50 protein-coding genes and 6 pseudogenes are annotated in these 56,626 nt (G+C 70.0%); 24 read left to right on the forward strand and 32 right to left on the reverse strand.

Going from position 1 to position 56,626, the window contains the following annotated elements; genetic code table 11:
• Nucleotides 1-85 precede the first annotated feature (85 nt).
• On the reverse strand, nt 86-1,474 hold the full coding sequence (locus ACFXMF_RS13905) for a protein kinase (protein ID WP_379992629.1): 1,389 nt from the start codon (nt 1,472-1,474) through the stop codon (nt 86-88).
• Nucleotides 1,475-1,825: 351 nt separating this feature from the next.
• Between ACFXMF_RS13905 and ACFXMF_RS13910 the strand changes: the two genes are divergently transcribed.
• Nucleotides 1,826-2,152 carry a hypothetical protein gene (locus ACFXMF_RS13910; protein ID WP_360320164.1) on the forward strand — a complete coding sequence of 109 codons (327 nt, stop codon included), beginning with the start codon at nt 1,826-1,828 and terminating at the stop codon, nt 2,150-2,152.
• A gap of 109 nt (nt 2,153-2,261) precedes the next feature.
• Here ACFXMF_RS13910 and ACFXMF_RS13915 read toward each other — a convergent pair whose 3' ends face one another.
• The 5 genes and pseudogenes from ACFXMF_RS13915 to ACFXMF_RS13935 all read right to left on the reverse strand — a co-directional run bounded on the left by ACFXMF_RS13915 (nt 2,262) and on the right by ACFXMF_RS13935 (nt 7,049).
• Nucleotides 2,262-2,696: a hypothetical protein gene (locus ACFXMF_RS13915; RefSeq protein ID WP_379988354.1), complete on the reverse strand. Its 435-nt coding sequence runs from the start codon at nt 2,694-2,696 to the stop codon at nt 2,262-2,264.
• A gap of 198 nt (nt 2,697-2,894) precedes the next feature.
• Nucleotides 2,895-4,086: pseudogene (locus ACFXMF_RS13920) on the reverse strand (IS3 family transposase).
• A 356-nt stretch (nt 4,087-4,442) separates the two neighbouring features.
• Nucleotides 4,443-5,009, reverse strand: coding sequence for a S1 RNA-binding domain-containing protein (locus ACFXMF_RS13925; RefSeq protein ID WP_379988352.1), 567 nt, complete (start codon nt 5,007-5,009; stop codon nt 4,443-4,445).
• A 542-nt stretch (nt 5,010-5,551) separates the two neighbouring features.
• Nucleotides 5,552-6,238 carry a hypothetical protein gene (locus tag ACFXMF_RS13930; RefSeq protein ID WP_379988351.1) on the reverse strand — a complete coding sequence of 229 codons (687 nt, stop codon included), beginning with the start codon at nt 6,236-6,238 and terminating at the stop codon, nt 5,552-5,554.
• A 115-nt stretch (nt 6,239-6,353) separates the two neighbouring features.
• Nucleotides 6,354-7,049, reverse strand: coding sequence for a hypothetical protein (locus ACFXMF_RS13935; protein WP_379988350.1), 696 nt, complete (start codon nt 7,047-7,049; stop codon nt 6,354-6,356).
• A gap of 504 nt (nt 7,050-7,553) precedes the next feature.
• Between ACFXMF_RS13935 and ACFXMF_RS13940 the strand changes: the two genes are divergently transcribed.
• Nucleotides 7,554-7,961: a DUF397 domain-containing protein gene (locus tag ACFXMF_RS13940; protein WP_379988349.1), complete on the forward strand. Its 408-nt coding sequence runs from the start codon at nt 7,554-7,556 to the stop codon at nt 7,959-7,961.
• Nucleotides 7,962-8,297: 336 nt separating this feature from the next.
• On the opposite strand, the gene ACFXMF_RS13945 is transcribed toward ACFXMF_RS13940, so the two are convergent.
• From ACFXMF_RS13945 to ACFXMF_RS13970, 6 genes are all read right to left on the reverse strand, one after another.
• Nucleotides 8,298-10,118 (reverse strand): HEAT repeat domain-containing protein, encoded by a 1,821-nt coding sequence (locus ACFXMF_RS13945; RefSeq protein ID WP_379988348.1) that lies wholly within the window; start codon nt 10,116-10,118, stop codon nt 8,298-8,300.
• A 911-nt stretch (nt 10,119-11,029) separates the two neighbouring features.
• Nucleotides 11,030-11,362: a hypothetical protein gene (locus tag ACFXMF_RS13950; protein WP_379988347.1), complete on the reverse strand. Its 333-nt coding sequence runs from the start codon at nt 11,360-11,362 to the stop codon at nt 11,030-11,032.
• 335 nt (nt 11,363-11,697) lie between these two features.
• The gene (locus tag ACFXMF_RS13955) at nt 11,698-12,102 is read right to left on the reverse strand and encodes a type IV toxin-antitoxin system AbiEi family antitoxin domain-containing protein (protein ID WP_379988346.1); all 405 of its coding nucleotides are present in this window, start codon (nt 12,100-12,102) and stop codon (nt 11,698-11,700) included.
• Nucleotides 12,099-12,953, reverse strand: coding sequence for an IS5 family transposase (locus tag ACFXMF_RS13960; protein ID WP_379988345.1), 855 nt, complete (start codon nt 12,951-12,953; stop codon nt 12,099-12,101). The genes ACFXMF_RS13955 and ACFXMF_RS13960 overlap by 4 nt, the downstream gene beginning before the upstream one ends.
• A 104-nt stretch (nt 12,954-13,057) precedes the next feature.
• Nucleotides 13,058-13,504 (reverse strand): universal stress protein, encoded by a 447-nt coding sequence (locus ACFXMF_RS13965; protein ID WP_379988344.1) that lies wholly within the window; start codon nt 13,502-13,504, stop codon nt 13,058-13,060.
• Between the two features lie 137 nt (nt 13,505-13,641).
• Nucleotides 13,642-14,169 (reverse strand): HPP family protein, encoded by a 528-nt coding sequence (locus ACFXMF_RS13970; protein WP_379988343.1) that lies wholly within the window; start codon nt 14,167-14,169, stop codon nt 13,642-13,644.
• Nucleotides 14,170-14,416: 247 nt separating this feature from the next.
• Here ACFXMF_RS13970 and ACFXMF_RS13975 point away from each other — a divergent pair, with 247 nt between their 5' ends.
• The 3 genes from ACFXMF_RS13975 (at nt 14,417) to ACFXMF_RS13985 (ending at nt 18,557) form a co-directional block, all read left to right on the forward strand.
• The gene (locus tag ACFXMF_RS13975; RefSeq protein ID WP_360320131.1) at nt 14,417-15,301 is read left to right on the forward strand and encodes a universal stress protein; all 885 of its coding nucleotides are present in this window, start codon (nt 14,417-14,419) and stop codon (nt 15,299-15,301) included.
• Entirely contained in the window at nt 15,298-15,912 is a 615-nt protein-coding gene (locus tag ACFXMF_RS13980; RefSeq protein WP_360320128.1) for a hypothetical protein, read from the forward strand. Before ACFXMF_RS13975 ends, ACFXMF_RS13980 begins: the two co-directional genes overlap by 4 nt.
• A 218-nt stretch (nt 15,913-16,130) precedes the next feature.
• Nucleotides 16,131-18,557 (forward strand): glycoside hydrolase family 65 protein, encoded by a 2,427-nt coding sequence (locus ACFXMF_RS13985; protein WP_379988342.1) that lies wholly within the window; start codon nt 16,131-16,133, stop codon nt 18,555-18,557.
• Nucleotides 18,558-18,573: 16 nt separating this feature from the next.
• Here ACFXMF_RS13985 and ACFXMF_RS13990 read toward each other — a convergent pair whose 3' ends face one another.
• Entirely contained in the window at nt 18,574-18,864 is a 291-nt protein-coding gene (locus tag ACFXMF_RS13990; protein ID WP_379988340.1) for an SHOCT domain-containing protein, read from the reverse strand.
• Between the two features lie 357 nt (nt 18,865-19,221).
• Between ACFXMF_RS13990 and ACFXMF_RS13995 the strand changes: the two genes are divergently transcribed.
• The 3 genes from ACFXMF_RS13995 (at nt 19,222) to ACFXMF_RS14005 (ending at nt 21,651) form a co-directional block, all read left to right on the forward strand.
• Nucleotides 19,222-19,638, forward strand: a complete 417-nt coding sequence (locus ACFXMF_RS13995; RefSeq protein WP_379988339.1) for an HPP family protein — start codon at nt 19,222-19,224, stop codon at nt 19,636-19,638.
• Nucleotides 19,639-19,806: 168 nt separating this feature from the next.
• Nucleotides 19,807-20,412 (forward strand): DUF5994 family protein, encoded by a 606-nt coding sequence (locus ACFXMF_RS14000; RefSeq protein WP_379988338.1) that lies wholly within the window; start codon nt 19,807-19,809, stop codon nt 20,410-20,412.
• 639 nt (nt 20,413-21,051) lie between these two features.
• A complete protein-coding gene (locus tag ACFXMF_RS14005) occupies nt 21,052-21,651 on the forward strand; it encodes a hypothetical protein (RefSeq protein WP_379988337.1) in 600 nt (199 codons plus the stop codon).
• A gap of 320 nt (nt 21,652-21,971) precedes the next feature.
• Here the strand turns inward: ACFXMF_RS14005 and ACFXMF_RS14010 are convergent, their stop codons facing one another.
• Nucleotides 21,972-22,871 (reverse strand): universal stress protein, encoded by a 900-nt coding sequence (locus tag ACFXMF_RS14010; RefSeq protein WP_379988336.1) that lies wholly within the window; start codon nt 22,869-22,871, stop codon nt 21,972-21,974.
• A gap of 326 nt (nt 22,872-23,197) precedes the next feature.
• Here ACFXMF_RS14010 and ACFXMF_RS14015 point away from each other — a divergent pair, with 326 nt between their 5' ends.
• From ACFXMF_RS14015 to ACFXMF_RS14030, 4 genes are all read left to right on the forward strand, one after another.
• Nucleotides 23,198-23,413 (forward strand): DUF1918 domain-containing protein, encoded by a 216-nt coding sequence (locus ACFXMF_RS14015; protein ID WP_379988335.1) that lies wholly within the window; start codon nt 23,198-23,200, stop codon nt 23,411-23,413.
• Nucleotides 23,414-23,562: 149 nt separating this feature from the next.
• Nucleotides 23,563-24,237 carry a CBS domain-containing protein gene (locus tag ACFXMF_RS14020; protein WP_379988334.1) on the forward strand — a complete coding sequence of 225 codons (675 nt, stop codon included), beginning with the start codon at nt 23,563-23,565 and terminating at the stop codon, nt 24,235-24,237.
• 291 nt (nt 24,238-24,528) lie between these two features.
• On the forward strand, nt 24,529-25,563 hold the full coding sequence (locus tag ACFXMF_RS14025) for a zinc-binding alcohol dehydrogenase family protein (RefSeq protein ID WP_379988333.1): 1,035 nt from the start codon (nt 24,529-24,531) through the stop codon (nt 25,561-25,563).
• Between the two features lie 145 nt (nt 25,564-25,708).
• A complete protein-coding gene (locus ACFXMF_RS14030) occupies nt 25,709-26,128 on the forward strand; it encodes a CBS domain-containing protein (RefSeq protein WP_380020639.1) in 420 nt (139 codons plus the stop codon).
• Nucleotides 26,129-26,185: 57 nt separating this feature from the next.
• On the opposite strand, the gene ACFXMF_RS14035 is transcribed toward ACFXMF_RS14030, so the two are convergent.
• The 3 genes from ACFXMF_RS14035 to ACFXMF_RS14045 all read right to left on the reverse strand — a co-directional run bounded on the left by ACFXMF_RS14035 (nt 26,186) and on the right by ACFXMF_RS14045 (nt 28,947).
• Nucleotides 26,186-27,919, reverse strand: a complete 1,734-nt coding sequence (locus ACFXMF_RS14035; RefSeq protein WP_379988331.1) for a SulP family inorganic anion transporter — start codon at nt 27,917-27,919, stop codon at nt 26,186-26,188.
• Complete coding sequence (locus tag ACFXMF_RS14040) at nt 27,916-28,260, reverse strand: ArsR/SmtB family transcription factor (protein ID WP_379988330.1); 345 nt, start codon at nt 28,258-28,260, stop codon at nt 27,916-27,918. Before ACFXMF_RS14040 ends, ACFXMF_RS14035 begins: the two co-directional genes overlap by 4 nt.
• A 198-nt stretch (nt 28,261-28,458) precedes the next feature.
• On the reverse strand, nt 28,459-28,947 hold the full coding sequence (locus tag ACFXMF_RS14045) for a hydrogenase maturation protease (protein ID WP_379988329.1): 489 nt from the start codon (nt 28,945-28,947) through the stop codon (nt 28,459-28,461).
• Between the two features lie 266 nt (nt 28,948-29,213).
• Here ACFXMF_RS14045 and ACFXMF_RS14050 point away from each other — a divergent pair, with 266 nt between their 5' ends.
• From ACFXMF_RS14050 to ACFXMF_RS14060, 3 genes are read left to right on the forward strand one after another with little or no spacing between them, the layout of a single operon-like run.
• On the forward strand, nt 29,214-30,014 hold the full coding sequence (locus ACFXMF_RS14050) for an FAD/NAD(P)-binding protein (protein WP_379988356.1): 801 nt from the start codon (nt 29,214-29,216) through the stop codon (nt 30,012-30,014).
• Nucleotides 30,015-30,030: 16 nt separating this feature from the next.
• On the forward strand, nt 30,031-30,822 hold the full coding sequence (locus ACFXMF_RS14055; protein WP_379988355.1) for an oxidoreductase: 792 nt from the start codon (nt 30,031-30,033) through the stop codon (nt 30,820-30,822).
• Nucleotides 30,819-32,198, forward strand: coding sequence for a Ni/Fe hydrogenase subunit alpha (locus ACFXMF_RS14060; RefSeq protein ID WP_379988327.1), 1,380 nt, complete (start codon nt 30,819-30,821; stop codon nt 32,196-32,198). Before ACFXMF_RS14055 ends, ACFXMF_RS14060 begins: the two co-directional genes overlap by 4 nt.
• A gap of 492 nt (nt 32,199-32,690) precedes the next feature.
• On the opposite strand, the gene ACFXMF_RS14065 is transcribed toward ACFXMF_RS14060, so the two are convergent.
• The 12 genes and pseudogenes from ACFXMF_RS14065 to ACFXMF_RS14120 form a co-directional block, all read right to left on the reverse strand.
• Nucleotides 32,691-32,933 carry a hypothetical protein gene (locus tag ACFXMF_RS14065; protein WP_379988325.1) on the reverse strand — a complete coding sequence of 81 codons (243 nt, stop codon included), beginning with the start codon at nt 32,931-32,933 and terminating at the stop codon, nt 32,691-32,693.
• 288 nt (nt 32,934-33,221) lie between these two features.
• Nucleotides 33,222-33,473 (reverse strand): acyl carrier protein, encoded by a 252-nt coding sequence (locus ACFXMF_RS14070; RefSeq protein ID WP_380020644.1) that lies wholly within the window; start codon nt 33,471-33,473, stop codon nt 33,222-33,224.
• A pseudogene (locus tag ACFXMF_RS14075) lies at nt 33,470-33,523 on the reverse strand (hypothetical protein); the annotation flags it as partial. The gene ACFXMF_RS14070 and the pseudogene ACFXMF_RS14075, both read right to left, overlap by 4 nt.
• Nucleotides 33,524-33,632: 109 nt before the next feature.
• A pseudogene (locus ACFXMF_RS14080) lies at nt 33,633-34,856 on the reverse strand (2-oxo acid dehydrogenase subunit E2); the annotation flags it as partial.
• A gap of 1 nt (nt 34,857) precedes the next feature.
• On the reverse strand, nt 34,858-35,817 hold the full coding sequence (locus tag ACFXMF_RS14085) for an alpha-ketoacid dehydrogenase subunit beta (protein ID WP_380020641.1): 960 nt from the start codon (nt 35,815-35,817) through the stop codon (nt 34,858-34,860).
• A gap of 152 nt (nt 35,818-35,969) precedes the next feature.
• Complete coding sequence (locus tag ACFXMF_RS14090) at nt 35,970-36,146, reverse strand: hypothetical protein (RefSeq protein WP_379988323.1); 177 nt, start codon at nt 36,144-36,146, stop codon at nt 35,970-35,972.
• 24 nt (nt 36,147-36,170) lie between these two features.
• Complete coding sequence (pdhA, locus tag ACFXMF_RS14095; RefSeq protein WP_379988322.1) at nt 36,171-36,944, reverse strand: pyruvate dehydrogenase (acetyl-transferring) E1 component subunit alpha; 774 nt, start codon at nt 36,942-36,944, stop codon at nt 36,171-36,173.
• Nucleotides 36,944-38,347 (reverse strand): AMP-binding protein, encoded by a 1,404-nt coding sequence (locus tag ACFXMF_RS14100; RefSeq protein ID WP_379988321.1) that lies wholly within the window; start codon nt 38,345-38,347, stop codon nt 36,944-36,946. The genes pdhA and ACFXMF_RS14100 overlap by 1 nt, the downstream gene beginning before the upstream one ends.
• Nucleotides 38,348-38,669: 322 nt before the next feature.
• A pseudogene (locus ACFXMF_RS14105) lies at nt 38,670-39,393 on the reverse strand (AAA family ATPase); the annotation flags it as partial.
• A gap of 143 nt (nt 39,394-39,536) precedes the next feature.
• On the reverse strand, nt 39,537-39,938 hold the full coding sequence (locus tag ACFXMF_RS14110; protein ID WP_379988319.1) for a hypothetical protein: 402 nt from the start codon (nt 39,936-39,938) through the stop codon (nt 39,537-39,539).
• A gap of 223 nt (nt 39,939-40,161) precedes the next feature.
• Complete coding sequence (locus ACFXMF_RS14115; RefSeq protein WP_379988318.1) at nt 40,162-40,632, reverse strand: cyclic nucleotide-binding domain-containing protein; 471 nt, start codon at nt 40,630-40,632, stop codon at nt 40,162-40,164.
• The gene (locus tag ACFXMF_RS14120) at nt 40,629-41,795 is read right to left on the reverse strand and encodes a 4Fe-4S dicluster domain-containing protein (protein WP_379988317.1); all 1,167 of its coding nucleotides are present in this window, start codon (nt 41,793-41,795) and stop codon (nt 40,629-40,631) included. Before ACFXMF_RS14120 ends, ACFXMF_RS14115 begins: the two co-directional genes overlap by 4 nt.
• 184 nt (nt 41,796-41,979) lie before the next feature.
• Between ACFXMF_RS14120 and ACFXMF_RS14125 the strand changes: the two genes are divergently transcribed.
• The 3 genes and pseudogenes from ACFXMF_RS14125 (at nt 41,980) to ACFXMF_RS14135 (ending at nt 43,656) form a co-directional block, all read left to right on the forward strand.
• Nucleotides 41,980-42,741: an HAD-IC family P-type ATPase gene (locus ACFXMF_RS14125; RefSeq protein ID WP_379988315.1), complete on the forward strand. Its 762-nt coding sequence runs from the start codon at nt 41,980-41,982 to the stop codon at nt 42,739-42,741.
• Nucleotides 42,677-43,180: pseudogene (locus ACFXMF_RS14130) on the forward strand (HAD family hydrolase); the annotation flags it as partial. The gene ACFXMF_RS14125 and the pseudogene ACFXMF_RS14130, both read left to right, overlap by 65 nt.
• Before the next feature lie 152 nt (nt 43,181-43,332).
• Nucleotides 43,333-43,656, forward strand: coding sequence for a DUF1876 domain-containing protein (locus ACFXMF_RS14135; RefSeq protein WP_379988314.1), 324 nt, complete (start codon nt 43,333-43,335; stop codon nt 43,654-43,656).
• Nucleotides 43,657-44,391: 735 nt separating this feature from the next.
• Here ACFXMF_RS14135 and ACFXMF_RS14140 read toward each other — a convergent pair.
• Entirely contained in the window at nt 44,392-44,982 is a 591-nt protein-coding gene (locus ACFXMF_RS14140; protein ID WP_379988313.1) for a TetR/AcrR family transcriptional regulator, read from the reverse strand.
• An 86-nt stretch (nt 44,983-45,068) separates the two neighbouring features.
• Here ACFXMF_RS14140 and ACFXMF_RS14145 point away from each other — a divergent pair, with 86 nt between their 5' ends.
• Nucleotides 45,069-47,321 (forward strand): glycoside hydrolase family 3 C-terminal domain-containing protein, encoded by a 2,253-nt coding sequence (locus ACFXMF_RS14145; protein WP_379988312.1) that lies wholly within the window; start codon nt 45,069-45,071, stop codon nt 47,319-47,321.
• On the opposite strand, the gene ACFXMF_RS14150 is transcribed toward ACFXMF_RS14145, so the two are convergent.
• Nucleotides 47,308-48,237 (reverse strand): formylglycine-generating enzyme family protein, encoded by a 930-nt coding sequence (locus tag ACFXMF_RS14150; RefSeq protein ID WP_379988311.1) that lies wholly within the window; start codon nt 48,235-48,237, stop codon nt 47,308-47,310. The genes ACFXMF_RS14145 and ACFXMF_RS14150 overlap by 14 nt on opposite strands.
• Before the next feature lie 55 nt (nt 48,238-48,292).
• Here ACFXMF_RS14150 and ACFXMF_RS14155 point away from each other — a divergent pair, with 55 nt between their 5' ends.
• From ACFXMF_RS14155 to ACFXMF_RS14170, 4 genes and pseudogenes are all read left to right on the forward strand, one after another.
• Nucleotides 48,293-48,862: a PadR family transcriptional regulator gene (locus ACFXMF_RS14155; protein WP_379988310.1), complete on the forward strand. Its 570-nt coding sequence runs from the start codon at nt 48,293-48,295 to the stop codon at nt 48,860-48,862.
• Nucleotides 48,859-50,622, forward strand: a complete 1,764-nt coding sequence (locus tag ACFXMF_RS14160; protein ID WP_379988309.1) for a sulfatase — start codon at nt 48,859-48,861, stop codon at nt 50,620-50,622. The genes ACFXMF_RS14155 and ACFXMF_RS14160 overlap by 4 nt, the downstream gene beginning before the upstream one ends.
• A gap of 94 nt (nt 50,623-50,716) precedes the next feature.
• Nucleotides 50,717-52,060 (forward strand): MFS transporter, encoded by a 1,344-nt coding sequence (locus ACFXMF_RS14165; protein WP_379992636.1) that lies wholly within the window; start codon nt 50,717-50,719, stop codon nt 52,058-52,060.
• Nucleotides 52,061-52,713: 653 nt separating this feature from the next.
• Nucleotides 52,714-53,645: pseudogene (locus ACFXMF_RS14170) on the forward strand (SDR family oxidoreductase).
• Between the two features lie 582 nt (nt 53,646-54,227).
• Here the strand turns inward: ACFXMF_RS14170 and ACFXMF_RS14175 are convergent.
• Nucleotides 54,228-54,923 carry a pyridoxamine 5'-phosphate oxidase family protein gene (locus ACFXMF_RS14175; protein WP_379992637.1) on the reverse strand — a complete coding sequence of 232 codons (696 nt, stop codon included), beginning with the start codon at nt 54,921-54,923 and terminating at the stop codon, nt 54,228-54,230.
• Between the two features lie 1,005 nt (nt 54,924-55,928).
• Here ACFXMF_RS14175 and ACFXMF_RS14180 point away from each other — a divergent pair.
• Nucleotides 55,929-56,591, forward strand: coding sequence for a response regulator (locus ACFXMF_RS14180; RefSeq protein ID WP_380017900.1), 663 nt, complete (start codon nt 55,929-55,931; stop codon nt 56,589-56,591).
• Nucleotides 56,592-56,626: the final 35 nt, after the last annotated feature.

Genomic DNA, 56,626 nt, shown 5'->3' on the forward strand with positions numbered 1-56,626 from the left:
CCGTAGTCCCAACTCGTGAGCAGGAGACATACCTCCCGCTCACGAGTCGGGCGACGACCGCCCCCACCACTCCGACGTTCACGAATCACGAAGTCCATCGCGCGCCCGGCTCCGGAGTCTCACCCGATTCGGCGATGGCACCACACCTGTTGCACCGGCTACCTTCATGCAGACCAGAGCCGAGCTGCATCAAACCTGGAATACATGCGCCAGGGCAACAACTCGAACCCCCAGAGAAGACATCAACCGCGTGAATCCCGGTGGCGGCCCGTTCAAGGTCGCCGAACACTGCAACGGCGTGCGGGAGTGGACCCGGGAACGACACTGCGCTCCGTCGAGTCGATCCCGCCGACTGCGGAACCCGACCGCGGCCCGGTTCCCGGCGGCCGTCAGGAGCTTGCGCATACCGCGTCCGCCATAGCCCAGGTGACGGCCCACGCTCGCGGCGAAGTCGACGAACCTGCGCCCGAGACGACGCAGCCGGCGCCGGACGGCCCCTTGTTCCGTGCCGCCCACACGCGCCGTGCGTCGTCGGGGGAGGTCCTGCCTTCCGGCGCCTCCGGCTCGCCGTGTGCCGGTTCCGGCGTGGCCGGTGCCTTCCGTGGCGGTTGGGCGGCGAGTGGTGCCGGGTGCTTCGGCGCCGCCCCCACGGGTGGCGTCGCGGTGGCGGTGTCGCCGTCGGACGCGAGCGGGGGCGCGGGGGTGCGGAGTACGGCCGAGGCGGCGAGGAGGATGGCGTGGGTGGCAACCATCCGTGGTCCGGGCCGACGTGGGTGGGCGGGGCGGGGACCATGGTGCGGGCGTCCCGGGCGGTGGGGCGTGTCGCGGGGCTCTTGGAGAGGGCCGCCTCGATCAGGGGCGCGAGCGGGGCGGGGAGTCCGTTCAGATCGGGGGCGCGCGTGGTCAGGTTCGCGAACAGCACGGGCAGGGTGTCGCCGGGGAACGGGGAACGGGGAACGGGGAACGGGGAACGGCCGGTGGCCGCCCAGGCCAGGACGGCGGCGGCGGAGAACACGTCGCTCTCGGGCCCGACGTCGGAGCGTTCGAACTGTTCGGGGGACATGAACCCGAGTGTGCCCACGGTGTGGCCGGTCCCGGTCAGGCCGGTCGCGCCGGCCGGGAGCGCGATCCCGAAGTCGACGACCCTGGGGCCGTCGACGCCCAGCACGATGTTCGACGGCTTCACGTCCCGGTGAACCAGGCCGGCCGCGTGGATCCCGGCCAGCGCGGTGAACAGGCCCGCGGCCAGCTCGCGCAGTGACGTCTCGGGCAGCGGCCCGAACCGCTCCACCGCCGCGCTCAGGGGAATCCCCGGCACGAACTCCGTGGCCAACCAAGGAACTTGAGCGTGAGGATCGGCGGCTACGACCGCGGCGGTGAACGCCGAGCCCACCTTCCGCGCGGCCGCGACCTCTCGCACGAACCTGCGCCGGAACTCCCTCTGATCGCCGACCAGCAGGTGCGGGTGCACCATCTTCACGGCCACGGCGGCACCGTCGGGTGCCCGCCCGAGGAACACGCGCCCCGGCGTCTACGCCGGCGGGCACCCGCCGTGCCGGTGCGGTGCGGGCAGTGCTGGTCCACCGATGTCGACCAGGAGGCCGCCGGCCTGTGGCGGTGCCACCGGTGCCGGTACGAGTGGGGTGTCGAGGCTCGGTGGCACCCGCGCGAGGTGCTGCTGCCGCTGCTTCCGCCGACCGCGGCCGAGGACCGGGCGGTGGTGCGCTCCGCCAGCCCCGCGGCGCGCCGACCCGTAGGACGTTGGACCGGCCGAGGGCCCGAGCCGTTGCTCGGGCCCGCGTTGGACGCGTACGAGCCGGCCCCGGTGACGTCGGCGGAGGTGGCGTCGCCGCTGCCGCTCACGGTGGCCGGCCACGCATCCCGGATCCTCGATCACCTCGCGGCCATCGCGCTCGATCCCGACGCGGACCCGGCGGCCACCCTCGCCATCCTGCGCGACACGGCCATCGCGCTCGACACCGTGATCACCAGCACCACCCGCGCCATGACCCCAGGGGCCCGTACGGGCGCCCGAGATGCCCCGGCGGGTATCGGATACCCGGGAAGCCGTCCCAGGCTCGCAGAAGCCCACGCGGGGCCGCTGACAACCGCGCGCGCCACCGGTGACGTCCGGTCGCAGAAAAGCCCCTGATTCGGAAGGGACGCGGTTCCCCGGGGCCGGTTCGTCGGCGGGTGGTTCGTGGCCTCGGGGCACGCGAAAGCCCCGCTCGGGGCGGGGCTTTCGCGTACGGGCGGGTCGATCAGGTGCAGACGTGCCAGTTGCTCCAGCCGCCGCTGTAGACGTTGCACCAGTACTGGTTGTCACCACCGAGTACCTGCACGATGGGGGTCGAGCCCGCCCACCACGTCCAGACGCCGTTCTGGATGTTGTTGCTGTCGCCAAGGGTGGCCCAGGTGGACCATGCCCCGCCCGCGCTGTATTGGTAGCTGTGCCAAACCTGGTGGTCGGAACCGATGAGAACGTACTCGTCCCGTCCGTCCGGCCAAGTTATCTTCGGATAATCGGTGTCACACAGGAACGTGGCGTCCGCTGGGCCACCTATCAGCCACCAGGTGGTAGTACATTCCCCGCCGGCGCGGGCCTGTGCTGTCTGTGCTGCCTGTGCGGTCGAGAAGGGGCTCAGCACGGCGACGAGGGCCAGGGTCAGGGCGGCAAGAATTCCGGGTTTCTTCATGGGCTCCCCCAGGGACGGTGTGTCGGCACCCCAACGGATCTTCACCGTTGGTTGGCATAAGAGTGCTGATCGGAGCCACGAACCGCCAGGGAATGGACAGCGTGATCTGAGCATGTCTCAATTTCGATCATCGCCGGATCACCGGGTGTGAGTGTGGGGTGAGCTGACCCGGGTTTTATAGAGTCGGCTTGTGGTTGTTCAGGCGGTCTGTGTGTCTTGTTCCTGGCTCGCCCAATATTGCTGTTCGTACTCGACCGGTGGCACGTAGTCGAGCGCCGAGTGCAGGCGCTCGTCGTTGTACCAGGTCACCCACTCGGACACGGCGCGTTCGACCTGGGCGAAGTCGCGCCATGGGCCCTGCATTTCGATGAGCTCTGCTTTGAAGGTGCCGTTGAGCGCCTCGGCCATGGCGTTGTCGTACGAGTCCGCGACCGAGCCCACCGACGCGGACGCGCCGATGTCGGCGAGCCGGTCGGTGTAGCGAATCGATACGTATTGCGACCCGCGGTCGCTGTGATGGACCAGGCCGGAGTCCTTCTTGATCCGGCGCCGCCACAGCGCCATCTCCAAAGCCTTCGGCGGGAGTTCGGTGCGCATGTGCTCGGCGGCCTGCAGCCGACGATCATGCGGGAGTGCACGTCCAGGACGAACGCGACGTACGCCCACCCCGACCAGGTCCGGACATACGTCAGGTCTGCGACCCACAACCGGTCGGGCCGGTCGGCCGCGAAGACGCGGTCGACCAGGTCTGGCGGGCGCGGCGCGGCCGGCTCGGGGGCGGTGGTGCGGCGGCGGCGGCCGCGGATGACGCCCTCGATGCCGAGTTCGGCCATCAGGCGTTCCACGGTGCATCGGGCCACGATGTGGCCTTTGCGGCGCAGGGCGCGGGTAATCCGCCTCGCGCCGTAGGTGCCGCCGGAGTCGGCGTGCTCCTGCTCGATCAGCGGCATCAGCTGTTCGTCGCGCAGTCGGCGGGCGGACTTCGGGCGCTTCCGGCGGGCGAAGTACGTCGACGGCGACAAGTCCAGCACCCGGCATACGGGATCGACCCCGAGGCCACGCTCGCGCAGGTGGCCGATCACCTGCTCGGCCTCGTCCGGGGACGGTCGATCTCCTGGGCAAAAGACACGGACGCGGCCTTGAGGATCTCATTCGCCCGACGCAACTCCGCGTTCTCCCTGCGCAGTTGCTTGAGTTCTTCGCTTTCCGCCGTGGTTATCCGGTCGCCGCGCTCGCCGGCGTCGGCCTCGGCTTGGCGGACCCAGTTCCGCAGGGCCTCCTTGTGGATGCCCAGGTCCCGAGCGATATGCGCGACCGGCCGCCCGGAGGTGCGAACCTCGCGGACCGCCCGTTCCCGCAGCTCATCGGGGTATTTACGTGATGCTGGCATAGCTTGTGGTGCCCCTTTACGCCGGGCACCATAACCCGGCTTCCGGGACTCCACCAAACTCGGATCAGCTCATAGAGATCGCAAGGGCCCCGAGACTGGGAAACGCCAAACAAACAAGGCTCGTTGGCCCCCGAGCTTCCGGACGAGACGCTCCGATCACTCGCCCTCGGCCCGGTTCCGGAGCAAATTGCCCAGACAAGTTGCCGGGCCAGACAATCGCCGAATCTGTTACGACGACCCAACGTGGACAAACCCTCGGCTCGGTCAGAAGACCACCCGGGCTCGATGACGATGCCGACCACCCGGATGGGAAAGCAAGGGACACCACCGGCTCCCCGGAATCCGAGCCCTTCCCTTCATCCGAGGGGCGGCGGGTATGCCTCCAACCGCCCTGGCCGGTGCTCTACGAGGCTGAACCGAACCCGGCGACGACGGAAGTTGATGTCGGCGACCGTGACGACCACGGCGTCCCCTTCTCGCCAGACACGCTCGGGGGCATCGGGCGTCACCCGCTCTTCCTCCGTCCTGGGCAGCAGTCCCTCGATACCGCCCTCGACGCGGACGAAGACGCCGAATGGGACGATCTTGGTGACAACTCCGGCAAGGTCGTGGCCCAGCCGTGTGCGGGCGAAAGGGACGAGCGGATCGGGCTGCAGGTCCTGCAACGACAACGAGACCCGTTCGCGGTCCATGTCGACGTCCAACACCACGACGCAGACCTCTTCCCCCACCTCGACCACATCGGACAAGTGCTCGACGTGGTTCCACGACAGATTGGCGACGCTCACCATCCCATCGAACCCACCCAGGTCCACAAAGACCCCGAAACCGGCGATCGAGGAGACCACACCCCTGCGAACCTGGCCCAACTCCAAGGACTCGAGAAACGCCCGACGCGCCCCCCGCTCCGACCCACCGGCCATACGACCACCCTTCCGTTCCCGGGCACGACAGCGATCCACCCTGCCACCGGCGTACGAACCTACATGCGACGACGGGAAACGATCACTTGCAGCGCGGGAAATCGCTCACAGATTCGAACCCCACGTGCAGGTCACAGGAACTCGTGAACGGCCCTCCTCACACAGGGCGTCTCGGCGTCGACGACCCTGCCGATCGAGATCCCCGGCGACGCCCGCGACTTGGTCCCGGTCTGCGACGGGATGACGTTCTTCGGCACCGGACCCAAGGTCCGTATCGCTCTGGGCCGGTGAGTTCCCGGGCGGAATCCTGCTCGACGACATCAGGCTCCGCGATTCCGCAGGTCACGGGCGTGCCTGTGGTGAAGGGCTCGGCGAACCGGCCGTGGTTCGGCACGTGTTCAAGAAGGACTTCACCCTCCTTGCCGGGGGCGTGCGCGGGGCAAACGGACAGGGCCGCCGGGCAACCGCGATCGATCTCGTCTCCGGGCGGGTCGTCGGTCCGCCCGCCCGGCGTCGGTGGCCGCGGGTCGGACCGTCGCGTCTCACTCCGGGGTGTAGTCGGTGCAGGCGAGCAGGAAGCCCTTCGGTGCCCGGGCGTCGCCGACGGTTGCGGCGATGACGCATCCGGGGGGCAGTACGGGCTGGATCGGTGGTCGCGGCCGGGTGTCGGTCGGGTCGTCCCGGGTGATCGCCGCGGCGTACGCCCTGCCGAGTCCGCGGGTCGCCAGGTAGTCCGTGCAGCCGGGTTGTGACTCGTGGGCGAAGCAGCCGTGGTCGACGGCCTTGACGTAGCGATCGGATCGTGGGTCGAGGCCGCGTGCGCGCAGCGTGCGGGCCTTCGCCAGGGCGGTGTTGGTCTCGGCGATGGAGGGTTTGGCGGGTATGCGCGGGAGTACCGGTTGCGCCGGGGCGCGGGTTTCGCCGGCCGGCGTCGGGGCGTCCTCGACGGCCGGCAATGCGGGTGGCGGCTCGCCGGGCACGGGAGCGTTCGTGTCCGGCGTCGGGGAGCCGGGAGTCGTCGCCCCGGACGGTGGGGGGTCGACCGGGTCGGGGCCCGGTGTCGGCTTCGTCGTCCCGGTCGCCCGTGTTGCCTCCGCGTGGGGGTGGCGATTCTCGACCTGTGTGCACGCGGCGGTCACCAGGACCGCGCTTCCCGCGATCAGAGCGGCCACCATGCGTCCGGTCACGGCATCGGCACCGATGCGGCCGGTGCGTCGGGCGCGGTTCATGACGTGACTCCCTCGATGGATGAACTGGGCGTGTCCGCCGGGGAGATCATGCCGGGTGTCGGCGCGGGAAGCGACGGGGAATCCGTTCTCCTGTTCATCCGGCGTCGTGGGGCTCCTACCCGCAGCCGCAGCCGCAGCCGCAGCCGCAGCCGCAGTCGGTGTCGATGCCCTTGCCCGGGAAGCGCGCCGTCACCACCACGGCGGCACGATCGGGAGTGGCGGCGGAACGCATGCGGATACCCGGGGTGGGGCGACGGGTCGTCGTCACGGCGGTGGTACGGGTGGACGGGGCGGGGTGGGGCCGGTGCGCGGGACGGGCGGCCGGGGCGGCACCGGTGGCCTCGCGTTCGGTCGGGGCCGCGATCTCGTCGGTGATCGCCTGGGGACCGCGGACCGTGTACGGCGCCCCGCCGCCGGTCGCTCCCGGGAACGGATCGAGGCCCGGGCCCGGAACATGCCCTCCTCGACGTAGTACATGGAGCGGCCGGTGAGTGTCCCCTTGCGCGGACGCACCTCCGGACGCCGGCGTCACCTCGGCGATGTGCCCCCAGGGCGGCGCGGTTCGGCCGGCCGTGTCGTGCAGGACGAGCGCGTCGGGGGCCGATCTCGAAGCACTGCCCGGCCCGCACGTGGGCGAGCACCACGGGATCAGCGCGGGGCGCACGTGTGCGGTCGCCCGGCACGCGGACGCGACGAAGCCGGTTGTTGCGGTGGGTGGATCGGCCTCGGCGAGTGCCTTGCGGGCGGAATCCCCCAGGGTGACGGCGGCGAGGCACCGGAGCACCCGGTCCCGGCCGGACACGGGAGTCACCGGCCGGGGTATCTCGTCGATCAACGGCCGCCTCTCGCCGAGGAGTTGTCGCGGAGCGCCCGCAGGTTCGTGTCCGGACCGCAAGCCATGGCCTGAATTCCGGCCGGACGGAATTCAGGCCGGTTCGACCTCGTGTACACGTGCTCCGTGTGCTTGCTGGCTCTGTGGTCAGGGTGCGCGGTGCCGGCGACTCCGGTGCGGATGGTGTCGATCATGTGGCCGTGAAGGGCCTGTTCCAGAGCCGATGGACGGGGCGACGCTTCGGATACGTCGTCCCACGCCCGATCCGCCGACGCCTTCGAGGACCTCGTGGGGAGGCACATGGAAGTCCGGCCCACCGCCGGCTCCGGAGACGCGACGGACCGTTGCGACCGTCCCCGACCCGCTCGTGCCGGGGAACTCCGCCCTTCTCCGGCCGGATGTCGAGGGCTCCGAGGTTCGTGGCGTCCCTCGCGGACACGTCCCTGGGCCGTGACGCACTGGGGGCACCTTCCGCGACACGGCGTGGCCGCATGCCCGACGGCCGCGAAGCTGCCGCGTCTCCTGGGTGTGGGACCGATCAGTGCCGCGCAGATCCTCGCCGGTTGGTCGCATGCCGGCAGGTTCCGTTCGGAGGCCGCGTTCGCGTCCTTCGCCGGCGCCGCACCGATCCCCGCGCCCTTTGGACCAACCGACCGGCACCGCCTCGGCCGTGACGGCGACCGACAACTCGACCGCGCGCTCCGCACGATCACGGTCATCGGGATGCCGGCCGACTCCCTTTCCGGGGTGGAGTGGGTGAAGAGCACGGCCAGCAATGCCGAGGGAAACTGCGTCGAGTTGGCGACCCTTCCGGACGGACGGGTCGCGCAGCAGGACAGGGAAGCGGCCCGGGTCTTGTGGTTGCAGGGACCACAGACGCGTTTGCCGTAGGCCTGCACGTTGGTCAACTTCTTCGTGCTGCCGCAGCCGGCGCACTTCGACTGCCTGACGGGTTCGGTCGGAGGACGGTTCCTGCATCGGCGCTGCACACCGGGGTTCGTTGCCGTCCTCCGCTTCTTGGCGACGTGTCTGCGGGAGACCGCGTGGCGGATGTCGGATGCACGTGTCCGTCGGGGCCTGCCCGAACAAGTCGGCCGCGGTGATGCCCAGGGCCGGTGCCATGGATTCGGATACAGCTCCACGAGGAGCCCCGCAGGTCCGACGCGGACCGGGCTTACGGCCCGAAGGGTGTACTTCTCCTCGACTCGCCGTGTGGTGTCGTGCCGTTCACGCGAGCATCCGTGTCGCCGCTGACCGCAGTCGGGTGTCCGGGGGCAGTTCGGTGGGCGGCGCGAAGATGTCGTCGTCGGGCAGGACGCGACGGTCGGTGGTCGCCCAGTGCTCGAGGTGCGGCCGCAGACGGGCGGGGTGGGGAGGGCCGATCGCCAGGAGCGTTTCGAGCGCGGGCAGGGGAAAGGCTTCGGCGAGATCGGTCAGGATCGGCACGGCTGTGGAGCGGTCGCCGGTGATGCGCCAGTGGGCTTCGGCGGCGTACAGCCGCGTCCATGCGTGGTCGTCGGCGAGGAAACCCTCGACCAGGGGGAGCAGTGGTGCGGCCGTCGGGCCCAGGAGGCCTGCCTCCTCCAGGCATCGCCAGTCGTCCTCGAGGCGGCGCGCCAGCACGTCCAGTGCCGGTGCCGGGTCGGCGCCGAGGCGGGCGGCGGCGACCGTCGCGGCGGTGGCGAGTTCACCGGGGTTGCCGCGGGCGGTGTGGGCGAGCAGGCCGAGCAGTTCGGTGTCCCGGATGCCCCAGTCACCGAATCGTCGTACGAGCGTCACGGTGGGGCGTCGGCGCAGCAGGTCCTTGAGGTCCCGCAGGAGGGTGCGGGCGGCGTGGGGTGTCAGGGTGGTGAGGAGTTCATCGGGACATGCCTTCGGGTGGCGAAGTGCGAGTCGTTGGTGGTCGGGGTCGTGGGTGCGGGTGGCGAGCGCGACCAGTGCCCTGGGCTCGGGGTCGGGGACGGCGGTGAGCAGACGCGCGTCGCCGAGGAGGCCGAGGGCGAGTTGGGTGAGTTCGGCCGTGGTGGTGTCGGCGAGCGCGTGCGGGATGAGGTTGTCGCCGAGCGTGGTGTCGGGGTGGGGGGTGTCGGGGGCCCAGCGGATGACGGCGACGAGCAGTTCGGACAGGTCCCAGGGCGTCGTCGTGCGGGGGAGGGCGGCGGAGAGCAGGGCGAGGGTGTCGTTCTCGCGGTTGCGCCAATGGGTGGAGAGTTCGTGGGCGCGGCGTGAGCCGCGGCCTTCGACGTTGCCCTGCGCGATCCAGGCGCGGGCCACCGTGGCGGTGGCCTCCGCGTCGTGGGCCAGGACGGCGGCGACGCGGGAGTCGGTGTCGCCGATCCCGGGGAAGAACTCGATCCGGTTGACGGCGAGTTCGCGGTCGCCTCCGGCGTCGGCCAGGACCGCGACCAGGTCCGCCGGGTAGGGGGCGGCCTCCCGTGCCAGCAGCGCGAGGGCGGCGACCGCGCGGACGGCGGCGACCGGGTCCGTGAGCGCGTCGCGGAGCCGCCGTGTGCGGGCCCGTGGGTCGGGGTCGATCCGGGTGAGGACGATCAAGGCTTCCGCGCGTACGGCGGGAACCGGGTCCGTCGCGTACGTCGCGGCCAGTTCGCGCGTCGCCGCCGGCACGGTATCCGCGCTCGCGCGGCGGGCGACCCGTACCGCCTGACGGCGCACCTGCGGGTCGCCGTCGCGGAGCAGGTGCAGCAGGCCGGGGACTTCGGCACCGACCCGCGCGTGCCCCTCCTCCTGGTCGCCGCGATCGGGCTCGGGTCCCGAGCCCCCCGCGCCCGCGAGGAACGCGAGCGCGGACGCTCGTCCATGGGCGGCGTGCACGGCGGCGTGGGCCAGGAACGGCACGGCCGCCACCGCCGCCGGATACACCGATCCCTGGTGCAACGCGCGGTTGAACAACTCGCCCAGGGCCCTGTCGGCGCGATCCTCATCGCCCGCGTACAGGGCCCGGATCCGGTCCGGGACGTCATCGCCATCCCCGTAGGCGTGGTACAGCGACGGCCAGTCGATCGTGTCGAGCTCCTCGGGTGATCTCACGCCGGCGAACTGTAACGCCCGGGACCGTCATGACACGGTGCACCGCTCGCGACGGGGACGGTCCGGGCGGTGTCGGGCAGCGGCGAGGGCCTGCGGATCGGGATCTCCTCCACGCCGTCCGCCGAGTTCCGACACCCAGTGGGTACCCGTCGGAGACCGGTCGGCTGCGGACGGCCGGGCAGGCGGCGTCATGTGAGTACTCGGCTGGGTATGTGTGCGGACGCCCCGGAGTGGGCGGGCTCGTAGCGTGCTCGGCATGGAGAAGACGGTTTCGACGCCACGTGGTGGGATGCACGGGTTTGTGGCCGCGCCGGCCGGGGTTGCGATGCTCGGGGTGTTTGCGGTGATGGCGATGGGTGGATCTGTTGGCGCTCTACGGTGTTGCGGACGGGGCGGGGGTCTGTGACGACGCCGCGTGTCGGGCCCGGTATCGAAGTGACTTTCGGTGGATGCTCGGGATCTGCGGGCTCAGTTTCGTGGTGACGCTTGTCGGGTTAGCGTCGGCCGCGTGCCTGCGGCGGCGGTTCGTGATCGGGGTGCCGGTGTTGATCCTGGGGTTGGCGCTGCAGCTCCCTGGGCTGGGGTTGGTCTAGGGTCGCACCGCCGCCCGCCGCCCGCCGCCCGCCGCCCGCCGCCACGACCCTCCCGCAAACCCTCGGCGCGCTCCTGGCCGGCGCCGCCGACGCTCCCGGAAACCCCGGCGACGCCGTCGAGATGCGCGTGATCGTCGACGGCTTCCTCGAGGGCCTGGACGTCGAACCCCCCGGCCCGACCGAGATTACGGACTGGCACCCCGACACCGAACCCCGCGTCCTGCAGGGCGGCGAATCCGCGTCCGTCGCCGATCGGTGCGCCGGTCCCGAACCCGGTGGGAACGGGCCGTCGGGACGGGCCGGGGCCCTCGCATCCGGTCACGACTCCATGGATTCCTCGAAGGCGCCCAGGCTGATCAGACTCACGCGGTGATCCCAGGCATCCCATCGCACGTACTTCTGCGCGCCCGGGTAGTAGGTGTCGTAGCCCACGAGTTCGCCGTAGGTCTCGTCCGTGTGCACCCGGCCGGGTTCGCCGAAGGCGGCCAGGAACTGTTCGTACGACGTCAGATGCGCGAAATTGGACAGACAAGGACCATGGCCTGCGAAGCGGACGACTTTCCCGGCGCGAGCCCGATAGGTGAGCTCGTCGGCGCAGTACAGGAATCCGTCCGAGAGCACGGCGTGGTCGACAACCTCGTCGAGGGTCAACCGTCGCCCTTCGGCGTCGTAGTGCTCGCTCTCGATGCCGGTCCCGCCGTGATATCGACGGACTATGGAGGACTTGGGCCTGGAGGATGTTCCCGCGTGGAACGTCGGTGGCCCCGGTCCCCAGGGTTACACCGTTCATCGTCACGGTCGTGACGTCGAGGCGAGGCCGCGACAGCACCTCCGGGTTGTCGAGGGTTTCGATCACCGACGAAGTCCAGGAGCAAGGCCGCTCGGTCGGGGGCGGGGTTGGGCGGTGACAGGATCGGCCGCGAGCCCATCACCTCGACGCCGGGACCCAGCACGTCGTGGGCGGTCCCGGCTGTTTTGAGAGGGCGTTAAGTCCGTTTCTGATAGCGGCCGCGTCCGGGTTGTTCGAGGAGCCCTTGGCGGACGAGTCGTCCCAGGCGGGAGCGGGTGACGTTGATCGAGGGCTCGTCGGTGGGTAGGCCGAGGTGCTCGTGCAGATCGCGGACGCGGAACACCTGGCCGGGATGCTCGTTGAACGTGGTCACGATGTGCTGGTAGGCGGTGGCGGTGGCGGTCTCCGCAGGGTCCGTCGCGTGGTCGGGAGGGGTGAGGTCGTCGATGACCCTGCGGGTGGCGGCAAACTCGTCCAGGCGGGCTTCGGTCTCGGCGAGGGCGGCGGTGAGCCGCTCGATCCGCTCGCGCAGGTTGTCGGCGTGTGCTGCGGTCTCATCGTGTTCCGTCTGCAGCGACCGCAGGAGGTCGGCGACGTTCACGCTGCCAGATCCACGTCGTCCCGCCAAGTGGGGGTAGGGGCGGTGAGGCGTCGGAGCATGCCGGCGGTGGAGGCCCGGTAGACGCGGGAGGCCGCGTTGTCGGGTCGGTGGTCGTAGTCGCGGGCGAGGCGCCGGTGCGGCATGAGGGTGCCGTTGACCTGCTCGACCACCCACCGCTTCGGTTGCGGGACGAAGCCCTTGCCTGCGTCGTCGGGGTTGCGTCGGACCACCTCGACGGTGATGTCCCTCACCGCTCCGTGGACGATCACGGCATCTTTGAATCCCCGGTCGACCAGGACCTTTTCCAGACGCATCCCGCATCGTTCGGCCGCCTGGTCCGGCAGGGCGATGCCGGCCTCGTTGTCGTGCGCGCTCGCGGCGAGGATCACGACACCGATGATCGGGCCCGGCACGTCGACGGCGAGCCCCCGCTTCCTGCCGGGTGTCTTCTTGTTCGCGTCCAGGCCCGTCGTCTCCTTCGGCACCCCGGCCGCCACACGGACGGACCGGGTGTCGATGATCACCAGGGACGGGTCCTCCAACCGTCTGGACCGCTCCCGCACCCGGCAGCGCCGGATCTCCTGGATCCGCTGGTCGAGGCCGTCCGGGCGCCACAGCGTGAAGTAATGGAACACCGCCGACCAGGCCGGGAGGTCGTGTGGCGGGAGCCGCCACCGACAGCCCGTCCGGTTATGGTGGAGCAGCGCGTTCACAACCTCGCGCAGGTCGCAGGAGCCCGGGTCGCCGGTCGCCGACCGCGCCACCCGCTCCTGCTTCCACGCGGTGGCCGGCGGCTCGATCAACGCCCACTGCTGGTCCGACAAGTCGGTTGCGTACGGCATCCGTTCCATGCCCGCGACCCCCGCCATGCACACGACATCACGCGAGTGTGAAACAGTCCCATCACCCACGAACGGGCGACACCACATCATCAGGAACGGGACTTGACGTCCTCTCAGGCGTCCGGTGCTGGGACGAACACCACCGGGGCAGCGCTGTGGCGCAGGCAGTACAACCCGGTGGGGCCGGGGATCGCGGGGCATTCGATGCCGCTGGTGCCCAGCAGGAGCAACCGGGCATCTCGCGCACGAGCGACCAGGACCTCGCCGGCCGTGCCGTGCAGCGGCGTGGCCACGATCCGCTCCGGCGGGGTCGGAACCCGCACCAGGTTCGCCAGCGCGTGCTCCAGCCGCTCGCGGGCCACCGACAGCGGGTCCGGGTGGTCCAGGGTCGGGCGATCCGGGTCGGCGTCCGTCCAGGCCGCGACCACGTCCAGGACCACGCCGAGTTCGGCGGCCTCGCGTGCGGCCCATCGCAGGGCGATCGCGGATCCGTAGGAGCCGTCCAGGCCCACCACGATCCGGCCTTCCGAGCGCTCGTGCGTGGCCTCGTCGGCCGGCACGACGCCCTGCCGGGGGGCACGCCCATCGATTCCCGGTCGAACCGGGTGCCGAGTGATTTCATGTCGAACTCCTTCGGATGGCCTTGCTGGTCTCGGTTGCGAGGAAGTGGCGAGTGTCAGCGGGTCGAGGAGGGCGATCAGGTGTGGCGCGACGGGGGAAGCACCGGTTCCAACCGGAAGAGCACGGGGCCGTGGTCGCGGGGGCCGTGCGGCGATGTACGTCCGGCGAGGGCCGTGACGAGGTCGCGGGCGGTCACCAGACCCACCAGGGTGTCGTCGTCCGTGACGGCGACCGCGTCCACCGCGTGTTCGGTCATCACATCGGCCACCTCGGCGAGCCGGGCGGAGATCGGCACCTGCGGTTGCACACCGCCGGGCAGCAGGTCGCCCACGTAGCGCTCGGAGAGCGAGATCGCCGGAAGAGCACACGCGACCGCGAGTTCGCCGCGATTCAGTAGACCCACGCAGCGGCCGTCCTCGTCCACGACGGGGAGATGGTGGAATCCGGTGCGCTGGATCAATTCCCAAGCCATCAACAGGGATTCGTCGTCGGCGACGGTAAGCAACGCCGTGCTCATCACGTCGACCACGCTTCGCTCCCGAACCGCCGCCTCTGCGGGGAGGGTGGATGCGGTTTCCGGGGCGGGTTCGCCGCTCGTCCTCATGACGCTCGCCTCCTGTGACTCCAGGGCCCACGATCACGCGGTTCGCCCCGTCTCCACGATCGAGCCCTCGCAGCCCCCGGCACGGGGCCGGTGGGGATGGTGGACCGGGCCGAAGGTCCCGGTCCGGCGGGACCGGGCAGCCCTGTGTCCGCCGGTCGAGCGGGCGCACGCTGAAGGTGAGGAGCGATCGGAGGTCGTAAACCCGGCCCGCAGCCCCGGACGTCGTTCGGCGACGATTGGACAAGTCATGAGCACCGGAACCCATCTACCCGACCTTGGGATCATGGTCGGCTACGACGGCTCGCCCGGTGGCGAACGCGCGCTGGTGTGGGGCGCCCACGCCGCCGCCGACGCCAAGATGCCGCTCCACCTGACGATGGCCATCCCGGCACCCGCCCTCGGCGGGCACGCTCGGCCGGACGAGGTTCGCAGGGGCGCCCGGGCCCTCCTGGAAGAGGCGGCGGTGCGAAGCCGCACGGCACACCCCCACCTGACCGTCGAAACCTCGCTGCTCGAGGGACCGGCTGCGAACGCTATCCTGGAAGCGAGCCGACGGGCGGAGACGATCGTGGTCGGTACTCGCGGCCACGGGGGCTTCGCGGGCCTGCTGCTCGGATCGGTGTCCCTGCGGGTGTGCGCGCACGCGACCTGTCCCGTGGTGATCGTGCCCGAGGCGGCCGACGAGGTGGACACCCCGAGCGTGGTCGTGGGCGTTGCCGATCACAGCGACGCCCCGGCGGTCGAGTTTGCCGTGGAGCGAGCCCGTCGCGTCGGCGGCAGGGTGGTTCCCGTGCACGTGTGGACCCTGACGATGGCGGGCTACTTCCCGGGCGTGGTGGCGCCCCTGCTCGGGGATCCGCTGGACATGGCGGCAACCCACGACCATCTCCTGACCGAGATCCTGGAGCCGATCCGGGCCAGGGAGCCGGACGCCACGATCGAGGCGATGGTCACGACCGGGGTGCCCGCCCACGCGTTGATCGGCGTCTCCACGCACGCGGATCTGCTGGTGGTCGCCGCCCACCGAGCCCATGGTCCCTTCCCGATGCGCCTCGGCCCCACCACTCACGCGGTACTCCACCACGCGTCCTGCCCGGTGGCCGTCGTGCCGATACCCGCCCGCGCGTCATGAACGGCCCGGGGCCGCGAGCGCACGGAACGCTCGCACGAGCACGGCGCCGGATTCGCGCGCTCCTGGGCCGCGAGCCGCTGTGTCGGCGATGCGACGTCACCCACCTGCGGTCGACGCTCGTGCTGGCGATCCTGGCCCTGATCCTGGTGCCGTTGGTCGTCCTGGCGGCCGTCCACGTCCAAATCGGTTTCGATGAGGCGGCGCGGACTCGCCAACTGGCGCATACGCACCGGGTTTTCGCCGTGCTGTTGATCAAGCCGCCCACCGTGGTCAGGCCCGGTGCCGAGACGGTGACGGCGACTGTGCGATGGGTCGCGGCCGACGGCACCGCCCACACCGGCGTAGCGCAGGTGCCGCTCGGCGGATCGGCGGGCGATACGACCAGAATCTGGCTCGACGCCGAGGGCCGGCCCACCACACCCCCGCCGACCCACGGGGCGATCGTCGTCGACGCGATCACCACCGGCATGCTCGCGCTCACCGCGGCGCTCACGGTCACGGCCGGAGCGTTCGGCTGGGAGCAACTGTTGGCCTCCCGCCGGCGAGCCCGCGACTGGGAGCGGGAGTGGGCGGTGGTCGAGCCGCGTTGGACCGGCCGAATCGAGCAATGAGCGCACGAGGGGCCGACGATCGGAGCACACATGCGACCCGAACGAGACACCACACCGGCGGCCGGACGCCTTGGCACGGCCGATCGACCACGCGTAGCCGACCAATCTCCACGACCCGCCGTGCTCACCATCCCGGGTGGCACGGGAACCGTGACGGGCAGCAAGGACCTGCGCTGGACGGCGGTCGTGCCTCGTCCGGGAGAACGGGTGGTGATCCGATGAGCAGACCCGGATGCCCACCGCCGCAGGACCCCTGGACGCTGGTCTTCCAAGGCTTCGAGGCCCGAGACGAGGGTCGGCGGGAGGCACTGTGCGCGGTCGGCAACGGCTATCTGGTGACCCGAGGGGCTGCTCCCGAGTCGCGTGCCGACGGGATCCACTACCCGGGCACCTATCTCGCCGGTCGCTACGATCGCCTGATTTCGACGATCGACGGCCGTCGGATGGAGAACGAGGATCTGATCAACTGCCCGAACTGGCTGCCGCTCACGTTCCGAGCCGGCGGCGCGACCGGGTGGTTCGGTGAGGACCTCACGACGCGGATCGTGTCCCAGCGCCTGGAACTCGACCTGCGTCGGGGGATCCTGACGCGGGACGCCCTGGTCGTCGACGCGGCCGACCGGCGCACCCGCCTGCGTCAACGGCGACTCGTGAGCCTCGCCGAACCGCACATCGCGGCGCTGGAGACGGTGCTGACCCCGGAGAACTGGTCCGGCCCGCTACACATCCGCGCGGAACTGGACGGCACCGTCGCCAACACCGGAGTCGCCCGCTACCGGAGCCTGGCCGGCCGCCACCTGACCCCGACCGCTCAGGGCAGCGAGAAGGAAGCCCTGTGGTTGCGCGTGCAGGCCGTCGGTTCCCCGTTTCACATCATCACGGCAGCGCGCACCCGCCTTCACCGCGATGGGGCGACCGTCGAGGCCGAGCCGGGACTCGAGTCAGCGCCCGGCCGACCCGCGCAGATCTTCACGATCGAGGCCGTCGCGCGGCAGTCGCTGACCATCGAAAAGACGGTGGCGGTATACACCTGCAGGGACCCGGCCGTCGGTGATCCACGAAGCGCCGCCATCCGCACGCTCTCGCGAACGAGCCCCTTCGACACCCTGCTGCGCGCCCACGCGACACGCTGGGAGCAGCTTTGGCGCCGATTCCGCACCGAGGCGGAGTTCACCGACCGAGCCGGCGAGGGCAACACCCTTCACCTGCACCTGTTTCACATCGCACAGACCCATTCCGAACACACCATCGATCTCGACGCCGGGATGCCGGCCCGCGGCTGGCACGGCGAGGGATATCGCGGACATATTTTCTGGGACGAGTTGTTCGTTCTGCAAACGCTCAATCTGCGCACACCGCAGATCAGCCGGGCCGTACTGGGATACCGGTACCGGCGCCTGGACGCCGCCAGACAGGCCGCCGCGGACGTCGGCCTGCGCGGAGCCATGTACCCATGGCAGAGCGCCGCCGACGGCACCGAGCAGGCCCCGAGCACCCACCTCAATCCGATGTCCGGACGGTGGCTCCCCGACCGCACACACCTGCAACGCCATGTCGGCCTGGCCGTTGCCTACAACACCTGGCAGTACTACCAGGCCACCGGTGACATCGACTTCCTGGAGACGTCCGGTGCGGAGATGCTGCTGGAGATCGCCCGTTTCTGGGCCGACACCGCCCGGTACGATCCCGTTCTGGAGCGCTACCGGATCCGCGGGGTGATGGGCCCCGACGAATACCACGACGCCTACCCCTGGGCCGACCGTCCCGGCATCGACGACAACACCTATACGAACGTGCTCGCCTCGTGGGTGCTCGCCCGCTCGCTCGACGCGCTCGACGCACTGCCCGGGTACCGACGCGACGAGTTGACGGAGCGACTCGACCTGACGTACGACGAGTTCGACCGATGGCGGACGGTCGCCCGCCGACTCCACGTCCCCTTTCACGACGGCGTGCCCAGTCAGTTCGCCGGATACGAGCGCCTCGCCGAACTGGACTGGCCGCACTACCGCCGGCGATACCCGAACAATCGGCGCCTCGACCGCATCCTGGAGGCCGAGGGCGACAGCGTGAACCGCTACAAGGCATCCAAACAGGCCGACGTGCTGATGCTCTATTACCTGTTCCCGGTCCGGGAGATCCGGCGCCTGCTGCGCCGCCTCGGATATCCGGCCGGGCACGAGATGACCCAGCGCACGGTCGACTACTACCGCGCCCGAACCGTGCACGGATCGACGCTCAGTTCGGTGGTGCACGCCTGGGTACTGGCCCGCACCGATCGCCGGCGGTCATGGCGATTCTTCCGCGACGCGTTGGGCGGCGACGTTCACGACGTCCAGGGGGGCACCACCGCCGAAGGCATCCATCTCGGGGCCATGGCCGGGACGGTGGACCTGATGCAACGGTGCTACACCGGGCTGGACACGCGTGGTGACGTACTGTGGCTCGACCCCTGTCTGCCCGCCCGCCTGAGCCGATTGCAGGTCGAGTTGCGCTACCGAGGGCACTGGGGCGTGGTGGTCGAGGTCGGTCGGCGGGAAGTAACCGTGAGCCTGCGCCCGGGGCAGGGCGGCTCGATCCCGATCGGGTTCCGCGGCTCGGTGGTCGAGATCCCGCCCGGCGGCAGCCGTACCTTCACGCTCTGAAACGCACCCGCGACCATCAGGCGCCGGGCGTATCCGATCCGCCGCGGCCATGACCCTTGTCCCCACGAAGTGTGTCCGCGCCGGTAGTCAGGACCGCCAGGCGCTCCCGGTACTCCTCGGTGTCGATCTCACCACGGGCGTAGCGCTGAGCCAGTACCTCGGTCGCCGACGAACCGGCCGGTTCCGAGGGCCCGCGAGCGTGCGAGGCGCCTCGTGCCAAGAACCACACCGCTGCGACGATCACCGCGATCAAAAGCAGCATCATCACCGATCCCCACACCCAGTTCCAGTTGTCGTCCTCGTACATGTGCCCCACCTGACGTGCGGGCGCCACCGCCAGGGCCGAAACCACGGCCATTGCCCTCACCTTCCTCGGACGCCGAACCGACTTCCACTTTCATGGTGCGTCGGATGCTCGACGAGCGCCGGAGCCGTTCGGCCCACCCGACGGGTCCGATCGACCCTTCCGAGGGGATGCCGCCGCGCCGGACGGTGGGGGAGTGGGCATCCGCCCCCGGCAGGACGAGGCGGACACACGTGCCGCCGCCGGGAGACTGGGGCGGACGGACCGACGGAGAGCGATGTGAACTCCGCAAGGACGCATGCGACGGCCCCGGATCGAGGCCCGACGCCGCCGGCATCGATTCCCAGGGTGGGCGACGTCATGAGCGCGCCGGTCGCGTACGTAGCTCTCACGGATCCCCCACGCAGAGCCCGCGAGCTGATGCTCACGCTCGGACTGCACCACCTCGCCGTGGTCGACTCGGGCAACGGCGAGGCCGTGGGGGTGCTCCGCGACTGCGACCTCGCCGAACCGCGGGCGCTGCACCGCTGCCGACACCTGGGCCGGGGTCCGCGTACCGTCACCGAGCTCGTGCGGCGGTGCGTGCCGATCGTGCGTCCGGAGGTCGACGTGCTCACGGCTGTCGAATACATGCTCGATGCCGGGGTCGACGCGCTGATCGTTGCCGGTCGATCCCGGCTACCGCTCGGAATCGTCACCAATCACGACCTGGCACGTGTGCTGACCCGGGTCCACATCGACGGTGCGGCGGGACAACCACGAGCTGCCGGCGGGTAACCGCAGGCTCTCGTAACATATCCGGCGCTTCAGGCGCGCGGTTCTTGTTCCGCTTCCCATGGGGCTACCGTGGAGGGAACGAAGGTGACGTCGTGAGAACCCCGGCACTCGCGCCGATCGTATTCGGGAGCCTGTGTCCGGTCGGGTAGGCGGATTCCCGTGCTGAGTGTGACGGTGACGGATGCTCATGCCCCTGCGCGTTTGGCGCTGTTCGCGTGCGGCGGGGGCAGGAGCGATGAGCTGGACGGGGTGTGGTGGCCGCGCTCGCGGGCGACGGTCGACGAACTGGCTGTGCTGTTCACGGCGATGGAACAGGTGGGTTCCTATTCGCGGGCGACGCTTGACCGGACTTTGTGGGTCGGCCCGCCTCGGCCGTTTCGGATCACCGGACTCGGCCGGGTGGTGCGTTGGGGCGGGTTCGTGGCCGGGCAGGATCCCCACAGGATCGAACTCTTCTCACTGATCGACCCCTTCCGGGAACTCCTTGTGGTGCCACCGGAAACATCGCCCCGGATCGCGACGTATCTCATGAATCCGAACCGGCTGCGTGATGCTTCCCGATCGCCGACCCAGCTCTTGGACGACGCCTCGGAGCGCATGAACGATTGTGCCGTCGTGCGCGCCCCGCCCACCCTCGCAACGTGCCACGGAGGTGGTGCGCGCGCATGGGCTCGGATCGCGGTTCGTACGGTCTCGGCCTCGGCCTCGTCGATCGGCCGCCGGGATTCGATCGCCGGGATCGCTTACGACACGGAGGCCGGAACCGAACCGTAGGATGCGTCGCGCATGAGGTGCCCGAGCAGTCGCGGCTTGATGTGGCCGGGCCGCAACGGCTTGGTGGGCAGCGGTCACACCCGCAGATGCATCCGGCCCACGCGAGATGGTTCGCCGCTCGCCACCATGGGTCGACCATGGTCGGATCCGGTGCCTGGGAGTCGCCGTGGTCGGGCGTCAGTCGTGTCGGGGAATTCGTATCCGGGGCGGTAGGCACGACGACCAGCGGGCAGCGTGCGTTCCGGCCGAACACACGTCGGCCTCCGGTCGCGTCGATGACGGTGAGGCTTCACGCTGATCCGGCCGGAGGCACGTCCGTTCCCGTGACGGTTTCTCGTGCGCCCTGCGGCCGGCCGGAGTGTCTCCGCCACGGGCCGGCGAGGGGTCGGGGCTCCAGGAGGCCCGTATCCCATGCGCAGCACCATCTGGACGTGGCCGGGGCCGGTCCTCGGGTCGCGCAGGGTCGCCCGGGTATCCGGCCATTCCACGGCCTGATGCGGCACCGACATACGCGGCCGTGGACGGTCGCCAGCAGCCAGGCCCGCTCCATGGCCTGACCGGTGCGCAGCCAGTCCTCCGGACGGTCGAAGCGTGTGGCAGTGCCTCGAAGCGCTGCGTCGATGTGGGAAAAGCCGGTGGGTGTCCGGTGAAGGCGCGCACCGGCACTCGGGCGTCGTGGTCCTGAGGGCCCAGGGCCGCACGCGGGATGCCGTCGGTACCGAATTCCTCCACGCGCAACCACGTGCGGGTTTCCGCCTGCCGGGCGAGGTCCGCCGCCGTGCGTCGTTCGGCCTCGGCCGTCAGGTTCAGGACGCGGCGCGCGTCGGCCTCTTCCAGCACGTCCAGGACCACGCCTCCCGCCCCGGCGGCGGCGATGAGTTCACGGACGACGGGTTCCGGTACATCACGGTTGGCGAACGGCAGTCGACTGGAGTGCCGACCATCGATCGCCGGGGACAGGTCCGGGCCGTACGGATGCGAGTCGTGGGTGAATCGACTCAGATCGAGCACGGCCGCCGGAGGCGGGTCGCCCTCGTGGGGCAGCAGTGTCACGTGCGGATTTCGGCCCAGTCGTGCGGCGGCGACGCGCATGTTGAACACTGCCGCGCCGACGGAGATGTGCATGGCCCGGCCGTCGGGATCGGTGAGTGGGACGGCACGTGTCCTGTCCACGTACACCGCGATCCCGCGACCGTCCCTCGTGGGTCGGAAGAACCACGGCTGACTGTTGTGGAGTGAGGGCGCCGCACCGCCTGCGGCGGCCAGGTACCGCACGTCGGCGAGACTCAGGAGGGATGTGTTGGTCATATCGATCTCTCCCCACGGCCATCGGGGTGCGGCCGAATACCGGGAACGACGCGTTTGCCGCTATCGCGTGGCCGGCGCCGGATACGACCAAGTGTCGGCGATCCGGCGTGGGGAGCGCGGGGCCGGACGCCTCCGAAGGGGCAGGCCCATGAGTCCCACGTCCGCCCCGGCGATATCCGCCGGGCCTGTGCCGCACGCACCACGATCCACCGGTCGGCGCGGGCGGCGAGGCAGTCGAATCCTCGTGAGTGTCAGTCGCGATCGTCGTCACGGCCGCGCTCCGGCGGCACGACCATGACCGGACAGTGGGAATGGTGTACCAGTCCGTGACCGACCGCGCCGAGCAGCATGCCCTTGAACCCGCCCAGTCCGCGCGTACCGACCACCACACACTTGCGCGTGTTCGGACGCCTGTGCCAGGGCGTGCACGGGATGACCGAAGACGACCTCGCGTCGCACCGGTACGTCGGGGGGTATTTCTGTGCCCACCCCGCGAGCGATTCCGCGAGGCGGATCCGGCCCTCCGCGACCTCCTCCGCATGGGTCACCGCGCCGACCACCGGGCTCGCGGTGAAGGGACGAACCTGCAGGGCGACCAAGGTCGCACCTCGGAGCGACGCCTCCTCGAAGGCGAGCGCGACGGCCCGTGATCCGTCCACTCCGACGACGACCGTCCCGGGATGGTCCCCACCGTGCTCCGGCTCGCGGACGATCACGACCGGACAGGTCGCGTGTGCGATCACCGGGACGGCGATGCTCCCGGTCGTCATCAGCTCCCTGATCGAGGACAGCCGACGCGAACCCAGGACGACCATCGCCGCGTTCGCGGCCTGCTCCCACATGACGACGCCGGGCTGTCCGTCGACGAGAGCCTCGGTGACCTCGGGCCCCGGATGGACGTCCAGCGCGAGCGAGCGTGCCTCTTCGAGGGCCCGCTGCCCGGCACGTCGAAAGATCCCGCTCCAGGTCTCCCACGGCTTCCGCATGTCCGGGTCGTGCTGGGCCCCGAGGGGCCAGTCCAACGCATGGACCAGACGCAGCCGAAGTCCGCGACGATCGGCCTCCTCGGCAGCCCAAAGGACCGCGAGTCGACCGCCGTCGGTGCTCTCGACCCCGACAACCACGGGTGGCGATTCCTCGAAGGTGCCCACCGCGCACTCCTCTCCGCACGAGCCCATCCGCGCCGGCCCTGCGGCTCGACTGTGCTCCCGGCCGCCGTCGACGGGCAGGGCCATTCGGCCCGGTCGGTGCGACGAAGGGCCCCGCGTTGCCCGATCGCGGTACGGGCCACCGCCGCCGACTTCGCCGGCCGTCGTTCGACGGATCGGGATGTGATCCTTCACGTGGTGGGCCCCGATCGGCCCCGGGTCCTTCGGCCCTGTGCGAGAGCGAATCCTCGGCGCATTCTGGGCTTGACAGGTGGCGAAAACCCTGCCACCGCCATGAACTCGGGGAGCCCGGAAAGGGGAGCGGCGACATGAAGGCGCAGGTAGGCGACTGGGTGGTGGTCGAGTCTCCGCACGTGGGCGAGCCCCGACGCGTCGGCTTGGTGATCCGGGTCGAGCACGCGGACGGCACCCCGCCCTACATGGTGCGCTGGACCGAAGACGACCACGAATCGCTGTTCTTTCCCGGCCCGGAAACGCACATCGAAAAGCCCGAAGCGTTGCTCGGATCGAAAAAGCGCGGCTGACACGGGGCCGCTGGACGGCGGCCGAAGTGCCACGGCGTCGATGGAATGCCGGCGACGGCGGCAATGCCCGTCGGCTCCGAGGCCGGAGCCGGAACGGGTCGACACGAGCGGCCGACGACCGACCACGGCACCCCGAAAGGAAAGGCAACATGCATCACCGAACGGTTGCCGAGTGCATGACCAGGGAGGTCGTCAGGGCACGGCCCGACATGCGGTTCAAGGAGATCGTCGAACTCCTGGCGGACAACCACGTCACCGCGGTGCCCGTCGTGGACGCGTCGGACCGTCCGATGGGCGTGGTGTCCGAGGCCGATCTGCTCCGCAAGTCGACCGCCCGGGACGACCCACCCGGCCCGAGCCCGGTTCCGGATCCACAGGCGTGGGATCGGGCCAAGGCCGAAGGGGTGCGGGCCGAGGAATTGATGTCTGCGCCCGCGGTGTGTGTACGTCCGGACTGGACGGTGGCCGGCACGGCCCGCCTCATGGCGGTGCACGACATCAAGCGACTACCGGTGGTGGACGAGGAGGACCGGCTGCAGGGCATCGTCAGCCGCAGTGACCTGCTGCGCGTCTTCCTCCGCGGCGACGACGCCATCCGCAACGAGATCGACCAGGATATTCTGTGGCAAACATTGCGCCTTGCTCCCTCCGAGGTGACGGTCGAGGTACACGAGGGGCAGGTCACCCTCGGTGGAACCGTCGAGTTCAAAGGCCAGATCCCCATCGTCGAACGGCTGTGCCACAGCGTCGACGGCGTGGTCTCGGTGCACGAACACATCGCCTACCGCACCGACGACACCCACGGTTCGTCCGACGGCATGTGACACCTTCGAACGCGCGGAGGTCCGATGCGCACTCGCTGGCCATTTGCACGTGGAACGGGATGCCACTCCTCGGGGCGCACACGGCGCGGAGGGCCGGTCATGACTTCGGGCCTGCGCCATGCGCTTCACGAAGAGGCCCCCGATGCGGCGGCGAGGCGTGGCACCGGGCTGCCGACGGGACTTTCGGCCCGGGTTATACGGCACCATCCGGCCCTGTGGCCCGTTGCCCGCAGGCACGACGCTGGGAGAGGAAGGCACAGCGCTCGACCATCGCGCATGGGGGCGAGGCTCATGAGCACCGACACATCCGCGCGTGGGCGCGCCGGGCGCTCGTGGGCGGTGACCCGTCCCGGGCCGATCGACACCCATCCCCTCGAATTCGTCGAAGACGAGCGCCCGGAGCCGGGCCCGGGCGAGGTCTTGGTGCGCGTGCAGGCCTGTGGCGTCTGCCGTACGGACCTGCATCTCGCGGAGGGCGACCTGCCGCCGCACCGGGCGAACACGGTTCCCGGGCACGAAGTGGTGGGCGTCGTGGAGTCCGTCGGCACGGGTGCGACTCGCTTCGCCCCCGGTGATCGCGTCGGCATCGCCTGGCTGCGCCATACCTGTGGGACATGCCGCCACTGTCGAACCGGTGCCGAGAACCTGTGCCCCGACTCGACCTACACCGGTTGGGACGCCGACGGCGGGTTCGCCGACGTCGCCTCGGTGCCGGAGGACTACGCGTACGCACTGCCCACGGATCGTGATGCCGAGTACCTGGCGCCGCTGCTGTGTGCGGGCATCATCGGTTACCGGGCCCTGCGGCGCGCCGACCTGCCGCCCGGTGGCAGGCTCGGCATCTACGGTTTCGGCGCGTCGGCCCACCTCGCCGCACAGGTCGCACTGGCGCGGGGTGCCGCCGTCCACGTCATGACCCGCTCCGAACAGGCCCGCCGACTGGCGCTGGAACTCGGCGCCGCCACCGCCGGCGACACCTACGAGTGCCCACCCGAACCCCTGGACTCGGCCATCGTGTTCGCCCCCGTCGGCGACATCGTGCCGGCCGCCCTGGCGGCACTCGATGCTTCCGGAACCGTGGCGGTGGCAGGCATACACCTGACCGACATTCCGCCGCTGAACTACCAACGGCATCTGTTTCGCGAACGCAATCTGCGCAGCGTCACCGCCAACACCCGCGACGACGGCGTCGAGTTCCTGCGCCTGGCGAGCGAGATCGACCTACGAGTGACGACCACGCCCTATCCCATGGGCCGCGCCGACCGTGCACTCGCCGACCTCGCCGCGGATCGTGTGCACGGTGCGGCGGTCCTGATCGCCGATTGACCCGGTCCGGGATTTCGGCCCGGGCGGGTGGGTTCGGCCGTCCGAAACCCAACGTCGAACAACCTCGAATCCGAGTAGGTGACTCATGTCCACGACACACGTCCCTTCAGGGCGAGCGACACCTGTTCCGACCGTCCGCGAGGTGATGCACGGCCCCGTTGTCGCGGTCGCCGGTCAGGAAACACTGTGGCAGGCCATGGACCGTATGCTCACCGCCCACCTGCGCCACCTGGCCGTCGTCGATGAGGGCCGAGCCGTGGGCCTGCTCGGTGACCGCGACCTCGCGTCGGTGTGGGCTCTCGACCCGCTCGGACTCAAGCACCGAACGGCGCGCGACGTGCTCGGGTCCGAACCCCGTTTCGTCGCCCCCGACATCGATGTGATCAGCGCGAGTGAGCGTCTGCTGGGGGCCGGCCTGGACGCCCTCCTGGTGGTGGACGAGACGGATCGCCCCGTGGGTGTACTGACCGACCACGACCTGCTCAAGGTACTGGTGGACCTGTACGGGAATCGCGACGAACACGGGGAGCAGGTCTCCCGGCATCCAAACATGCTCCCCGGTTGATCTTCGCGGACGGCGGACGGCGGACGGCGGACCGCAGGACGCGCCGGCGACGACGCGCTACTGTGCCTGCTCCAGTCGGGCGTCTTCTCGTGGCTGTTCGCCAGGGTCGGGAGGCAGTAGTCCGGCGCTGTACAGATGTCGCCGGGCCGCTGCGATCGCTTCGGGTGTGCTCGCCAAGACCCGCCCTTCGGCGCGCAGTCGGTCCATCACGCCCAGGGCGTCGATGGTGCGGTGGTGGTCGGGGCGTATGCCGGAAACGTAGACGGCGATACCGCGGTGCTCCAGTCGCTCGACCACCTCCTTGAGGACGAGTGCCCCCGACGCGTCCAGGGTGCTGACCCGTGACATCCGCAGGATGACCGCGTGTGCGTCCGTGACCTGTGACAACTCCGCCAGGAAGCGGTGCGCGGCGGCGAAGAACAGCGGACCGTCGAGACGGTAGGCCACGATGTGCTCGGCCAACAGGGCGTGTTCCTCCGCGCTGTGGTCCTCGGTCAGATCCGCGCGCAGTGGTACGTTCTCCACCCGGATGTTCATGGCGACCGCGCGCAGGGCCAGCATCCCGGCGACCAGCAGGCCCAGGACGACCGCTTTGACCAGGTCCAGGGCGAGGGTGGCGGCTGCGGTCAGCGCCAGGATCAGCGCGTCGGATCCGGTCGCGCGAGCCATCGCCCGCACCGAGCGGACCTCGACCATGCGGATCGCGGTGGCCAGCAGCACCCCGGCGAGCGCAGGCAGTGGGATTTTCGCCACCAGTGGCGCGGCGGCGAACACCACGGCCGCCAGCACCACCGCGTGGGTGATCGCCGCGAGCCGTGAGGCGGCGCCGGTACGCACGTTCACGGCGGTCCGCGCGATCGCCGCCGTGGCCGGGACCCCGCCGAACAGCGGAACCGCCAGATTGGCGATGCCCTGGCCGAACAACTCCCGGTCCGGGTCGTGCTTTTGACCGACCGTCATACCGTCCGCCACCGTCGCGGACAGTAGTGACTCCAACGCCGCGAGCGCGGCGACCGCGACGGCGGGCGCGAGCAGCGACGACAACGCGCCGACCTCGACGAAGCCGAGGTCGGGGGCAGGCAATCCCGTGGGCAGCGCACCGATTCGAACGACGTCGAGATGCGCGGTCTGCGCCAGGACGGTCGCCGCCGCGACCGCCGGCAGCGAGAACGGAACGGTCGGCCACCGGCGCGCGCCCAACAACATCGCCATCGCCACCGACCCGGCCAGCGCCAAGGCGGGGCCGTGCGGTTCGCGCGCGAACGCCTCGAGCGCCCGCCACGCCACCACCGCGGTGTTGTCGCCCTCCGGCTTGGGTACCCCCAGCGCGGTCGGGACCTGCTGCAGGGCGATGACCCCGGCGATGCCGAGGGTGAAGCCTTCCACCACAGGGGCCGGGATGTACGCCATGTATCGTCCCGCGCGGGCGAACGCCAGGGCGATCAGCAGCAGGCCGGCGAGGAAGCCAACGGTCAACACGCCGTTGGCGCCGTACTCGTGCACGATGGGCACCAGTACCACGGTCATCGCCCCGGTCGGTCCGGAGACCTGGAGGTTCGACCCACCGAACACCGCCGCGACCACCCCCGCGACCACCGCGGTCGCCAGCCCGGCCTCCGCGCCCAGACCCGAGGAGATTCCGAACCCGAGAGCCAGCGGCAACGCCACGACGGCCACGGTGAACCCGGCGAGCAGATCGCGGCGCGGCGCGCGGCGCATCGCGAAGACGTCGGCACGTCCGGGCAACAGAGCACCCACCCGAGCCCACGCGCGGGACAGCGAGGTACTCACAGTGTGTCGGCCTCCGCCTCACGCAACTCCGCCAACAGTTCGTTGCGTCCGGCCAGCATCTCGGTGAGGATGCGCCGCGCCGCGCGCATCAGGTCGGCGACGTCCCCACCCGCCAGCGCGTAGACCACGCTCGATCCGTCGCGACTGGAGGTCACGATCCCGGAGCGGCGCAGGATCGCGAGTTGCTGCGACAGGTTGGACGGCTCGATCTCGATCGCGGCGAGCAGATCGCGCACGGGCAGCGGTCCGTCCTGGAGCAGTTCCAGGACCCGGATGCGCACCGGATGCCCGAGCATGCGGAAGAACTCCGCCTTCGCCTGATACAGCGGAATCGGCGCCATTCCCGTTTTCTTCCGCACTCGTTCCCCTCGAGAACCCGGTTCGGATCACCCCGGCCGGAGACCAGGATGTATGAAATTGAAGAAACTTGCAATTGATCAACTGGTCAATCTTCGCAACGGCCGATCCGCCGTGGCGATCGGACGGCACACGGTCGACGGCATCCGCCGAGGGCCCGGCGCCGTCGAATCCCGGACCGCTCAGTGAGCACGCGGTGCGATCTCTCGCGAGATCCGCCGCGCGAGGGGTTCCACCGCCGCTGCCACGGGCCCGGACAGGCCGTTGCCCAGGCCGGTGTCGGCGCCCTCGACGGCATAGACGACCAGCCGCCCGGGCAGGCGGTCCAGAACGCGGGCGAGCTCGACGGCTTCTCCGAGACCGAGGCCGTGGGAACTCGTCCTGCCGCCGGGCGGGGTCAGTCGCTCCGCGTCTAGTTCCAGGCGGTGCACACGACCCGGGCACCCGGGGTGGGCGTGAGCCGCATCCACCACGACGGCGAGATCGGCGGCGTCCCAGAGCGCGATCAGGCGAGCGGGATCCCCGTCGCACCTGCGCAGGGCGACGCCGGCCGGCAGCGGGGACCCGGTGGCCTGCTCGGCCAAACGGGCCACGACCGCCCATCCCACGCCGTCATCGCGCCGATACTCGTTGCCGACGCCGATGACGACGATCCGTTCGCTCACATCCATGCCGCTTTCCCTTCCCGCTACACCATTCCCGGCGGCCGATCCGGACCCGGGAAAGGCCCGAACGAGGGAACGATCGGCCCACCCGGATCAGAGATGACGACCAAGGGGAACACTTCGGCCACGCATTGTGGCCATACTGGGACGGCATCGGCATGTGGAGGTCGGCGGATGACGCAGTGCGACGACGCGGTGATCGCGCGCCGACCGAAGGCGAACCGCATCCGCCTGCCGGACGCGTACGGACCCCCCGGCGGCGGTGGCGCGACATCATGACCACGCCCGTCCCGTACCGGGTGATGGCGCACCGGGTCGACACACCGGACACCGCCACGATCGCCCTGGAACCCGTCGGCGCGGCCCTGCCGCCCTTCGGCCCGGGGCAGTTCGCCATGGTGTACGCCTTCGGCGTCGGCGACATCCCGCTGTCGGTCTGCGGCATCGACGGGGCGCGCCTGACGCACACCGTCCGCGCCGTCGGAGCCGTTTCCGGACAGCTGCGCGGTGTGCGAGCCGGCCAAACGGTCGGTGTACGCGGCCCCTTCGGCACCGGGTGGGCACTGCCCAGAGCCGAAGGGCGCGACCTGGTGGTGGTGGCCGGGGGCATCGGCCTGGCGCCGCTACGACCGCTCGTACTGGCCGCGCTCGCCGCGCCCGAGCGCTACGGACGCCTGAACGTACTGGTCGGCGCTCGAACGCCCGACGAACTGCTCTATTTCGACGAGCCCTGGCACGCGGCAGCCCGGGTCCGCGTCACCGTCGACCGTGCCGACCCCGAGTGGACCGGAGAGGTCGGCCTGGTCACGACACTCATCGACCGGGCCGACTTCGACCCGCCGCGGGCAGCGGCGTTCATCTGCGGTCCCGAGCCGATGATCCGGGCCACCGCCGCCGACCTGGTGCACCGCGGCGTCGACCCGGACCGGATCCGGGTCTCGCTGGAACGCACCATGCACTGCGGCACCGGACACTGCGGCCACTGTCAACTCGGCCCGCTGCTGCTCTGCCGCGACGGCCCCGTTCTCGACTGGACCCGCGCCGAACCCCTGCTCATGGTCCGGGAGTTGTAGCGTGCCCACCAACGAGATGCCGAGTCGCACCCCACGACGCCCGAAACTCGCCGTATGGAAGTTCGCCTCCTGCGACGGCTGCCAACTCACCCTGCTGGACTGCGAGGACGAACTTCTCGGCATCGCCGACAGGGTCGACATCTCACACTTCCTCGAGGCGTCCACCGCCGTGGCGCCCGGCCCCTACGACCTGTCCCTGGTCGAGGGATCGGTAACCACCCCCCAGGACATCGAGCGAATCCGGCACGTTCGGGCCGTCTCACAGCGCCTGGTGACCATCGGCGCCTGCGCAACCGCCGGCGGTGTCCAGGCACTGCGCAACTACGCCGACGTCGCCGAATTCCAGGCCGTCGTCTACGCCAGACCGGACTACGTCGCCACTCTGGCCACCTCCACACCCATCGCCGCCCACGTTCCCGTCGACTTCGAACTGCGCGGCTGCCCCATCGACCGCGGCCAGTTGCTGGAGGTCATCACCGCCCACCTGGCCGGACGCACGCCCGGTGTACCGCGACACAGCGTCTGCTTCGAGTGCAAGCAGCGCGGCACCACCTGCGTGACAGTGGCTCACGGCACCCCCTGCCTCGGTCCGGTCACCCACGCCGGATGCGGCGCGCTGTGCCCCACCTTCGGGCGCGGCTGCTACGGCTGTTTCGGCCCCTCGGACTCCACGAACCTCCCCGCTTTCGTCCCGCTGCTTCGACGCGACGGCATGGACACCCTCGATGTGGTGCGTGTGCTGCGCACCTTCAACGCCGCCGCCGAGGAATACGACGCGGCCTCCCGCGAGGAGGACGAGTTCCGGTGACCCATCGCGGCTCGCGTGTGCTGCACGTCGGCTCGCTCACCCGAGTGGAGGGCGAGAGCGCGTTGCACCTGAACCTGGACGGCGACCGGGTCGTGCAAGCCCGGTTGGCCATCTACGAACCCCCGCGCTTCTTCGAGGCGTTTCTGCGCGGGCGCTCCTACACCGAACCACCCGACATCACCTCCCGGGTCTGCGGGATCTGCCCCGTCGCCTATCAGCTGAGCGCCTGCCGCGCGGTCGAGAACGCCTGTGGCGTCGTGGTGGACGGACAACTCGCCGCCCTGCGACGGCTGCTCTACTGCGGCGAGTGGATCGAGAGCCAGACTCTGCACATCCACCTGCTTCACGCCCCCGACTTCCTCGGCCGCGACAGCGCCATCGACCTGGCCCGTACCCACCGCGCCGACGTCGAGCGCGGCCTGCGGCTCAAGCAGGCCGGCAACGCGATCCTCGAACTGCTCGGTGGCCGGGCGATCCACCCCGTCAACGTCCGCCTCGGTGGCTTCCATCGTGTCCCCACCATCGCCGAACTACGGCCCCTGGCAGCGAAGCTGCGCCAGGCCCGGGACGACGCCGTGCAGACGGTGCGCTGGGTGGCCGGCTTCGAGTTCCCCGACGCCGGGTGCGATTACGACCTGCTCGCCCTGGCGCAGCCCGACAGCTATGCCATCGAGGCCGGCACGCCGACGGTCATGCCGGCCCCGCACACCGCCGGCCTGCGCCCGGACAGCGACCGGGCACTGCCCACGCATACGTTCGCCGTCCCCGCCTTCGACGATCACGTCGTCGAACACACGGTGCCGCATTCCACCGCCTTGCACTCCCGGCTGGACGGCCGCCGCCACCTGACCGGGTCACTCGCTCGCTACGCCATCAGTGGGCGTCGGCTCTCCCCGCTCGCGCTCCAAGTCGCCCTGGACGCCGGACTCGGCGACCCCGGGCAGGGCACGGTCTGCCGAAATCCCTTCCGCAGCATCATCGTCCGCGCCGTCGAGGTGCTCTACGCGGTCGACGAGGCGCTGCGGCTGATCGAGTCCTACGAGCCCCCTCCGGGCCCCGCCGTCGATGTGCCACCGCGCGCGGGCACGGGTTACGGCGCCACCGAAGCGCCACGCGGTCTGCTCTACCACCGCTACACCCTCGACACGCGAGGAACCATCATCGATGCCGCCCTGGTCCCGCCCACCGCGCAGAATCAGGGGGCGATCGAAGAGGACCTGCGCCGCCAGGTCCAGGACCGAGTGGCCGCAGGTGACCCGACCGACGCCGAACTGACCGCCCTGTGCGAACGGGTGATCCGCAATCACGACCCGTGCATCTCCTGCTCCGCCCACTTCCTCGACCTCACCGTCGACCGGACCGGAACCGCCCACTGACGGCAGGCATCGCGGCGAACGGGGTAGTCCCCGGCGAAGTCGCGGCGTGGCGACGCGTCCTGCCCATCACGACGCACCGGAACGAACCCAGCCGTACGTCCCGCCGCAGACCCCGTGGATCCGGCCTTGACGGTGAAGCAGCAAGCGCCGGTCCGGCCGCGCCGCCGGGTGATCGTCCAAGGTGTGGGACTTCACGATGGAGATCGACGGCGGACGGGTGCAACGCAATCGAATCGCCTACGACGGTGCCACGTTCGCTCAACAGGTCGGCTTGCGGCCGCGCGACGGCTCGGGGCCGGACCGAGCCATTGCCGTGGTCGCACCGGATGAGCCACTCGTGACGCAGTGCCCGCCATGGGGTTCGATCGCGGAGAGGTCGTGTGGCAGGCCCGGGGGATCCGGTTTCGTCGAAGACGGAGAGGTCGGTCCGTGGCGGCCCGGACTGTCGTCCGGTCGGGTGATGGTCCGCTACCTTGGCCGGGTTCGGGGCGTTCAGGGCCCGGGTGCGGTGGTGTTCTCCAGGATGTGGAGCAGGTCGGTCAGGCATACAGCGGGGCCGGGGCCGGTGGCGTGCAGGAAGCCGCCGTCGGCTTCGAAGCGGAGCCAGAAGATGTGGCCGGGCCGGGCAATGCGGGTGTTGCCGTTTGGATGGTGGGTGACGTGCCACCCGTACAGGCGGGCGGTGGTGCACACATAGTGCGCGTCGCCTTCCTGCGGCACCGGGATGTCGTCCATGCCGACGATGGTGCCTACGACCGGTCGACCCCGCCACTTGACAGCCCCGTACGGGTCGACACTGTCGCGCCGCGTCGGTATGGACGAAGCCCGCAGGAGCGGTGCGACTCTTGAAAGAAGGCACCGCGTCGATCGGCGCGGACCGGCTGTTCCCCACGCTGCCCACCGCCGTCGACGCCTACGACCAATGGTGTCGTGCACACGACCGCGGTCGAAACGGGTAGGTCCCGGAAAGGGAGAGGGGAAGCCACCTGCGACAGGCGAGTTCCGTTCCTTCCCGGGAACGAGTCAGACATGGTCGGTGAGCGCGATCACCAGGTCGGCGAAGTCCTCCGGTGTCCGGGCGTCGGCAGCATCGATTTCGTCGAGGCCCTTGCCTGCCCGTTTGCTCAGTGCTTCGAGGAAGCCCAGGAAGTCGAGCGAGTCCATGTCGAGTTGCTCGCGCAGCGACCGATCGGGCGCCAAGGCGGACGCGTCCGTTCCCGGGACCGCCGCCTGGACCGACTCCCGCACGAGTGCCGGCGCTTCCACTCGGTTCACAATGCCTCCGGGTGCTTCAACAAGTGGTCGACCGCGTTCAGGAACCGAGAGCCGGTCGTCCCGTCCGTCGCCCGATGGTCCGCGGAGAGCGACGCCGGTCACGGTCGGATGCACACCAAGGAGACCATCGACCGCGACGGGTCGCTCGATGACCTTGCCGAAACCGACAAGCGCGACCTGCGGGGGGTAGATGACCCCGAAAACGGCCTCCGCGCCCTGCTCGCCGAGATTGGTGACCGTGATCGTGGGATCGGCACTCTGCGTGCTGCGCAGGCGCCCGGTGCGAGCGCGCTGGACAACCTCGCGCAGCGCGGCCATCAGCTCGGGAACCGACATTCGGTCGGCATCCTGCAGGGCCGGGGCGACCAAGCCCCCACCGCGCAGGGAAATCGCCACACCCAACCGTACCGTCGGGCCGGGCGCGAACGCGTCGTCGATCCAGAACCCGTTGAGTTCCGGCACTCGGCATGCCGCGACAGCGGTTGCCTTGAGCAGCAGTGCGGCCGGCACCACATGCTCGGCCACCGGTTGGCCACGGTTGTACCCGCGCACCCACTCGACGGCCGCGGCCATGTCGATGGTCGTGGACAGGTAGTAATGCGGGATCTCTCGTTTGGCGCGGCTCATCAGCGTCGCGATCGCCGTCCGCATGGCTCCCGGCCGGCTTTGGACGGACGTGGAGAGCGCCGGGGCAGCCGCGCCCGTGCCCTCGAGCGTGTCCTTCCTCGGTGCCGCGGCGCGTACATCGTCAGCTTTGATCGTGCCGTGCCTGCCACTGCCGTGGACGCTGCGCAGATCCACGCCGAGTTCCCGTGCAAGCCTGCGTGCCAGCGGCGACGCGGCCGGACGCTCGCGCCCGACGGTGTCGTCTCGCGCGTCTCCGGAGGCAGCCTTCCGGACGTCCGCACGGGTCACCCGCCCACCCGGCCCGGAACCGTGCAACGCGGCCAAGGGGACCCCGAGTTCTTCGGCCATGTGCCGGACGAGCGGTGATGTACCGACCGGTGACGTGTCAGGGGAGCCGGGCGGCTCCGCTCTCGCCGCCGTCCTCCCACCATGCCCCGGGGTCGATGTCCGGCCGGCCTTCGATGGCTCGCCGGCCGGCACGGGTGCGACGGCCTGGGTGCTCGGCCCAGGAGAAGGCTCCCCGGACGCCGCGATCACAGCCAGTGGTGTCCCGACCGGCACGGTTCGACCCGGCTCCACCAGCAGGTGCGTGATGGTCCCCGAGTCGAAGCACTCGACCTCGATGGCGGACTTGGCGGTTTCGACGACCGCGACGACGTCGCCGCGAGCCACCCGATCGCCTTCGTGGACCAGCCACTCCGTGAGTGTGCCCTCGTCCATGTCCGCTCCCAGGGACGGCATCGTGAACTCGGGCATGTCAGCCCACCGCCCGGTGCGCGGCCGCGACGAGGTCCTCCACCTGTGGGATCGCGGCCTGTTCGAGCCGGTAGGCGTAGGGGATGGGCACCTCCGCCGTGCAGACCCGTTCGATCGGGGCGTCGAGTTCGTAGAACGCAGACTCCGTGAGGCGCGCCATCACCTCGGCAGCGAGCCCGCCGCTGCGCCGGCATTCCTCGACCACGACCGCACGGTGCGTCCGGGCGACCGTGGCCAGTATCGCCGTGCTGTCGAGTGGACGCAGGGTGCGCAGATCGAGCACGTCGGCGCTGATGCCCTCCGCGGCCAACGTCTGCGCGGCTGCCATGGACCGAGGCAGACAGCCCCCGTAGGTGATGAGTGACACGTCGGCGCCGGATCGGCACAGTCGCGCCGAATCGATGTCGACGGCCGTTCGCTCGGGGTCGATGGAGTCCGAGAGGTTGTACAAACCGGTGTGCTCGAAGACGACCACCGGGTCGTTGCAGGCCAGCGCGGCGGCCCACATATGGCGTGCGTCGTTCACGGTCGCGGGCGCGATCACCCGCAGTCTCGGGATGTGCGCGTACCATACCTCCAGGCTGTGTGAGTGCTGCGCCCCGAGTTGCCGTCCGGCGCCGGTTGTGGTGCGGATGACCAGCGGCACTCGTATCTGCCCACCGGACATGTGCTGGATCGCGGCGGCGGTGTTGAGGATCTGGTCCATTGCCAACAGGCTGAAATTCACGGTCATGATCTCGACGATGGGCCGCATGCCGGCGATGGCCGCGCCGATGCCCGCCCCCACGAACGCCGACTCGGACAGTGGCGCGTCGCGGACGCGGTCGGGGCCGAACTCCTCCAGCAAGCCCAGGCTCACGCCGAAACAGCCGCCGTACGCGCCCACGTCCTCACCCATCAGGAACACCCGGTCGTCGCTGCGCATCGCCTCACGCATCGCCTCACGCATCGCTTCGCGCATCGCCTCGCGGTACGTGGTCCGGGCGTCCTTCCCGGGCTCGGACGCCATCTTTCGCGACGCCGGCTCGGTCTTGGCCTCGCGCTTGTTCCCGGTTGTCCCCTTCGGGTGCTTTCGGGCGGGCTTCAGTGGGGCACTGGTCGGTTTTCGGCCCGTCATGTCCTCACCTCCGGCGGGGTCGTGACAAAGCGCAGAAGGTCGTCGACCGGTTCCTCGGGTGCTTGTTCGGCGGCACGCACCGCGTCGGACACTTCGCGATCGACCCGATCCTCCAAGGCGTCGAGGTCGGTGCCCTCGGCTGCCCCGGCGGGCCACAGCAGGGCGGCCGGCACGGGAATGGGGTCGCGCGTCTTCCACTACTCGACTTCTTCCTTGCGGCGGTAGCGGTCCGGGTCGTACATCGAGTGCGCCCGGAACCGATAGGTGCGGGCCTCCAGGAAGTGCGGCCCCCCACCTCCGCGGATGGATGCCACCGCCCGTCGCGTCGCAGCTTCCACCGCCCGAACGTCCATGCCGTCCACCGCCCACGCGGTCATGCCATAGGAAGCGGCGCGCATGGCCAGGTCGGTCTGGGCGTGTTCGCGGGCCAAGGAGGTGCCCATCGCGTAGCGGTTGTTCTCGCAGACCAGGAGCAGAGGCAGGCCCCACAGGGCCGCGAGGTTGGCGGTCTCGTGGAATTCGCCTTCGGCGAAGGCCCCGTCCCCGAAGAAGCAGCAGGTGATGTGTTCTTCACCGCGCATCTTGTCGGCCAGAGCCAGCCCGGCCGCAAGAGGCAGGCCCGCCCCGACGATGGCGTTGCCGCCATAGAACCGCCGCTCGGCATCGAAAAGGTGCATCGAGCCGCCTCTGCCCCGGCTGCACCCCGTGATCCGGCCGAACATTTCGGCCATGACGGCCTGCGCCGGAACACCCTTGGCCAACGCATGGCCGTGTTCGCGGTATGTCGCCACGACCGCGTCGTCGGGCGTCAAGCCGGAGTTCACCCCCACCGCGACGGCTTCCTCGCCGATGTACAGGTGGACGAAACCGCGGATCTTGGCCGAACTGTAGAGTTCGACACAGCGTTCCTCGAAGCGCCGGATGAGCAACATGCGGTACAGCAGGTCCCGAAGGTGTTCACGATCGTTCATCACGACCTCGCCACCGTCGAGACGTCACCTTCGGGCAGACCGAGTTCGCGGGCCCGCAACAGCCGGCGGACGACCTTGCCGCTGTTGGTCTTGGGTAGATCCTGGTCGAACTCGATCTCTCGGGGGGCGACCGCCGGGCCGAGCCGGACACGCGTGAACGCGAGCAGTTCCCGTCGCAGACCGTCGGTGGGCTCGAAGCCGGGGCGAAGAGACACGAATGCTTTGACGATGGCCCCGGCCAGCGGGTCGGGGCGGCCGACGACGCCGCTCTCCGCGACGGCGGGGTGCTCCAGCAGTGCGCTCTCCACTTCGAACGACCCGATCAGATGGCCTGCGGATTTGATGACGTCATCGGCCCGGCCGACGAACCAGAACCAGCCGTCGGGATCCTGCCGGGCCAAGTCGCCGGTCAGGTACCAGCCGTCGGCGAAGCATCGGTCGTATCGGTCGGGTTCGTGCAGGTAACCGCGAAACATGGAAGGCCCTCCGACGCGCAACGCCAACTCTCCCTCGACGCCCGCCTCGTCGAGTACGGTGACCTTCCCGTTCGCGACCTCGGCGCGGCCGTCCGCACCTCGTGCGAGAACCGAAGCCGTCACTCCGGGCACGGGCCTGCCCATGGAGCCGGATCGAATGTCGCACGCGGTGAAGTTGGCGATCATGATGCAGCCGGTCTCGGTCTGCGACGTGTACCAGACAGTCACCTTGTGTCGGGTGAGGATGCGGTACCAGCGGCGGACGTCGAAATCCCCTTCGTCCACGACCAGTGTCACCCCGCAGGTGAGCGGCGCGATGATGCCGTAGGACATCCCGGTCACCCAACCCGGGTTGGCCGTGCACCAGTACACGTCCCCCGGATGCAGGTCCAGCGCGGTCAGCGCCGTCGCGTGGTGGGCGACGACCGCGTCGTGGACGTGGACGGCGCCTTTCGGAGTGCCGGTTGTTCCACTGGTGAAGTGGAGCAGGGCCATGTCCTCGGGACCGGTAGGGGCCACCATGCCACCTGTGCGAACGGCTTGTGTCAGCAGGTCGTAGGAGAAGACGCCGCGCTCCTGCGGCGTGTCGGGCCCGACGATGAGCACATATTCCAACCGTGGCAGTTCACTGCGCCGAGCGGCGACCTTGCGCTGGTACAGCGTCGTTGTCGTCACCAGCACGCGAGCGTCGCCGAGCCGCAGGCGTTCGCAGACCGGGTCCGGACCGAAGGCAGCGAAGAGCGGACACAGGACACTTCCGTTCCGCAGCGCACCGAGCACCGTGGCGAAGAGCTCGGGGCAGCGATCGAGGAGCGTGAACACCCGCTCGCCTCGCCCCACTTCGAGCTTCGCCAACACATTGGCGAACCGGGCCGAAGCATCGCACAGTTGCGCGTACGTCCACGATCGTACGCTTTCGTCGCGCACGACGACGCGGATTGCCTCGTGGTTTCCTCCCCCCCCATTGCCACATGTCGATCCACTGCCTCGTAGGCGATGTTCAGATCCCCCGACGGCCGGCTGCTCACCTTCGCACGCGCCGTCCCCCAGTCGAACCGCCGTACCGCGGCCGAGTAATCGGGCATGTTCGGGACGACCGGGAAGGCGCCGGGCTTGGGGATGATCGGTGTCGTCATGATCGAGCCTGCACGGGAGTACCGACGGTGCGCGGGCGGCGACCGATCCGCCGCCTGTCGGGGTCATGGCACGGGCCCGTCCCCATTCCCGGGTGCTGGGCAACCATGGGGCGCTAATTCGGCTCGGTGTGGGAACGACGGAAGGTCGGGTCTCGACCGCCCGAACGTTGCGGGCGTACGGTTGCCATCGCCTGAACGACCGCGGCCTCCAGGCTCCCGCCGGTATCGACCCCCACGGCCTCCGTCCACGGCGGCTCGGGGGCTGCCATGGCAGCGGCGACGTCGAGGTCGGCGTCGGACACCCCGCGCGCGGGTGGTCAGACAGGCCGTGGACACGTCGTTCGGAGCCTGGCAATGCAGGGCCACCACGTCGGCGTGGGCTCGTTCGGCCATGTCCACGGCGGCTTCGCGTCGTCCCGCGTCGGACCAGGTGGCATCCAGGACGACGGACTCGCCGCGGGACAGCAGGGCAAACGCGCGGCCGAGCAGGGCCACGTAGGTGGTGGCGGTGCGCTCGGGCGTGTACAGGCCCTCGCCGTAGGCGGCGGCTGCGGACTCCTCCGGTGGGATGCCCGCGAGCTCTTTGCGGAGGCGGTCGCTGCTGAGCAGTGTGACGCCCAGGCGATCGGCCAGTGCGCCGGAGAGTGTGGACTTCCCGTTGCCCGGAAGTCCGCCGACGAGAGTCAGGCCGACCACGGAGGCGCGCAGATGGCGCAGCGTCGTCGAGACCAGTCGCTGTGACGCCGCGGCCGCGCCGGGCGCGCCCTGTCGTGCCTGGATCAGGGAGACCTTGGCGCGGACGAACGCTCGGTAGGCGACATAGTGGTGCCACAGGGAGACGAAGAACAGGACAGCGGTATGTGTTTCCCGCGCGTCGGCGCGTGGGAGCGGCGCGGGGTCGGGGTCGCTGCCGGCCCGGGGTGCGGACGCGTCGGCCCGATGTCCGGGCGCCACCGGCCCGCTGCGGTGGTTGGGCTCAGTCATGGGGCCGATCGACTCCGGTTCGGCCCTGTGCACAGGGCCCAGATGACGGCGACGTCGATTGCGATCACGACGATCGACCACACCGGGTAGTGGGGCAGCCAAACGAAGTTCGCGACCATGCTCAGCCCCGCCAGGAGTACACCGAGGGCGCGAGCCCACACCGCGCCGCTGAACAAGGCGAGGCCACCAAAGAAGATGAGGATGCCCAGGACGAGGTGGATCCAGCCCCAGCCGGTGGTGTTGAACGAGAAGGAGTAGTTGCGTGTCGCGACGATGACGTCGTCTTTCGCGATGGCGGCGATTCCTTGGAAGACCGCCAGGGCACCGCCTACGGTCATGAGCACCCCGGCGAACACGATCCAACCCGATCGTGTTGCCGCTTCTGTGTGCGTGGCCATGCGAGAGCCTCCCTACCGAGGCAAGTCGGGCGAACAGCCCTTCCCTCCACATTGACTCTTCATGTGGATCATTGCGACTGGAGACCTGCGGGTGGTTCCGCGGGTTGATGCCCAGGGCGGTGACCGGCCCCACGTGACCCTGCCAGGATCGTCGCCGGTTGGGGCGGGCAACTCCCATCGGTGCCGAAGGGGCCGCGTATCCCGAGGGTTGTCGCCGACTGCGCTACGGGGAGGGCGCCGGAGACGGCCCCGAGGGGCGCCCGTAGAGGTCGAGCAGACGCATGCGAGTCGCCTTGAGGCGCCGGGCGATCACCTGGGCGACGCAGTGATTGACGGCGACTCCGAAGGTGGGGTCCTCGTCGCACATGGCACGAACCTCGCCCGCGTCGAACTCGTACGCGAGGACCGCGCCGCGGCTGGATGCGCCCAGATGCCAGCGGTACGGCTGGAACAGCCAGGACCAGCCCAGTAGTTCGTCCGGGCCCAGGGTCTCCACGACGGCGTCGCGTCGTCCGGGGACGTGGATGTCGAGTGCGACCAGGCCGGAGCGCACGACCCAGAATCGGTCCGCGGGGCCGTTCTCTTCGAACACGCGGGTGGCGTCGGGGAAGGAGGCGTCACGGGCGATTGCGATCAGCCGGTCGCGCGGACCTTCGCCCAGGGCCCCGAGGAAGCCGTGGCGAAGGACGGTCACGGCGACCCTTCGGACGACGTTTCCCGGCTGCGGGACTCCCGTTCGCGGTTCAACGCGTGAGCCTCCTCGGTGATGTCGATGCCGACCGGGCACCAGACGATGCAACGTCCACAGCCGACACAACCGGAACTGTCGAACTGGTCGAACCAGGTACCGAGTTTGTGCGTGGCCCACTGTCGATATCGGCTGTGCGGCGAGTCGCGCACCGGACCTGCCCCCGCCAGATGGGTGAAGTCCCGGTCGAAGCAGGATTCCCAGTGTCGCCAGCGTTCGGCGTGGTCGCCGGTGAGGTCGGTGACATCCTCGGTGGTGGTGCAGAAACACGTCGGACAGACCATGGTGCAGTTGCCGCACGTGAGGCAGCGCGAGGCGACGTCGTCCCAGCGCTCGGCGTCCAGTGTGTCCCGCATCAACGTCCGCAGGTCCACCAACGGCATGGAGCGCCCCATGCGATCCGCCGCTTCGGCGACTCGATCGCGGGCGGCGGTTCGGGTGGCGACGTCGGCCGGCCGGCGCGGCAACTCGGCCAGCACCGCGCTTCCTTCCTCGCTGCCGGCGCGCACGAGAAAACGATGGCCGTCGGCGTCGAGCACCTCGGTCAGCGCCAGGTCGTAGCCGGGGCCCACCGCGGGCCCGGTCCCCATGGAGACGCAGAAACACGTGGCCCCCGGGTCGGTACATTCCACCGCCACCAGGAAAGCCCGCTTCCGGCGCCCTCGGTAGGTCGGGTCCGCATGACGTCCCCCGGACAGTACGCGATCCTGGATCGCGATGGCCCGCAGATCGCAGGGACGTACACCCAGGAACGCGTACGACGGTGGAGGGGCTGTGTCCGCCGTCACCACCATCACACCGTCGGCGCCACGGTCGGCGGTCCATTCCCGTGCCCGAGCCGGGTGCAGGAACGTCTTCCAGGACTGCGGGCCCGCGCTGTGCGCGAAGACGGCGCGATCCTCGCGGGCGGACAGCCGATAGCGGCCGGCCTCCAGGTCGACCCCCCATCCGGCGGGTAGTTCCGAGCCGGAAGTGATCTCGGCGAGAACGATCGCGCCGTCCCGCACCGTGGGGCCGACGACCGTGCGACCCCGCCCGGCGAGATTCCTGATCAGTGCGTCCAAGCCGTCCTCGTCGATGACCGCCGTGGCACCACCGTCGTCCGTCATCGCTCGAACTCCCTACGCCGATGTGGCGATCACGGCCACTGTGCATCGGACTCTAGGTCGGGCAGGTGGCGACGGGTCGCATCACCGGGCCGGTCGACCGCTGTATTACCCCGGATGGACCTTGCCGGACCGATGACCGTGGGCCTGTACGTGGCCGGCAGGAAAGCGGGAGCGGCCAAGCGGAGTGGCGCCGCGCGGCCGGCCGGCTCGGGACCGACGGCATGTTCAGCAACAGCGCCCGCAGCAGCCGTCCGGCGTCGAGTGGGGCGGCGGGGACGGTCCGCTCCTGCAGGCACCCGACCTGGTCTTCAGCGGGACCGGGTGCGGGGACGGCAGGGCTCACGCGCTGGTGTACTCCACCGGCGACCACACCGAACTCGGCCGTATCGCCGCGTTGAGCCACTGCGGGACTCGCGCGCCCAGCCCGCTGGAGATCGAGGTCAAGCGCGCGGCGCGGATCATCGCCGCCGTAGCCGTCGGGGTGGGCCTGTTGTTCCTGCCTCTCGGCATCGTGGCCGGACTGTCCGTCACGGACGCGTTCACCTTCGCGATCGGCTTGTTGGTCGCGAACGTTCCGGAAGGTCTGCTGCCGACGATCACCCTGGCGCTGGCCGTCGGTATTCGGGCTCTGGCCAAGCGCGGAGCCGTCGTCAAGCGCCTGAGCGCGGTGGAGAACCTGGGTTCGACGTCGGTGATCTGCACCGACAAGACCGGAACGCTGACCGAGAACCGGATGAGTGTCGTCGCGCTGCAAGCCGGGGTGACGGCCCGGCCACGTGAGGCCGGTTCGGGCCTTTCACCCCCCCGAGCGGCATCTGTTGACCTCGCTGGCCACGTGTACGACCGCCGCAGACGACGGGGAGGCGATGCGTGGCGATCCCATGGAAGTGGGTCTGTTGCGCACCGCCCGAGATGGCGACTTCGTTGCCGACGCCTCGGATCGTGACGCGGAGCGAACCCGGCTTTTGCCCTTCGATCCAGCCCTGCGCCTCATGTCGACCTGCTCGACGCGCGACGGCGAGGCCCGGTTGGATACCAAGGGCGCGCCCGAGGCGGTCGTGCCGCGTTGCACGGGAATCCTCGATCGGGACCGGACGCGCGGTCTGACGGACACGGATCGTGTGGCGGTGAACGATGCCCTCCGGATGTTCGCGGAACGGGGGCTTCGGGTTCTCGCCGCCGCTGACCGTGTGTTCCCCGACACGGAGGCGATTCCCGATGATCGTACGGATGTCGAACGCGACCTGCGGTTCTTGGGATTGGTCGCGTTCGCCGACCCGCCGCGCCCGGAGGTCCCCGCCGCCGTCCGGCAGTGCCATGAAGCGGGTCTGACCGTGCACGTGGTCACGGGAGACCATCCGGTCACCGCGACCCGAATCGCTCGACTGGTCGGTATCGGTCGAGTCGGCCGTCCACCACTCCCGCCGGACGACATGGCCGCTTCGAGCGAACTCGCGCCCCGGTGCGGGCGTGTGGCGGACCACGCGAACACGGCGGATGCTGAAGTCACCGGCCCAATCCGATGGAGGCGAACGTCATGGCCGCCACGAAGCAATGGACTGTGGACATCTACCACAGCGAGAAGGCCGCGGACGATGTCCCGGGCGACGCGTCGGTGCGCACGCACGCGGAAGCGCGTCTGCGCACCGAAGACACCGCCGGGCTGCGGGGTCGAGGCGATGCCCGCAAGAACCCCGCGGACCCGAACATCCCGGAGATCGGCGACGAGTTGGCTGCGGCACGAGCCCTGTCCGACCTCGCCCACCGACTGCTGCACATGGCCACGCGGGACCTGGAGGCGGTAGCCGGGCAATCGACGGCACGGCCACCGACGGCGCCCTGGGTCGACCCCCCGCGCTGAAGCCGGCGTCGGCCGCGGACAGCGGATGAGGCGCAACGTTCGTCGCAGGATGTCCTGATCGATCTCGTCGCTCCGGTGAGGCGGGCCGGTTCGGTCATTTCGAGGCAGGCTTTGGCGAGTTCCCGTAGTAGCGCCGTGTCCTTGTCGCGCAGATGCTCGGGGCGGGTGAGCAGGAGGCGGGCGAAATGCCGCGGGGTGGTGGCCGGCTTGTTCGCGGCGCCGGACCACCACGTCGCGGATCTCCGTGGATCGGCGGCGATGGGTCGCGGTGTCGTCCTTGCGGTCCCCGGAGTCGTCGATCACCAACACCTCCGCCCCTTGCGGGGCAGTCGCCGGATCGGCGAGCAGCAGTTCCAGTCGACGGGCGTTGACCCGTTCGTGGCCCCAGGTCGACTCGGAGAGGAAGAACTGCAGCCGCTGCACCGCCCGATGTCGCGCGGACCACCGGCTCCGCCCCGGCCAGGCAGGTCAGCGTCTTGTTCCGATCCTGCGGCGCCGACAACCCGACCAGGTACTCCCGGAAGCCCCGACGCTGCGCGAGCGTCCCGAACAGGTCGTCGAACCGGGCCGCATACCCCTCCGACGGCCCCGGCGCAGGGGGACACGGCACACGAGCGGTCACTGCACACCCCCGAACAGGTCCACACCACCACCCACACACCAATCAACCATCCCCAGGCTCAGCGGCCCTGGTTGCGGCGTCCCGGATCCGGAAGCCGAAGGCCGGACCTGCCCTCAGGCGGCAGGTGCCGCCGTGAGTGACCGCCACACGCGGCGGACGTGGTCCGCCATGTCCACCGTCGGGTCGCTCAGCCACTGCAGCTGGATGCCGTCGGCCGCGGCGACCAGAGCCGAGGCGGTGAAGTGCGGGTCGATGCCGGAGCCCACGCGGCCGGCCTGGCGTTCGGCTTCGATGTGCTCGGCGATCGTGGCGCGGAGCAGGGCGTAGCGTTCCTCGAAGTAGGCGTGCGCCGGGTGTTCGGGGTCGGTCGCGGCAGCGGCCAGGGTGACGTACAGGCGTACCCGGGCGGCGTTGGCGGCGTTCGCCGTCAGGGCCAGGGCCAGGAACTCGCCGGGGTCGCGTACTGTCTCCGGGTCGTGGAAGCGGGCTTCGGCGGCCCGGTCGCTCGCGCGAAGCACCTCGGTCAGCAGGCGGTCTTTGGATGTGAAGTAGTGCATCAGGCCGGTCAGGCTGATGCCGCTTTCCTGGGCGACGGTGCGCAGTGTGGTGGCGCGCTCCCCCTCGCGGCCGAAGATCTCCAGGGTCGTCCGGAGGATCTCCTCCCGCTTGGCGACGCCCTTCGGGTATGAGGTTTTGGCTTTCACGCGATCATCCTAGACTCTTGCCTTGAGAAACAGTACACCGTACTGTTTTGTCGCGTTCGCAGGATGCCGTCAACCAGGAAGCAGTCATGACCGACACGACAGAGATGGTGGCCGGGCTCAGCCTCGCCGAGAAGGCCGCGCTGGCCACCGGCGCAGACTCGTGGCAAACCCTCGCGTTTCCCGACCACGGGATTCCCGCGTTCCGGATGTCGGACGGCCCGCACGGTCTGCGCCTGCAGGTCGCGGTGGAGGGCAGCGACCACCTGGGCCTGAACGACAGCGCGCCGGCCACGTGCTTTCCTCCCGCCGTCACGTTGGCGAGTTCATGGGACACCGGCCTCGCGGAAAAGGTCGGTGCCGCGCTGGCCCGGGAGTGTCTCGCGCACGGTGTGCACGTGCTGCTCGGTCCGGGAGTCAACATCAAGCGCAGTCCGCTCTGCGGGCGCAACTTCGAGTACTTCTCCGAGGACCCGCTGCTCAGCGGCATGCTCGGCGTGGCATGGATCAACGGCCTGCAGGCGCTGGGTGTCGGCGCTTCGGTGAAGCACTTCGCCGCGAACAACCAGGAGACCGAGCGGATGTCGGTCAGTGCGGACATCGACGTCCGCGCCCTGCGCGAGATCTATCTTCCGGCCTTCCGGCGGGTGGTGACACAGGCGAAGCCCTGGACGGTCATGTGTTCCTACAACCGGCTCAACGGCCTCCACGCGTCGGAGCATCCGTGGCTGCTGACGGATGTCCTGCGCGACGAGTGGGGTTATGAGGGCCTGGTCGTCTCCGACTGGGGCGCGGTGGTCGACCGGGCGCGGGCACTGGTCGCCGGGCTCGACCTGGAGATGCCGGACTCGTCCGGTGTCGGTCCGGCCCGGGTGGTGGAGGCCGTCGACTCCGGCGAGCTGAGCGAAGCGGCGCTGGACCGCAGCGCGGCGCGCATCGTCGCACTCGCCCGCAGGGCGGCGGAGAATACGCGGCCCGACGCCACGTACGACCAGGACGAGCACCACGCGTTGGCGCGCGAGGTCGCCGTACGCGGTGCCGTGCTGCTGAAAAACGACAACGGCCTGCTGCCGCTGAACGCCACGGCCTACCGACACATCGCGGTGATAGGAGAGTTCGCCCGTACGCCGCGCTATCAGGGCGAGGGCAGCTCGCTGGTGGTGCCGACCCGGCTGGACGACGCGCTGACGGCGATCTCCGCCGCCGCGCCGATGGCGCGCGTGACCTTCGCGCCCGGATTCCCCGTCGACGCGCCGGGCGTCGACCCCGTTCCGCTGCGCGAGGAGGCCGTCGGCGTGGCGGCTCCGGCGGACGTGGTGGTGCTCTGCCTCGGCCTGCCCCCGAGCTACGAGTCGGAGGGCTTCGACCGCGACCACCTGGAACTTCCCACGGATCAGCTGGAGTTGGTCGAGTCGGTCACGGCGGCGAACCCCAACACCGTCGTGGTCCTCGCCAACGGCGGCGTGGTGCGGCTGTCCGGCTGGATCGGCAGCGTACCGGCGGTTCTTGAGGGGTGGCTGGGCGGCCAGGCCGGCGGATCGGCGACCGCCGACCTGCTGTTCGGCCGGGCGAATCCGTCGGGCCGCCTGGCGGAGACCGTGCCGCTGAGGCTCGCCGACACTCCGGCCCATCTTTCCTGGCCCGGCGAGAACGGGCATGTCGCTTACACCGAGGGTCAGTTCGTCGGATACCGCTACTACGACGCGCGGGAGATGGAGGTCTCCTTCCCCTTCGGCCACGGCCTGTCCTACACGACCTTCGACTACGCCGATCTGCGCGTGACTTCTCAGGGGGACGGCATTGACGTCGCCGCCACCGTCACGAACACCGGCGACCGGGAGGGTCATGAGGTGGTCCAGGTCTACGTTGCCGCGCCCGGCGACAAGGCCCGCCGTCCCGTTCGGGAGCTGAAGGGCTTCGCCACCGTGCTGCTCTCCCCGGGTGAGAGCCAGGACGTCAGCGTACGTATCACCCGCGCGGACCTCGCCTTCTTCGACGTGCCGACGGATACCTGGCTCGTCGAGAGCGGCGACCACCGGATCGACGTGGGGGCCTCCAGCCGGGACATCAGGCTGAGCGCGACCGTTGAGATCGCGGGCAACACGCTTGCCGAGGTGCCGGACGCCGAGTCGACCGTCGCGGACTGGCTCGCCCACCCGAAGGGCGGCCCGGCGCTGGAGGCCCTGCTGGCGCGGGTCAAGCGGACCATGGGCGACGCCTATCCCAAGGAGGAGAGCGCCCGCTTCCGCATGGTCACCAACATGCGGCTCAGCAGGCTCGCCGCGCTCCCGTTCGTTCCGCTGGGCCCCGACGACGTCGAGGAGCTGCTCACGTCGCTGTGACGGTCCTGAAGCCGCAGTTGCCGCTGCTTGACGCGGGTGTGTTCGCCGACCGGGCGGCGACGCGGTAGCGGTGGCAGTAGCTGTGGTGGCACAGGTAGGAGCCGCCGCGCATGACCCGGCGGTCGCCGGTCTCCGGCCCTTGGGGGTCGGAGACCGGAGACCGTGCGTAATAGTCGGCGGCGAAGCGGTCCGCGCACCACTCCCAGACGTTTCCGGCGACCTCGTGGAGGCCGAACCCGTTCGGTGGATAACTGCGGACCGGCGCGGTGGCCAGCCAGCCGTCCGCGCCGGTGTTCGCGTACGGGAACCGCCCCTGCCAGATGTTGCACAGCCACATTCCGCCGGGCGTCAGTTCGTCGCCCCACGCGAACCGGCGGCCGGGCAGGCCGCCCCGGGCGGCGTACTCCCACTCAGCCTCGGTCGGCAACCGGCGGCCCGCCCACGCGCAGTAGGCCACCGCGTCGCCCCAGGACACGTGGACCACCGGATGGTCGTTCTCGGCGGCGGACAGCGGGCCGTGCGGGTGGCGCCAGTCGGCGCCGCGGACGTCCAGCCACCACGGCACGCCCGGATCGGCGCCCAGGACGTCGGAACGCGCGGCGGCGACCGCGAGGTGGAAGACCGCCGAGTGGCCGTCACGTTCCGCGACCGTCACGTACGCCGTGTCGTCGACGAAGGTCCGGAACATGGCCACGGTCACCGTCGTGACGTCGATGCCGAACGGTTTGATCCGCACGGTGTGGACCGGTTGTTCACCGTCCGCCGGATAGCCCTCGCCGAAGGCATCACCCATCTGGAACTCGCCTCCGGGGAGCAGGACCTGTTCGTGCCGGGGTGGCACCGCGGCCGGTTCCGGGAGCGACGCTGACGGCTGAACCCGGGCGACCGGCACACAACAACCCATTGACGTCTGCATGGCTTGAGTATATGAATCTGCGCATAGGTGAAAACACACATAGGAGGTCGAGAGCGTGAAGTTCGAGTACGTCCTGCTCGGCCTGCTGGCCCGGCGGCCCTACAGCGGCTACGACCTGCGCAAGTGGCTGGAGACCGAGGGCCGGTTCGTGTGGTCCCGGGCGCACCACAGCCAGATCTACCGCAAGCTCGTGCAGATGGAGGCCGCCGGCTGGGTGCGGCACCAGGTGGACCCGCGGGAGGGCCGCCCGGACGCCAAGCTCTACCGGCTGACCACGGAGGGGCTCGCCGTGCTCCTGGAGTGGGTGCGGTCGCCCTACCAGCCGCCGATCCGGTTCCAGGAGATCGACTTCACCGCACGGTTCAGCATCACGGCGCCGCTGGACAAGAACGCGGCGGTACGGCTCGTGGAGACCGAACTCGCTTTTCGGCGCGAGCAGATCGCGCTCAGGAGAAACCGTGACCGCACCCTGCGTTACGAGGATCCGGCACCCGGCCTGGACCAGGAGCTCGACCTGCAGATCCACAACGCCCTGCACGAACTGGGCGCCGCCGCCATGGACCACTGGGTCGCCTGGCTCTCGCGGACCCTGGACAGTCTGACCGAAGGGAAGCCCGTCCGATGAGGGCCGTCATGGTGATGTTCGACAGCCTCAACCGGCACATGCTCCCGCCGTACGGAGGCGACTGGACACACGCGCCGAACTTCGCCCGGCTGGCGGAGAAAGCGGTGACCTTCGACAACGCCTACGCCGGCTCGATGCCGTGCATGCCGGCCCGGCGCGAGATCCACACCGGGCGGCACAACTTCCTGCACCGCGGCTGGGGTCCGCTGGAACCGTTCGACGACTCGATGCCCGAACTGCTGAAACAGAACGGCGTCTACACGCACCTGGTCAGCGACCACCCGCACTACTGGGAGGACGGCGGCGCAACCTACCACGGGCGCTACAACACCTGGGAGTTCTTCCGCGGCCAGGAGGGCGACGCGTGGAAGGGACAGGTGGCCGACCCGGACATCCCCGAGGACCTGAAGAAGATGCGCTTCGGCGGCTACCGCCAGGACTGGGTGAACCGCCCCCACATGGCCACCGAGGACCGCCACCCGCAGACCCTGACGTTCGACGCGGGCCTGGACTTCGTCCGCACCAACCGGGCCTCCGACCGGTGGTTCGTGCAGATCGAGACGTTCGACCCGCACGAGCCGTTCTTCAGCCCCCAGCGGTACAAGAACCTCTACCCGCACGAGTACGACGGCCCGCACTTCGACTGGCCCGACTACAAGCGGGTGGTCGAGACACCGGCTCAGGTCGAGCACGGACGGTTCGAGTACGCGGCCCTCCTGTCGATGTGCGACCGGTCCCTGGGCCGGGTCCTGGACACCATGGACGAACTCGGCATGTGGGACGACACGATGTTGATCGTCAACACCGACCACGGCCTGCTGCTCGGCGAGAAGGGCTGGTGGGGCAAGAGCGTCCAGCCCTGGTACAACGAACTCGTCCACCTCCCGCTGTTCGCGTGGGACCCCCGCCACGCCACCGCCGGCGAACGGCGGGCGGCCCTGGTGCAGACCGTGGACCTGGCGCCGACGCTCCTTGAGTTCTTCGGCGTCGACCGGCCCGGCGACATGCAGGGCGCGCCGCTCCCGGTCGCCGCCGAGGCCGAGGGCCGCGAGGCCGGGCTGTTCGGCATCCACGGCGGACACGTCAACGTCACCGACGGCCGCTACGTCTACATGCGCGCGTCGGTCACCGCAGAGAACACCCCGCTGTTCGAGCACACCCTGATGCCGACGCACATGAAGGGCCGCTTCTCCCCCGCCGAGCTCGCGGACCTCGAACTGGCCGAACCGTTCGACTTCACCAAGGGCGTGCGCACGCTACGGATCCCGGGCCGCGTCCTGATCGGCTCGCACCACCACGGCACGCTCCTGTTCGACCTGGAGACCGACCCCGAACAGGCGGTGCCGCTGATCGACGACGAGGCCGAACTGCGCATGGCTTCGTTTCTGGTGGACCTCATGAAGGCCAACGACGCGCCACCGAGCCAGTACGAACGACTCGGGCTCCCCGCCGACGGACCGGTGACCGACAAACATCTGCTCGTGCGGGCGCAGCGTGACCAGGCACTTGCTTCATCTCAGCCGTTGCCTGCGCCCGAGGACTACCCGCGGGGCCGCTTCGGGCTGCGGACCCCGCTGCGCACGCTGCTCGCCGATCCGTTGGCGGTCGAGGTGCTGCGCCGGAACCTTCCCGGCGTCGTGGACTCCGAACTGCTGCAGATGCTCGGTTCCACGTCACTGATCGACGTGGCCGCGATGGCGGGTCCGCTGTTCCCGGTCACGAGCCTGCGCGCGGTCGCCGAGGAACTCGCCCTGCTCTGACGCTTTTGGAGCCGGTGACGGGGTTGCCTCCCCGTCACCGGCGTTCGCCCCCTCCCGCCCCGCAGATCCACCCGCAGAGAAAAGAGACGGCTCGATGCTGGAGCTTAGCCAGGGCACCGCTGTGCCCAAATCCGAGGTCCGGGTCAAGGGGCGCCTGCGGCAGCTGTCCCTGCTGGGCGGCACCATGCTTGTCGACAGTACCGAGGCGAGCCTGGTCAACAGTCTGTTCCCGTTGATCCGGCAGTCCCTCGGGGTGTCGCTGGGCGCGCTGGGTGTGTTGACCGCGGCCGCAAAGATCGCGGGCGCGTTCAGCGGGCCGTTCTGGGTGTGGGCCGCGCAGCGCTGGTCACGCAAGACCGTGCTCGTCGTGGCCACCGGCTTCTGGGGGATCTGGGGTGTCGCGGCGGGCTTCTCGCAGAACTTCACCCAGCTGCTGATCTTCTACACGGTCCTGGCGGTCGGTTACGCGGCGGCGGGTCCCATCGTCACCGAGGTGATCAGTGACCTGTTCGGCGGCTCGACCCGCGGCCGCGCGGTCGGGGTGACGTTCGGGGCGATCGCCTTGGTGGGTGCGCTGATCGGGCCGTTGAAGGGCCGGCTGGCGGGCGTCGACGACGGCTGGCGCTGGGGCCTGTGGGGCCTGGGCGCGTTCAACGTCCTGCTCGGGTTCGGGCTGCTGCTGTGGTTCCGCGACCCAGGGCGCGGCGCGTCGGAGGAACAGTTCGCCGGGCTCGACACGGCCACCCGCAACGCGCACTCCCAGCTCACCTGGGCCAAGGCGCGTTCGCTGCTGCGGATCCGCAGCTTCGTCATCCTGCTGGTCTCCCGGCTGCTGTCCGGGCACCTGTTGGTGGGCACGTTCGGCGTGGTGTTCCTGGTGGACGTGTACGGCTTCACCACGGAGACGGCCTCGGTCATGCTGCTGCCCTTCGGCGTCGGCTACTTCCTGGGGACGGTCCTGGGCGGTTTCGCCGCCGACCGGGTCAGCCGGATCAGCCCGCGGTACGGCCTGGTCGCCCTGCTCCAGGCCGCGCAAATCGTGTTCGCGGTTTTCGCCTACTTCGGAACGCAGTTCGACTACGGCGGCATCGCCGTGTTCGGCGTCTTCTTCGCGCTGATGGGTGCCGCCCAGGGCGTCAACCCGAGTGTGAACCGGCCGATGGTCATGGCCATCACGCCGCCCGAACTGCGCGGAGCGGCGTTCGCCGTCTACCTCTCGGTGTTCGAGGCGGTGGCGTGGGCGGGATTCAGCCTTGCCGCCGGGTTCCTCGGTGACGCGATAGGCCTGCGTACGGTGTTCCTGTGGGCCTTGGTCATCCTCATGCTGGTCAACGGCACGTTCCTGACGCTGCTCTACCGTACGTACGCCACAGACGTGGCCCGGGTCCAGACGGAACTGGGCGCACGCCGCGAAGCAGCCCTCGGCCGACCCGCCTGACTGTCGGCCACTTGGGGAATCAAGGGAACTGCAGGATCAGGTCTTGTCCTCCCGACAGTGTCGCGAAGGCCCGCTGAGCCGAAGGTATTTCAGGTCGGCGGGCGCTACACATGTCCAGTTTGGCGTGTGCGGGTATCCGGCCCGCGCTCGCGGCGGGACGGGGACACCGGGCGCACGAACCAGAACGCGCAGTTGACCAGGGGCTGGTGGCGTCGGATCGCGACATCGGAGCGAACTCGGAAGCCGGCCCGACCCAACTCGTCCTTCACCTGCTTGTAGCTCTGCTCGATCCAATGACGGATCCGGTGGATCCGCACGATCTCCTCCGGGACGGCGGCCGCGTGCGGGGCCTCGCTCTCGCGCGGTCGCCGGGGCGGGGCGAGTTGGTGGCGAGGTACCGGGTGGTCTTGGTCGGCGGTGTCGCGGGGTCGGCGGTGGCGACGACCAGCCGGGTCGTACCGTCCGGGCCCCACCACCTGAGTGTCGCGTCGGCGGCCCACCGGGTCTCGGTGTGTCCGTCGCGGAAGGTGCGGAGTACCGGATGCCGGTCGCCGGGATCCCGCCGTCCACCCCGGGTCAGGACGCGGGCGGAGTCCACGGGAGTGTGAGCCTGGTCGGCGTGTGCCCGAATCCCGTGCCATGGCTTCAGTGCCATGACGAACGGCAGCCCGGCCTCGCGGAGTTCGCCGCGGAAGCCGCCCGGGTCGCCGTACGCGCGGTCGGCCGTCACCGCCCGGAACACGAACCCCGCCTTGTGGGCTTGCGCCGCTGACTCCGCCCCGATCCGCAACTTTGCGGGAAATGCCGCCATCGCCACCGAATACGCCCGACTCGGCGCCGACATCGTCGTCGCCTCGCGCAAGGACGATCATCTCGAAGCCGCGAAGGACACTCTCGACAAACTCGGCGGCCGGGTCGCCGCCACCACATGCGACATCCGCGACCCCGAGCAGATCTCGCAGGCGTTCGACACCGCCGAGGCGCACTTCGGAACGCCGAGCGTACTGATCAACAACGCCGCCGCGAACTTCCCCGTCCCGGCCGAGGACATGTCCCCCAACGCCTGGCGGACGGTCGTCGACATCACCCTCAACGGCACCCATTTCTGCGCCCGCGAATTCGCCCACAGGCACCTGGCCGCAGGCACGCCCGGCTCCATCGTCGACGTCGGCGCGTCCTACGCCTGGACCGGCGGCCCCGGGTTCGCCCACAGCGCGGCCGCCAAGGCCGGCGTGAAAAACATGGTCGAGACCCTCGCCGTCGAATGGGGCCCCACGGCATCCAGGTCAACGGCCTCGTCCCCGGACTGTTCCCGCACGAGGACATGACGGCGGACATCCGCAGCAACGTGGACCGCAGCAACGTGGACCGCAGCAACGAGAAGGACACGCTGCAGCCCGCCCTGCGCGTCGGACGACTCCGCGAACTGGGCTGGGCCGCCACCTTCCTCACCTCCCCCTACGCCCGCTTCATCTCCGGGCACACCCTCGTCGTCGACGGCGCCAACTGGCAACGGCGCACACTCCTCAACCCACCCGTCGTGCCCATCCGCGACCAGATGGGCAAAGGACCGTTCGTGCCGTAGCCGGACGACAATCCTGTGTTCGGCGGGACTGTCAGAGGAATGGCTCCGGCTCACATCCGGTGGTAGCTCTTCGTGGTCATCACGGGACAAGGATTCGGTGACGGAGTAGGTGAAAGCCGGCGCTTCCGGGCATTTACGGCATGGTCCGCTTGGTGCGTGTGTTGACGTCTGGTGGACGAGGATGGGCCGTAGCGCGGGGCACATCGCAGGGCCTTGGGCTCGCGTATAGATCACGCGCTCCCGTGCAACCGCCCTCCTCTATGGGCATTGCGGCTCGCCACCCGCCGACACCACGGCCGTGGAGGACGTCCTGCACCGGCTGTCGCGCCCGACCGACGACTTCCCCCACTCGTCGAGGCCGACCTCAATCCTCTGACCGTCGGCACCGACGGCGCGGTCGTCGTCGACGCCCGGCTGCGTCTCGCACCATGCCGGCAGCACGACCCCTGTCTGCGCACTCCGCGCTGACCGCCGGGCACCCGGCGGGTCGTGCACGGGCGCCGGACGCGGTGCAGCGGCGGCGATGGAGAGGCCCATATCGATCCGCGATCCGAGCACGCCGATGTCTTCACGGATCCGCGCTCAGGCCCTGCCCACGTGTGGGCGGACCCTGCGTCCGGTGATCCGATACGGCCGCACGCGCAACCACACATCGCGTCCGCCGTCGGGCCAGGTATCCAGACCGGCCGCCGCCAAGCGGGCGATCGCTCGCGGGTCTTCGATCCGCTCCGCCCGGCCGTTGATCAGGACGCTCCATCCCAGCCGGGCCGGACGGATCTCCTCGTCGACCTCGAACGCCACGGGCCCGCTGAGCGTGCAGAGCGAGGAATCACGGGCCGTACGAAAGACGACATCCCTGCCGTCAAGGATGTAGTTCACGGGCAACGCGAACGGCTCCGCCTCGTTCGCCGGCACCACCCTGCCGACCTCCTGCAGCGCCAGACGCGCGTAACACTCGGACTCACCCATCTCCACCAGCTCGCGGTCGGCGGACCGCGCCGTCTCGGAGTGTGGTGACGTGTCGACGGTCTCCGAGGCGACGGTCGACGCCGTCAGCAGGCGCTCGGGCGTGGTGTGCAGCACTTTCGAAAGGTGGATCAGTGCGGCGCGCGACAACGGGGCCGTGCCGTTCGCGAGGTCTGCCAGCCACGCCGCAGGCAGCCCCGATCGCTCCGTGATCTCCGTCGATGACAGGCCCATCGCGTCACCCCGGGCGCGAATGTTGTCGTACAAGGCATGGAGGTCCGGGCGACGGGTTCCCGCGGTTTCGTCGTTCATGGTGCACTCCTCGTTCGACGCATCGGCGAGGTGCCGACGCGGGGTCGGATGCGACAGGCCGGACGAGGATCGATCCAGGCGTCGGACCGTCGTCGATACTGTGGTCGCCGATCCCGGGGTGCGCGGCAGCGGACTCGAACCGGTTCGATCGCCGATGCCCGTCAGCCGGGCCCTGGGGCCTCCTCGTTCCGTGGCACCACGACCACGGGGCAACGAGCATGGGCGACGAGCGGCACCCCGATCGCGCGCGTGGTCATCACCTCCCGTACCGACGACAGGTATCGCGAGCCGACGACGATGATCGCGGCGTCCGGCCGAACGCGGCGCACAGCCGCGTTCGGCGATCCGTCCACGAGGATCCGATCGACCGACACGCGGGGGGCATCGCGCCGTCGCCAGGGCCTCGGCTTCGTCGAGGATCCGCCGGCCGGTGGATCGACGGACTTCTTCCCGTGTTCCACCGGGGGCGAGTGCGAAGGGCCCGGCCGCCGACTCCGCCGGCCCGTCCAACTCGTGTACCGGAGACAACGGCAGTCCCCGCCGGTCGGCCCTGTCGACCGCCACGCCCGTGCCGGCCGCGCCGCGGAAGTTCCGTCGACACCCACCACGGACGGGTGCCTGCCCTTCAACGCCGGTCATGACGATCCTCCGTCCACGCGGGTGGGGGAATCGTCGGCCGGCGGCGATCCCCTCGCAGCGACGTCCGCTCGTGTCGCACTTTCAGGGAACCCGTTCGATCGCCGTTCGGACGCGACGACACGTCGACGGGAACGGTTCTCACACGAACGACACGCGGGCCGCCCGAGTCGAGCCCGATGGTCGAGCGTGGCGCGAAACGTGGGGTCGATTCATCGAGGCCGACGACGCGCTGCTCGGCGCCTGACCGATCGCGACCTGCCGACCGTTCTCCCGGGGTTGCAGCGCCCGATACGGTGACAGCGTGACAGGTACGGACGTCCGCGACGTCCGACAACGGAGCTACGTCCCGACCTCCGGAGGAGGCCCGTGTCGACATCGCCCATCCGCGTGTTCCTGCTGGACGACCACGAGGTGGTTCGCAGGGGTCTCGCCGATCTGCTCGGTGGCGAACCCGACATCGAGATCGTCGGTGAATCGGGCTCGGCCGCCGAGGCCGCCCGGCGCATCCCCGCGCTGCGTCCCGACGTCGCCATTCTCGACGGGCGCCTGCCGGACGGCAGCGGCATCGACGTGTGTCGCGAGGTGCGCTCGCGCTTTCCCGAGATCAACGCGTTGATCCTGACCTCGTACGACGACGAGGACGCGTTGTTCGCGGCGATCATGGCCGGCGCGGCGGGATACGTGCTCAAGCAGATCCGCGGCCGGGACCTGATCGCCGCCGTCCGCGCGGTCGCGGCGGGGCAGTCGTTGCTGGACCCGGCGGTGACCACGCGCGTCCTGGAACGGGTGCGCAACGGCCCGGCCGCGGAGCCCGGCCCCACGGGACTCAGCGAGCGCGAGAAGCAGGTCCTGGAGCACATCGCCCAGGGGCAGACCAATCGCGAGATCGCCGAAAGCCTGGGCCTGGCGGAGAAGACGGTCAAGAACTACGTCTCGGCGGTCCTGAACAAACTCGGCCTCGAACGCCGGGTCCAAGCGGCGGTCTACGTCACCGAGTTGCACCAGGGCAACGAGCGACACCGGACCTGAGACCGGCGGTTGCCTACCCCGGACCGATGAATCGG

It is taken from the genome of Embleya sp. NPDC059213 (assembly GCF_042754445.1).
Lineage (GTDB): Bacteria > Actinomycetota > Actinomycetes > Streptomycetales > Streptomycetaceae > Embleya.

Bases quoted from the DNA above. Each gene is read 5' to 3' on its own strand.
- ACFXMF_RS14110 (WP_379988319.1), bottom strand. From the start codon at position 39,938: ATGGCCACGCACACAGAAGCGGCAACACGATCGGGTTGGATCGTGTTC.
- ACFXMF_RS13915 (WP_379988354.1), bottom strand. From the start codon at position 2,696: ATGAAGAAACCCGGAATTCTTGCCGCCCTGACCCTGGCCCTCGTCGCC.
- ACFXMF_RS13960 (WP_379988345.1), bottom strand. From the start codon at position 12,953: ATGGAACGGATGCCGTACGCAACCGACTTGTCGGACCAGCAGTGGGCG.
- ACFXMF_RS13930 (WP_379988351.1), bottom strand. From the start codon at position 6,238: ATGAACCGCGCCCGACGCACCGGCCGCATCGGTGCCGATGCCGTGACC.
- ACFXMF_RS13905 (WP_379992629.1), bottom strand. From the start codon at position 1,474: ATGGTGCACCCGCACCTGCTGGTCGGCGATCAGAGGGAGTTCCGGCGC.
- ACFXMF_RS14040 (WP_379988330.1), bottom strand. From the start codon at position 28,260: ATGGCGCCGATTCCGCTGTATCAGGCGAAGGCGGAGTTCTTCCGCATG.
- ACFXMF_RS13925 (WP_379988352.1), bottom strand. From the start codon at position 5,009: ATGGCCGGTGGGTCGGAGCGGGGGGCGCGTCGGGCGTTTCTCGAGTCC.
- ACFXMF_RS13980 (WP_360320128.1), top strand. From the start codon at position 15,298: ATGAACGGCCCGGGGCCGCGAGCGCACGGAACGCTCGCACGAGCACGG.
- ACFXMF_RS14085 (WP_380020641.1), bottom strand. From the start codon at position 35,817: ATGCGCGAAGCGATGCGTGAGGCGATGCGTGAGGCGATGCGCAGCGAC.
- ACFXMF_RS14030 (WP_380020639.1), top strand. From the start codon at position 25,709: ATGCACGGCCCCGTTGTCGCGGTCGCCGGTCAGGAAACACTGTGGCAG.
- ACFXMF_RS13975 (WP_360320131.1), top strand. From the start codon at position 14,417: ATGAGCACCGGAACCCATCTACCCGACCTTGGGATCATGGTCGGCTAC.
- ACFXMF_RS14025 (WP_379988333.1), top strand. From the start codon at position 24,529: ATGAGCACCGACACATCCGCGCGTGGGCGCGCCGGGCGCTCGTGGGCG.
- ACFXMF_RS13995 (WP_379988339.1), top strand. From the start codon at position 19,222: ATGAGCGCGCCGGTCGCGTACGTAGCTCTCACGGATCCCCCACGCAGA.
- ACFXMF_RS14145 (WP_379988312.1), top strand. From the start codon at position 45,069: ATGACCGACACGACAGAGATGGTGGCCGGGCTCAGCCTCGCCGAGAAG.
- ACFXMF_RS13970 (WP_379988343.1), bottom strand. From the start codon at position 14,169: ATGAGGACGAGCGGCGAACCCGCCCCGGAAACCGCATCCACCCTCCCC.
- ACFXMF_RS14175 (WP_379992637.1), bottom strand. From the start codon at position 54,923: ATGAACGACGAAACCGCGGGAACCCGTCGCCCGGACCTCCATGCCTTG.
- ACFXMF_RS14065 (WP_379988325.1), bottom strand. From the start codon at position 32,933: ATGGACGACATCCCGGTGCCGCAGGAAGGCGACGCGCACTATGTGTGC.
- ACFXMF_RS14120 (WP_379988317.1), bottom strand. From the start codon at position 41,795: ATGACGGACGACGGTGGTGCCACGGCGGTCATCGACGAGGACGGCTTG.
- ACFXMF_RS14150 (WP_379988311.1), bottom strand. From the start codon at position 48,237: ATGCAGACGTCAATGGGTTGTTGTGTGCCGGTCGCCCGGGTTCAGCCG.
- ACFXMF_RS14045 (WP_379988329.1), bottom strand. From the start codon at position 28,947: ATGGATGTGAGCGAACGGATCGTCGTCATCGGCGTCGGCAACGAGTAT.
- ACFXMF_RS14020 (WP_379988334.1), top strand. From the start codon at position 23,563: ATGCATCACCGAACGGTTGCCGAGTGCATGACCAGGGAGGTCGTCAGG.
- ACFXMF_RS13990 (WP_379988340.1), bottom strand. From the start codon at position 18,864: ATGTACGAGGACGACAACTGGAACTGGGTGTGGGGATCGGTGATGATG.
- ACFXMF_RS14015 (WP_379988335.1), top strand. From the start codon at position 23,198: ATGAAGGCGCAGGTAGGCGACTGGGTGGTGGTCGAGTCTCCGCACGTG.
- ACFXMF_RS14135 (WP_379988314.1), top strand. From the start codon at position 43,333: ATGGCCGCCACGAAGCAATGGACTGTGGACATCTACCACAGCGAGAAG.
- ACFXMF_RS13985 (WP_379988342.1), top strand. From the start codon at position 16,131: ATGAGCAGACCCGGATGCCCACCGCCGCAGGACCCCTGGACGCTGGTC.
- ACFXMF_RS14160 (WP_379988309.1), top strand. From the start codon at position 48,859: ATGAGGGCCGTCATGGTGATGTTCGACAGCCTCAACCGGCACATGCTC.
- ACFXMF_RS14055 (WP_379988355.1), top strand. From the start codon at position 30,031: ATGCCGAGTCGCACCCCACGACGCCCGAAACTCGCCGTATGGAAGTTC.
- pdhA (WP_379988322.1), bottom strand. From the start codon at position 36,944: ATGAACGATCGTGAACACCTTCGGGACCTGCTGTACCGCATGTTGCTC.
- ACFXMF_RS14165 (WP_379992636.1), top strand. From the start codon at position 50,717: ATGCTGGAGCTTAGCCAGGGCACCGCTGTGCCCAAATCCGAGGTCCGG.